At 54.1% G+C, this 57671-nt stretch carries 50 protein-coding genes and 1 other RNA gene (1 of these 51 running past the window's edge); 29 read left to right on the top strand and 22 right to left on the bottom strand.

All coding sequences use genetic code 11. The features are described 5' to 3' along the window. On the bottom strand, positions 1-1114 hold the start of the coding sequence (gltB, locus tag J5224_RS09990) for a glutamate synthase large subunit (RefSeq protein WP_264625232.1). It extends 3347 nt beyond the left edge of the window; the window shows 1114 of its 4461 coding nt (coding positions 1-1114); the start codon lies at positions 1112-1114; its stop codon lies off the left edge, out of view. Between the two features lie 675 nt (positions 1115-1789). Here gltB and J5224_RS09985 point away from each other — a divergent pair. From J5224_RS09985 to J5224_RS09965, 5 genes are all read left to right on the top strand, one after another. After that, on the top strand, positions 1790-2722 hold the full coding sequence (locus tag J5224_RS09985) for a TIGR01212 family radical SAM protein (RefSeq protein ID WP_264625231.1): 933 nt from the start codon (positions 1790-1792) through the stop codon (positions 2720-2722). Positions 2723-2807: 85 nt separating this feature from the next. Further along, entirely contained in the window at positions 2808-5156 is a 2349-nt protein-coding gene (gene arcB / locus J5224_RS09980) for an aerobic respiration two-component sensor histidine kinase ArcB (RefSeq protein ID WP_264625230.1), read from the top strand. Between the two features lie 340 nt (positions 5157-5496). Next, entirely contained in the window at positions 5497-6150 is a 654-nt protein-coding gene (gene elbB / locus J5224_RS09975; RefSeq protein WP_264625261.1) for an isoprenoid biosynthesis glyoxalase ElbB, read from the top strand. Further along, the gene (gene mtgA / locus J5224_RS09970) at positions 6147-6881 is read left to right on the top strand and encodes a monofunctional biosynthetic peptidoglycan transglycosylase (protein WP_264625229.1); all 735 of its coding nucleotides are present in this window, start codon (positions 6147-6149) and stop codon (positions 6879-6881) included. Before elbB ends, mtgA begins: the two co-directional genes overlap by 4 nt. A 100-nt stretch (positions 6882-6981) precedes the next feature. After that, the gene (locus J5224_RS09965; protein ID WP_413544663.1) at positions 6982-8250 is read left to right on the top strand and encodes an alginate lyase family protein; all 1269 of its coding nucleotides are present in this window, start codon (positions 6982-6984) and stop codon (positions 8248-8250) included. A 60-nt stretch (positions 8251-8310) separates the two neighbouring features. Here the strand turns inward: J5224_RS09965 and dolP are convergent, their stop codons facing one another. From dolP to J5224_RS09945, 4 genes are all read right to left on the bottom strand, one after another. Continuing rightward, positions 8311-8883, bottom strand: a complete 573-nt coding sequence (gene dolP, locus J5224_RS09960; RefSeq protein WP_196908477.1) for a division/outer membrane stress-associated lipid-binding lipoprotein — start codon at positions 8881-8883, stop codon at positions 8311-8313. Positions 8884-8894: 11 nt separating this feature from the next. Beyond that, the gene (diaA, locus tag J5224_RS09955) at positions 8895-9485 is read right to left on the bottom strand and encodes a DnaA initiator-associating protein DiaA (protein ID WP_195314305.1); all 591 of its coding nucleotides are present in this window, start codon (positions 9483-9485) and stop codon (positions 8895-8897) included. A gap of 80 nt (positions 9486-9565) precedes the next feature. Then, the gene (locus J5224_RS09950) at positions 9566-9919 is read right to left on the bottom strand and encodes a YraN family protein (RefSeq protein ID WP_264625259.1); all 354 of its coding nucleotides are present in this window, start codon (positions 9917-9919) and stop codon (positions 9566-9568) included. Further along, on the bottom strand, positions 9916-11892 hold the full coding sequence (locus J5224_RS09945) for a penicillin-binding protein activator (protein ID WP_264625228.1): 1977 nt from the start codon (positions 11890-11892) through the stop codon (positions 9916-9918). Before J5224_RS09945 ends, J5224_RS09950 begins: the two co-directional genes overlap by 4 nt. A gap of 62 nt (positions 11893-11954) precedes the next feature. Between J5224_RS09945 and rsmI the strand changes: the two genes are divergently transcribed. The 6 genes from rsmI (at position 11955) to J5224_RS09920 (ending at position 17154) form a co-directional block, all read left to right on the top strand. Then, positions 11955-12848 (top strand): 16S rRNA (cytidine(1402)-2'-O)-methyltransferase, encoded by an 894-nt coding sequence (rsmI, locus tag J5224_RS09940; protein ID WP_264625227.1) that lies wholly within the window; start codon positions 11955-11957, stop codon positions 12846-12848. Between the two features lie 19 nt (positions 12849-12867). Then, positions 12868-13246, top strand: an RNA gene (rnpB, locus tag J5224_RS09935) — RNase P RNA component class A. A 394-nt stretch (positions 13247-13640) separates the two neighbouring features. After that, the gene (locus J5224_RS09930) at positions 13641-15260 is read left to right on the top strand and encodes an ABC-F family ATP-binding cassette domain-containing protein (protein ID WP_264625226.1); all 1620 of its coding nucleotides are present in this window, start codon (positions 13641-13643) and stop codon (positions 15258-15260) included. A 160-nt stretch (positions 15261-15420) separates the two neighbouring features. Then, positions 15421-16206, top strand: coding sequence for a 4,5-DOPA dioxygenase extradiol (gene ygiD / locus J5224_RS09925; RefSeq protein WP_264625225.1), 786 nt, complete (start codon positions 15421-15423; stop codon positions 16204-16206). A 216-nt stretch (positions 16207-16422) separates the two neighbouring features. Next, positions 16423-16656 carry a hypothetical protein gene (locus J5224_RS35780; RefSeq protein WP_413544661.1) on the top strand — a complete coding sequence of 78 codons (234 nt, stop codon included), beginning with the start codon at positions 16423-16425 and terminating at the stop codon, positions 16654-16656. A gap of 147 nt (positions 16657-16803) precedes the next feature. Continuing rightward, positions 16804-17154 carry a hypothetical protein gene (locus J5224_RS09920; RefSeq protein ID WP_264625224.1) on the top strand — a complete coding sequence of 117 codons (351 nt, stop codon included), beginning with the start codon at positions 16804-16806 and terminating at the stop codon, positions 17152-17154. A gap of 348 nt (positions 17155-17502) precedes the next feature. Here J5224_RS09920 and J5224_RS09915 read toward each other — a convergent pair whose 3' ends face one another. From J5224_RS09915 to tolC, 4 genes are all read right to left on the bottom strand, one after another. Continuing rightward, positions 17503-18033, bottom strand: a complete 531-nt coding sequence (locus J5224_RS09915; RefSeq protein ID WP_264625223.1) for a tetratricopeptide repeat protein — start codon at positions 18031-18033, stop codon at positions 17503-17505. A gap of 160 nt (positions 18034-18193) precedes the next feature. After that, positions 18194-19354 (bottom strand): glutathionylspermidine synthase family protein, encoded by a 1161-nt coding sequence (locus tag J5224_RS09910; protein ID WP_264625222.1) that lies wholly within the window; start codon positions 19352-19354, stop codon positions 18194-18196. Positions 19355-19365: 11 nt separating this feature from the next. Then, positions 19366-20034: a DUF1190 family protein gene (locus J5224_RS09905; protein WP_264625221.1), complete on the bottom strand. Its 669-nt coding sequence runs from the start codon at positions 20032-20034 to the stop codon at positions 19366-19368. A 231-nt stretch (positions 20035-20265) separates the two neighbouring features. Further along, positions 20266-21642: an outer membrane channel protein TolC gene (gene tolC, locus J5224_RS09900; protein WP_264625220.1), complete on the bottom strand. Its 1377-nt coding sequence runs from the start codon at positions 21640-21642 to the stop codon at positions 20266-20268. Between the two features lie 277 nt (positions 21643-21919). On the opposite strand from tolC, the gene nudF reads away from it, so the two are divergent. The 11 genes from nudF to J5224_RS09845 all read left to right on the top strand — a co-directional run bounded on the left by nudF (position 21920) and on the right by J5224_RS09845 (position 31369). Beyond that, the gene (gene nudF, locus J5224_RS09895) at positions 21920-22552 is read left to right on the top strand and encodes an ADP-ribose diphosphatase (protein WP_264625219.1); all 633 of its coding nucleotides are present in this window, start codon (positions 21920-21922) and stop codon (positions 22550-22552) included. A gap of 4 nt (positions 22553-22556) precedes the next feature. Further along, complete coding sequence (locus J5224_RS09890) at positions 22557-23009, top strand: DUF1249 family protein (protein ID WP_264625218.1); 453 nt, start codon at positions 22557-22559, stop codon at positions 23007-23009. A 16-nt stretch (positions 23010-23025) separates the two neighbouring features. Continuing rightward, positions 23026-23853 carry a 3',5'-cyclic-AMP phosphodiesterase gene (gene cpdA / locus J5224_RS09885; RefSeq protein ID WP_264625217.1) on the top strand — a complete coding sequence of 276 codons (828 nt, stop codon included), beginning with the start codon at positions 23026-23028 and terminating at the stop codon, positions 23851-23853. Next, positions 23853-24434: an esterase YqiA gene (gene yqiA, locus J5224_RS09880; RefSeq protein ID WP_264625216.1), complete on the top strand. Its 582-nt coding sequence runs from the start codon at positions 23853-23855 to the stop codon at positions 24432-24434. Before cpdA ends, yqiA begins: the two co-directional genes overlap by 1 nt. Before the next feature lie 117 nt (positions 24435-24551). Further along, the gene (parE, locus tag J5224_RS09875) at positions 24552-26447 is read left to right on the top strand and encodes a DNA topoisomerase IV subunit B (RefSeq protein WP_264625215.1); all 1896 of its coding nucleotides are present in this window, start codon (positions 24552-24554) and stop codon (positions 26445-26447) included. A gap of 178 nt (positions 26448-26625) precedes the next feature. Beyond that, entirely contained in the window at positions 26626-27189 is a 564-nt protein-coding gene (locus J5224_RS09870) for a cytochrome b/b6 domain-containing protein (protein ID WP_264625214.1), read from the top strand. Between the two features lie 21 nt (positions 27190-27210). Next, positions 27211-27858: a thermostable hemolysin gene (locus J5224_RS09865; RefSeq protein WP_264625213.1), complete on the top strand. Its 648-nt coding sequence runs from the start codon at positions 27211-27213 to the stop codon at positions 27856-27858. After that, positions 27851-29287: an AMP-binding protein gene (locus J5224_RS09860; RefSeq protein WP_264625212.1), complete on the top strand. Its 1437-nt coding sequence runs from the start codon at positions 27851-27853 to the stop codon at positions 29285-29287. The genes J5224_RS09865 and J5224_RS09860 overlap by 8 nt, the downstream gene beginning before the upstream one ends. Next, entirely contained in the window at positions 29288-29956 is a 669-nt protein-coding gene (locus tag J5224_RS09855; RefSeq protein WP_264625211.1) for a TenA family transcriptional regulator, read from the top strand. Next, positions 29940-30746, top strand: coding sequence for an SDR family oxidoreductase (locus J5224_RS09850; protein WP_264625210.1), 807 nt, complete (start codon positions 29940-29942; stop codon positions 30744-30746). Before J5224_RS09855 ends, J5224_RS09850 begins: the two co-directional genes overlap by 17 nt. Continuing rightward, positions 30743-31369, top strand: a complete 627-nt coding sequence (locus J5224_RS09845; RefSeq protein ID WP_264625209.1) for a tetratricopeptide repeat protein — start codon at positions 30743-30745, stop codon at positions 31367-31369. The genes J5224_RS09850 and J5224_RS09845 overlap by 4 nt, the downstream gene beginning before the upstream one ends. Positions 31370-31432: 63 nt before the next feature. Here J5224_RS09845 and J5224_RS09840 read toward each other — a convergent pair whose 3' ends face one another. Further along, positions 31433-31963 carry a GNAT family N-acetyltransferase gene (locus J5224_RS09840; RefSeq protein WP_264625208.1) on the bottom strand — a complete coding sequence of 177 codons (531 nt, stop codon included), beginning with the start codon at positions 31961-31963 and terminating at the stop codon, positions 31433-31435. A gap of 121 nt (positions 31964-32084) precedes the next feature. Between J5224_RS09840 and J5224_RS09835 the strand changes: the two genes are divergently transcribed. Beyond that, positions 32085-33146, top strand: a complete 1062-nt coding sequence (locus tag J5224_RS09835; RefSeq protein WP_264625207.1) for a LacI family DNA-binding transcriptional regulator — start codon at positions 32085-32087, stop codon at positions 33144-33146. Positions 33147-33188: 42 nt separating this feature from the next. On the opposite strand, the gene J5224_RS09830 is transcribed toward J5224_RS09835, so the two are convergent. The 3 genes from J5224_RS09830 to J5224_RS09820 form a co-directional block, all read right to left on the bottom strand. After that, positions 33189-34508 (bottom strand): MFS transporter, encoded by a 1320-nt coding sequence (locus J5224_RS09830; protein ID WP_264625206.1) that lies wholly within the window; start codon positions 34506-34508, stop codon positions 33189-33191. 76 nt (positions 34509-34584) lie between these two features. Continuing rightward, a complete protein-coding gene (locus J5224_RS09825; protein WP_264625205.1) occupies positions 34585-37074 on the bottom strand; it encodes a hypothetical protein in 2490 nt (829 codons plus the stop codon). Positions 37075-37109: 35 nt separating this feature from the next. Next, on the bottom strand, positions 37110-38189 hold the full coding sequence (locus J5224_RS09820; RefSeq protein WP_264625204.1) for a glycoside hydrolase family 105 protein: 1080 nt from the start codon (positions 38187-38189) through the stop codon (positions 37110-37112). A gap of 209 nt (positions 38190-38398) precedes the next feature. Between J5224_RS09820 and J5224_RS09815 the strand changes: the two genes are divergently transcribed. Continuing rightward, the gene (locus tag J5224_RS09815; protein ID WP_264625258.1) at positions 38399-39295 is read left to right on the top strand and encodes a LysR family transcriptional regulator; all 897 of its coding nucleotides are present in this window, start codon (positions 38399-38401) and stop codon (positions 39293-39295) included. A 7-nt stretch (positions 39296-39302) separates the two neighbouring features. Here the strand turns inward: J5224_RS09815 and J5224_RS09810 are convergent, their stop codons facing one another. Together J5224_RS09810 and J5224_RS09805 are read right to left on the bottom strand one after the other, a co-directional pair. Next, positions 39303-39884 (bottom strand): NAD(P)H-dependent oxidoreductase, encoded by a 582-nt coding sequence (locus tag J5224_RS09810; protein ID WP_264625203.1) that lies wholly within the window; start codon positions 39882-39884, stop codon positions 39303-39305. A 237-nt stretch (positions 39885-40121) separates the two neighbouring features. Next, on the bottom strand, positions 40122-42506 hold the full coding sequence (locus J5224_RS09805; protein WP_264625202.1) for a TonB-dependent receptor domain-containing protein: 2385 nt from the start codon (positions 42504-42506) through the stop codon (positions 40122-40124). Between the two features lie 330 nt (positions 42507-42836). Here J5224_RS09805 and parC point away from each other — a divergent pair, with 330 nt between their 5' ends. From parC to ftsP, 3 genes are all read left to right on the top strand, one after another. Then, on the top strand, positions 42837-45095 hold the full coding sequence (gene parC, locus J5224_RS09800; RefSeq protein ID WP_264625201.1) for a DNA topoisomerase IV subunit A: 2259 nt from the start codon (positions 42837-42839) through the stop codon (positions 45093-45095). Between the two features lie 150 nt (positions 45096-45245). Continuing rightward, on the top strand, positions 45246-45983 hold the full coding sequence (locus tag J5224_RS09795) for a 1-acylglycerol-3-phosphate O-acyltransferase (RefSeq protein WP_264625200.1): 738 nt from the start codon (positions 45246-45248) through the stop codon (positions 45981-45983). A 62-nt stretch (positions 45984-46045) separates the two neighbouring features. Continuing rightward, on the top strand, positions 46046-47452 hold the full coding sequence (ftsP, locus tag J5224_RS09790; RefSeq protein WP_264625199.1) for a cell division protein FtsP: 1407 nt from the start codon (positions 46046-46048) through the stop codon (positions 47450-47452). A gap of 80 nt (positions 47453-47532) precedes the next feature. On the opposite strand, the gene J5224_RS09785 is transcribed toward ftsP, so the two are convergent. Further along, entirely contained in the window at positions 47533-48567 is a 1035-nt protein-coding gene (locus J5224_RS09785) for an alpha/beta hydrolase fold domain-containing protein (RefSeq protein WP_413544660.1), read from the bottom strand. A 28-nt stretch (positions 48568-48595) separates the two neighbouring features. Continuing rightward, a complete protein-coding gene (locus tag J5224_RS09780) occupies positions 48596-49102 on the bottom strand; it encodes a phenolic acid decarboxylase (RefSeq protein WP_264625198.1) in 507 nt (168 codons plus the stop codon). 107 nt (positions 49103-49209) lie between these two features. On the opposite strand from J5224_RS09780, the gene J5224_RS09775 reads away from it, so the two are divergent. Further along, positions 49210-50103, top strand: coding sequence for a LysR family transcriptional regulator (locus tag J5224_RS09775; protein ID WP_264625197.1), 894 nt, complete (start codon positions 49210-49212; stop codon positions 50101-50103). Between the two features lie 13 nt (positions 50104-50116). Here J5224_RS09775 and J5224_RS09770 read toward each other — a convergent pair whose 3' ends face one another. After that, on the bottom strand, positions 50117-51070 hold the full coding sequence (locus J5224_RS09770; protein ID WP_264625196.1) for a PfkB family carbohydrate kinase: 954 nt from the start codon (positions 51068-51070) through the stop codon (positions 50117-50119). Further along, positions 51063-52469 carry a purine-cytosine permease family protein gene (locus tag J5224_RS09765; protein WP_264625195.1) on the bottom strand — a complete coding sequence of 469 codons (1407 nt, stop codon included), beginning with the start codon at positions 52467-52469 and terminating at the stop codon, positions 51063-51065. The genes J5224_RS09770 and J5224_RS09765 overlap by 8 nt, the downstream gene beginning before the upstream one ends. Positions 52470-53270: 801 nt before the next feature. Between J5224_RS09765 and J5224_RS09760 the strand changes: the two genes are divergently transcribed. Then, positions 53271-54008, top strand: coding sequence for a GntR family transcriptional regulator (locus J5224_RS09760; protein WP_264625194.1), 738 nt, complete (start codon positions 53271-53273; stop codon positions 54006-54008). Positions 54009-54451: 443 nt separating this feature from the next. Here J5224_RS09760 and dkgA read toward each other — a convergent pair whose 3' ends face one another. The 3 genes from dkgA to metC all read right to left on the bottom strand — a co-directional run bounded on the left by dkgA (position 54452) and on the right by metC (position 57646). After that, the gene (gene dkgA / locus J5224_RS09755; RefSeq protein ID WP_264625193.1) at positions 54452-55297 is read right to left on the bottom strand and encodes a 2,5-didehydrogluconate reductase DkgA; all 846 of its coding nucleotides are present in this window, start codon (positions 55295-55297) and stop codon (positions 54452-54454) included. Positions 55298-55551: 254 nt separating this feature from the next. Then, the gene (locus tag J5224_RS09750) at positions 55552-56211 is read right to left on the bottom strand and encodes a DedA family protein (RefSeq protein WP_264625192.1); all 660 of its coding nucleotides are present in this window, start codon (positions 56209-56211) and stop codon (positions 55552-55554) included. Positions 56212-56452: 241 nt separating this feature from the next. Then, a complete protein-coding gene (gene metC, locus J5224_RS09745) occupies positions 56453-57646 on the bottom strand; it encodes a cystathionine beta-lyase (protein ID WP_264625256.1) in 1194 nt (397 codons plus the stop codon). Between the last annotated feature and the right edge of the window lie 25 nt (positions 57647-57671).

Below are 57671 nucleotides of genomic sequence, written 5' to 3'. Positions count from 1 at the left end.
AGGCGCAGGTGATCAGCTTGTCTTTGGTGATGACGTAGCGCGCCGGGCGCAGGCCGTTACGGTCCAGGTTACAGGCAGCATAGCGACCATCGGACATGACGATACCGGCCGGGCCGTCCCACGGCTCCATGTGCATGGAGTTAAAGTCGAAGAACGAACGCAGTTCCGGGTCCATGTCCGGGTTGTTCTGCCAGGCGGGCGGCACCAGCAAGCGCATGGCGCGCACGATATCCATCCCGCCGCTCAGGAACAGCTCCAGCATGTTATCCAGCGAGCTGGAGTCAGAGCCGGTTTCGTTAACGAACGGTGCGGCATCTTGCAGATCGGGGATCAGCGGCGTTTTAAATTTGTAGGCACGTGCCCGCGCCCATTGACGGTTACCGGCAATGGTATTGATTTCACCGTTGTGCGCCAGATAGCGGAACGGCTGGGCCAGCGGCCAGCGCGGCACGGTATTGGTGGAGAAGCGTTGGTGGAACAGGCAGATGGCCGATTCCAGACGCAAATCCGCCAGGTCCAGGTAAAAGCGCGGCAAATCCGCCGGCATACACAGACCTTTATAGATGTTGATCAGGTTGGAGAAGCTACAGACGTAGAATTCTTTATCCTGAATACGCTTTTCAATACGGCGGCGCGCCATGAACAGGCGGCGTTCCATATCGCGCGGCGACCATCCCGCCGGGGCGTTGACAAAAATCTGTTCGATGCGCGGCAGTGAGGAGAGGGCAATTTCACCGAGCACGTCCGGGTTGGTGGGCACTTCACGCCATCCCAGTACGGACAAGGTTTCATTTTGCAGTTCTTCTTCCACAATGCGACGCGCGGCACGGGCCAGATCCTGGTCCTGATTGAGGAACATCATGCCCACGGCGTAGTTCTTCGCCAACCGCCAGCCGTGCTCTTCGGCCACCAGTCGGTAGAAACGATCGGGTTTTTGTAATAACAAGCCGCAGCCGTCGCCGGTCTTGCCGTCAGCAAGGATCGCGCCACGGTGCTGCATACGGGCCAGTGCGTGAATCGCAGTACGCACGACCTTGTGGCTCGGTTCACCTTCTATATGGGCGATCAATCCGAAACCACAGTTGTCTCTCTCTTGGGATGCATCGTACAACATATCTCAGTGAACCTCCCCAGGCTCTGTGTGACTCTCACAACCTACTTCGTTCGGCACCGTGGCGTTGAACGGTGGCGGATGACGGGGTCGCGCATCCTGCCGTTCTCTTCTTCGGCCTCTCGTGACGGTCTTACAAGTGGACTATGACTTGCTTTAAGAGGGAGTCTTTCTTTTCTAACTGCATAAATATGACGAGTCGCGGACTCGTCGGGAAAGCTTCCAGCGGACTCCCAAATTAGCGAGAAAGCCAGTTCAGGTCAAATATCAATGCAAAATGTGCGATTAAGGGATAATTTTTAGTTATGATTATGAAAATAAATGATTTTTTTGAAAAAATCCTCGTTAGGCTGCACGTTGGTGACCGAATGAAGTGTGAGCTGTATCACTATGCAAAAGCGTGAACATCTCGTCACCCTGCTGCGTTATCTCTACGTTATAGAATATTCTGCTGCGGATATCTACTTTTAGATTTAATGAAACTCTTTTTAAGTAACGCTTCATCTTTTCATGACGCGAGCGTAAGGGATTAGAAATTTTAATCAGCGTGGATGTGAGTTTGTTTTCACTAAAAGCGAATAAAAATGCATTTCATTGGGGTGTGCGTGATTGATCGCGGTCATCGCGAACGCAGGAAGAGAAGGGTAGTCTGCTTTCCCTCAGGGGGTAGGTTAGAATATGCAATTGCAAAAATTAATCAATATGTTTGGCGGGGATTTGCAACGTCGTTATGGTGAAAAGATTCATAAACTGACGCTGCACGGCGGATTCAACTGCCCAAATCGGGATGGTACGCTCGGGCGGGGCGGTTGCACATTCTGCAATGTGGCCTCTTTTGCCGATGAGACCATGCAACGCCAAAGCATCGCCGATCAGCTCAGCACGCAGGCGGGCAAAGTCAATCGCGCTAAGCGCTATCTGGCCTATTTTCAAGCCTATACCAGCACCTATGGCGAAGTGCAGATGTTGGATCGGCTCTATCAGGAGGCGTTGCAACAAGCTGATATCGTTGGCCTGTGCGTGGGCACGCGCCCCGATTGCGTACCGGACAGCGTGCTGGATCTGTTGGCGGGTTACCACGCGCAAGGCTATGAGGTGTGGCTGGAACTGGGGCTACAGAGCGCCTGGGATAAAACGCTGCATCGTATCAATCGCGGTCACGATTTTGCCTGCTATCAGGAAACGGTGCAGCGTGCGCATCAACGCGGTTTGCGCGTGTGCTGCCACCTGATTGTCGGATTGCCGGGCGAGGATGCCGAGCACTGCATGACGACGCTGCAACGCGTGGTGGATACCGGCGTTGAGGGTATCAAACTTCACCCTCTGCATATCGTTGACGGTAGCATTATGGCTAAGGCCTGGCGCGCCGGACGCCTCTGCGAATTGCCGCTGGACACCTACGTCGCCACGGCGGGCGAGATGATTCGCCACACGCCACCCGAGATAGTGTTCCACCGTATTTCTGCCAGCGCCCGGAGACCGACGCTGCTGGCTCCGCTATGGTGCGAAAACCGCTGGACCGGAATGGTGGAATTGGATTTATACCTTCAGGCGCACGGGGTGCAAGGCTCTGCGCTCGGTCAGCCATATCAACCGGTTATCCTCGGATAATGTTAACGCGTTGTGGTGATTGTCTCACCGCATCGTGCTGGGTTTTACGTTATGATGGCGCGGTGGGTATCCAAGGGAATTCTCTATGAAGCAGATCCGGTTGTTGGCGCAGTACTACGTCGATTTGATGGTAAAGCTCGGGCTGGTGCGTTTTTCACTGTTGCTGGCCTCGGTGCTGGTCCTGCTGGCGATGGCCGTGCAGATGGCAGTCACGCTACTGCTGACCGGCAAGGTCGAAGACATCGATGTGGTTCGTTCCGTGTTTTTTGGCCTGTTAATCACCCCCTGGGCGGTTTATTTCCTCTCCGTGGTGGTGGATCAGTTGGAGGAGTCGCGCCAACGTCTGGCTAAGCTGGTGGCGAAGCTGGAGGAGATGCGCCTGCGCGACCAGACGCTGAACGAGCAGCTCAAGGGCAATATTGCCCAGCTCAATCAGGAGATTGCCGATCGCGAAAAAGCGGAAGAGGCGCGCTTGATGATGCTGAGCAAGCTCAAAGAGGAAATTGCCGGACGCGAACAGGCGCAGGTGGAACTGGAGCAGCAATCTGCGCTGTTACGATCGTTTCTCGATGCCTCGCCGGATCTGGTGTACTACCGCAATGAAAATAAAGAGTTTTCCGGCTGTAACCGCGCCATGGAACTGCTGTTGGGCCGCAGCCAGAAACAACTGGTGGGCCTGACACCAAAAGATGTTTACACCCCCGATGTAGCGGAAAAAGTGATGGAAACGGATGAGAAAGTGTTCCGTCACAATGTGTCACTCACCTATGAACAGTGGCTGGTCTATCCCGACGGGCGCAAAGCCTGTTTTGAACTGCGCAAGGTGCCTTTCTACGACCGAATGGGCAAACGACACGGGCTAATGGGCTTTGGACGCGATATAACCGAGCGTAAGCGCTACCAGGACGCGTTAGAGAACGCCAGTAGGGAAAAGACCACTTTCATCTCAACAATCAGCCACGAGCTTCGTACGCCGCTTAATGGCATTGTTGGCCTCAGCCGCATCCTGCTCGATACGCATCTGGATGCGGAACAAGAAAAATACCTCAAAACCCTGCATGTCAGCGCCATCACGCTGGGCAATATCTTTAACGACGTGATCGAGATGGACAAGCAGGAGCGCCGCAAGGTGCAACTGGATAATCAGCCTATTGATTTTATTGGCTTCCTGGTGGATTTAGAAAACCTGGGCGGTTTGCTGGCGCAGCCTAAAGGGTTGCAACTGGTGGTTGAACAACATCCGCCGTTGCCACAGCGGGTGATTACCGATGGCACGCGTCTGCGCCAGATTCTGTGGAACCTGCTCAGCAACGCGGTGAAATTTACCCAGAAAGGGAACATCGTGGTGCGTGTCTGGCACGACGCGGGCGATCAGTTACGTTTTGATGTCGAAGACTCCGGCATGGGCATTCCCGAAGATGAGTTGGAGAAAATCTTTGCCATGTACTATCAGGTAAAAGACAAACATGGCGGTAAACCGGCGACCGGTACTGGCATCGGCCTGGCGGTTTCCAAGCGTCTGGCGCAGAACATGGGCGGTGATATTCATGTCACCAGTACCCAGGGTAAAGGCTCTTGCTTTACGCTGACCGTTACCGCCCCGGCGCTGGAAGATGAGGTGATCGTCGGCGGAGAAGATGAGTTGCCGTTACCTGCGCTCAACGTGCTGCTGGTGGAGGACATCGAACTGAACGTGGTGGTCGCACGTTCGGTGCTGGAGAAACTGGGCAGCAGCGTGGAAGTGGCGATGACCGGACAGGACGCGCTGACGATGTTCGATCCAGACGAATTCGATCTGGTGCTGCTGGATATCCAACTGCCGGACATGACCGGGCTGGATGTGGCGCGTGAGTTGCGTAAAAAATATGCCGGACAAAACCTGCCGCCGCTGATTGCTTTAACGGCTAACGTACTGCGCGATAAAAAAGAGTATCTCGATGCCGGTATGGACGATGTGCTTAGCAAACCGCTGGCGGTGCCTGCATTAACCGCGGTAATTAAACAGTATTGGGATTATCAGGATGAGCCTGAGCAGGCTGTGGCGGACGACGCCAAACAGGAACCGGTTCGAGAAACATTGCTTGATATTCCCATGTTGCAACAATATCTGGATTTGGTCGGACCGTCGCTGATTCATCAGAGCGTTGCCATGTTTGAGCAGATGATGCCCGGTTATCTTGCCGTGCTGGATTCCAACATGACGGCGCGCGATCAGAAAGGCATTGCTGAAGAAGGGCACAAAATCAAAGGGGCCGCCGGTTCCGTTGGGCTGCGTCATCTACAGCAGGTGGCGCAGCAAATCCAGACCACGACGCTGCCCGCCTGGTGGGACAATGTGCAGGAGTGGATTGACGAACTGAAACACGACTGGCAGCACGATATTGACGTATTGAAAGCCTGGGTAGCTGAACAGGAAAAACGCGCCCGCAAATAGCGGGTGCACGCCAACGCGGTGCGATAAATCGCGGTGTGGGCAGTGTGAACGTGTGGGCGAAAAGGATTTTCAGGGGCCTAAAAAAAATGACCCCGACCGAGGCCGGGGTGCGCGAATTATGCGCCAACACCAGGGAAACTATGCACCTGCTTGATAATTATCAGCAGTTTCAGTTAGCAGGTGCGAGTATTCGCAACGTCGTAAGGTGACGAACCGCTCAAGCAACAAAATAGCAAATGCAGAAATCTTTGTTACAAGAATCATTAAAATGTGTGATGTAGATTAGTGTTTGTCAATCAAAAAATCAATTAGTTGATGTAATGAAATGAAGGAAAATATGATGAAACGAGTCGGCATCGTTCTGAGCGGTTGCGGCGTCTATGATGGCGCCGAAATTCACGAAGCAGTGCTGACGCTGCTTGCTGTCGATCGTGCGGGGGCTCAGGCGGTATGCTTTGCGCCAGATAAGCCGCAATTTCATGTGGTTAATCACCTGACGGGTGAAGTAACGGATGAGAGTCGCAATATTTTAGTCGAGTCCGCGCGTATCTCCCGTGGCAACATCCAACCACTGTCGCAGGCGGATGCCAGCCAATTGGATGCGTTAATCGTTCCCGGCGGTTTTGGTGCGGCGAAGAACCTGAGTGATTTCGCGACCGAAGGCGCGGCGTGTCAGGTTGATGAATCATTGGCGTTACTCACGCAAGAAATTTATAAGCAAAACAAACCAATTGGTTTTATTTGCATCGCGCCGGCGCTGTTGCCAAAACTGCTGGGGGAGTCGGTGAGAGTTACAATTGGAAATGATATTGATACCGCGGAATGTATAGAAGAAATGGGTGGCACGCACATTGTTTGTCCGGTGGATGATATTGTGGTTGATGCACAACACAAAGTGGTAACGACACCGGCTTACATGCTGGCGAACTCGATTAGCGAGGCGGCCAAAGGCATCGATAAACTGGTTGAACGTGTTTTGGGCTTTACCGAATGAGAGGGTGGGGCAAAAAACGCGGTGTGATCCCTGGGATAAAACGCTGGGTAATTCGCGGCGTCCTCTCGTTGCTTGGCCTGTGGCTGGCGGGGATTTTTCTATTCGCGTTTTTGCCGGTTCCGTTTTCTGCCGTGATGGCGGAGCGGCAGGTGAGCGCCTGGCTGAGCGGTGATTTTGCCTACGTTGCGCGCTCGACATGGGTGCCAATGGATGAGATTGCGCCCGTGATGGCGTTGGCGGTGATTGCCGCAGAAGATCAGAAATTCCCTGAGCATGCCGGGTTTGATATGGCGGCCATCCGGGCGGCGCTGGCGCACAATGAGCGTGACGGCGCGCGGGTGCGCGGTGGCTCGACGCTCACGCAGCAAATGGTGAAAAACCTGTTTCTGTGGGATGGACGAAGCTGGTTGCGTAAAGGGCTGGAAGCAGGTATCACAGTAGGCGTTGAACTGGTCTGGACCAAACGGCGGATTTTGACGGTATACCTGAATATTGTGGAGTTCGGGCCGGGGATTTTCGGCGTGCAGCAGGCGGCGCAGCACTTCTTCAACAAGCCTGCCAGCCGCTTGACGGCCGGTGAAGCGGCGCTGTTGGCGGCCGTGTTGCCGAATCCGATTCGCTTTCGGGTTAATGCGCCATCACGCTATGTGAGTCAACGCCAGCAGTGGATATTACGTCAAATGTCCCAGATAGGGGGCGAAGCGTTTTTACGGATGAACGGATTGCGTTGAAGGCTGGCTTGCCCTGTGCCGTTCGTGCGTTTGACTATCGTTGAAAGGGGAAGTTATGCGAGTGGTGATGTTTAACAGGCTGGCATGCGTGTGTGCGCTGATGCTGTGGGTTATTGGCGGTGTTGTCATGCAGGTACAGGCGCAGGAACGTCACGACGATCCCTACGCGTTTCTGCAACAGTCGGTGCTGACGACGGTCAAGCAACAGCTGCGGCAGGGCACTGAGAAACCGCAAACGAGACTCGCTTACACTGAACTGATCGCTCAGGCAGAAAAAGCGCTCAACAAACCCAATCCGAGCGTAACGGAAAAGGGGATGACACCACCCAGTGGCTCTAAACACGATTATATGAGCCTCAGCGTCTACTGGTGGCCCGATAGCAACAAATCTAATGGATTGCCTTGGGTGCGCCGTGACGGCGTTATAAACCCTGTCAGCAAGAGTGATGACATCGACGGCGTTCGGTTGGAAGATTTTACCGATCAGGTGTACACGCTGACGTTAGCTTGGTACTTCTCTGATAACGCCTCCTATGCCGATAAGGCGATTTCGCTTATTCGCACCTGGTTTATCGATCCTGAAACCCGAATGAATCCCAATCTTGATTTTGCGCAGGGTGTACCCGGCATTGCGCCAGGACGCGGGGCAGGCGTGCTTGATGGACGTTACTTTTCCACCCGGATTGTGGATGCACTGATTATGCTGCGCGGCTACCAAGGGTGGCAAAAAGAGGATGACACGCAGATGCATGAGTGGATGACGTCCTATCTGGAGTGGTTGCAGACCAGCAAGCTGGCGAAGCGGGAATCGGAAGCGAAGAATAACCACGGTAGCTGGTACGCCGCGCAGGTGGCCGGTATCGCATGGTATCTCGGCAAGAAAGACGTTGTTTCTGCGATGGCCGCGCTACAGCGTACCAAGCTGAATCACCAGATTCAGGATGACGGCGCGCAGCCGGAAGAGCTTTCTCGCACCCGTTCCTTCCACTACAGCTACTTCAACCTGCAAGCCATTACCAACATGGCGGTATTGGCCGATAAAGTGGGCGAAGATCTGTGGCGCTATCGCACGCCGCAGGGTAGCGGTATCACTAACGCTTTTAATTTCCTGGCCCCTTATCTGGACAAAGATAATCGCTGGCCTTACAAATCGTTCGATCAGAAAAGTGCGCGATTAATTCCCCTGATGCTGCGGGTGGATGAGGCCAAGGGCAATACGCGTTACCGTAACCGCATTGAAAAAGCCGGATTTGCCACCTTCCTGTCCGGTATGACGCGTGACAAGCAGGATGTCGGCGGCGAAATTGGTCAAGAGACGCGCCGCGACGTTTGGCTGCTCTCATCGTTGGCCAGTGCGCCCAGCGCGTAATTCAGGTGCCAGAAAATGAAAAAGGGTGCCGAGGCACCCTTTTCTTGCTACGACGAGCGGTTATTCCAGGAAGGTGAACGCCGTTGTCACGTGTTTCACGCCACTCACTTTGCTGGCAATCTCAGCAGCAGAACGCCCTTCGCGCTGGGTGACCAGACCCAACAGGAAGACTTCACCGTTCTCGGTCGTCACTTTCACGTTGGATGATTTTACCGTATCAGTGGCAAGCAACTGGGAGCGAACTTTAGTGGTGATCCAGGTATCCATAGAGGCGGTGCCCATGGAGACCGGGGTGCCTTTACGGATCTCGTTATAGACTTCTGTCGCACCATCCACACCCATGGCTATCTGTTTTGCCCGGCTGGCCAGATCGGTGGTGGGGGCTTGCCCGGTCAGCAACACTTTACCCTGATAGGCGGTCGCTACGATGCGTGCATCTTTGGATAACTGCTGATCTTTGCTGATGGCGTTAGAGACACGGACTTCCAATGTACCATCATCCACCTGCGTGCCTACCGTACGTGGGTCGGTCGCGGTCTTGGTGGCAACAGCGCCGCCAACGGCAGCGACGCCAATACAACCTTGCAGCAACAGGGCGACAGACAGCACGGCAAATGCAGAACATATCCTCATGGGGGTGCTCCTTAATCGTTCTGGTGTGGGAAAAGGGAATTATCAATCAAATCGCACAGGCAATTAACGGTCAGCATGTGCATCTCCTGCACACGCGCACTGCGATGTGAAGGTATACGTATTTCAACATCCTGCGGCCCAAGTAAACCGGCAAGTTCCCCGCCGTCGTAACCGGTCAGCGCGACAATCGTCATATCACGCGTTACCGCGGCTTCCACGGCTTTCACAATATCCCGGCTATTGCCTCGGGTGGAGATCGCCAGCAAAATATCGCCCGCTTGCCCCAATGCACGCACCTGTTTTGCGTACACTTCTTCATGCAGACGATCGTTTGCTATCGCGGTTAAGACCACATTATCCGCATTTAGTGCAATCGCCGGTAAACTGGGGCGCTCCGCTTCGAAGCGGTTGATCATGCTGGCGGCAAAATGCTGTGCGTTAGCGGCGGAAGTCCCATTGCCACAGCACAGGATTTTGTTACCGTTGAGTAAGGAGTGCACCAGTGCAGTGGCTGCTCTGGCGATCGCATCGGGTAGGGCTTCCGCTGCGGCGATTTGTGTTTGAATACTTTCGGTGAAACAGACTTTTATTCTATCCAGCACGGTGCGTTAACCTATTTTCCAAGCGATCCATTGAGCAATGCGATCTTTTCTCTGACAACGACACCGTCCAGATGCGGTGTTTACGCGCCAAAGGCGTTTGGCAACCAATCATAGTGTTCGCCGGTAATCGCCAGTATATCGAATCGGCAGCTTGTCGTGTCAAAACTCTGCTGTCGCTGCGCCAGCCATAGTGCTGCCGCCCGCAGTAACCGCTGTTGTTTGCGGGGCGTCACACTCTCCGCTGCCGAACCAAATTGCGCATTTTTGCGGTAACGGACCTCAACAAAGACCCAGGTGTGTCCATCCCGCATAATCAAATCCAGCTCACCGCCGCGATAACTCACGTTGGCGGCAACGAACGTCAGCCCGGCGTACTGTTCCAGATAGCGCCGGGCGTGCTGTTCATAGCGTGAGCCTGTCGCTCGCCGATTCAGGGAGCGGGCACCAGTTGGCCCTGACGATATTGCAGCCAGGTTAATTGGCGATTGATGACGCAATCTGCACTGGCGGTTAACGTGCCCGTTGCGCCCGTAATTTGCTGGCTGGATGACTGCCGTAAATCAGCAAAATGGTTCGCCAACGCCCAGGCATCCATCCCCATGGCATAGAGACGCACCAGTGAGTAGTCATTCTTGAACTGGCTCGCCACCTGTTGCATCAGCGCCGGGTTGCTGCCTGCCAGCAAGGGGATCTCACTGAACTGAAGACCTTCCATCTCAAGACGGAAATCTGGCCCCAACCCGGCCTGGAAGCTGCGCGAGCTGGCGTACAACGCCGGGCGTGACTGCGAGGTGGTGCGCATATCGATCATCGGTTTAATCAGCGCCAATTCATCCGGTGTCGCCAAAATATAAACCGCGTCGACATTGCCGCTGCCGCTGGTGCTGACGGTGGGTTCAATCTGTGCCGGAATGGTTAACCCGCCGATGGTGGTGCCCGGCTGTGCCGCTGAGGACATCACATTGACGGGCTGACCGTTCAGACTCAACCCAGCACCGCTGTTGATGGCCTGTTTCAGCTCTGCGGTATTGCCAAAGCGTTGTTGCAGCAGCGTATTACCGCCTTGGCTTTGCCAGGCTTGGGCAAAGGCATTGATCACGCGATCGCCCAACGCGCCGCGTGGCACCAGCAGCAGCGGCTGTTGTTTGCCTTGGCGGTGAATAAATTGCGCCGCGTCGCGCGCCTCATCTTCCGGCGACAGAGCAAAGAAACACATGTTAGGGGTGTTTTGAACATGCTCGGGCTGATTGAGCGCCAGAATGTTCACGGTGGTTTGCTGACCGGTGAGTTGCTCAACATCGTTTTTCAGCAACGGTCCAACAATCAGTGATGCACCATCCTTCTGCGCTTGCGCGACCAGATTTGCTACAGGCTGCGACGTGGTGTCGTAGACTTTCACAGACACGCCGCTGGCGGCTTCAGGGGCCGGTGACACGCTGGCTGGCGTAGCGTACGGGGCATTGATTGAGGTTACTGCCCCGTTGCCTGTTGCTGCGGGGGCCGTATCGGCAGGCGCGCTGTACGCCATGCTGGCCTGGCCGCTTTTCGCCGCATTAAAGCCCAGTTGGATGGCATTGGCGAACACCTGAGCCTGACCGTTGAGCGGCAGCAGCAGGGCGATACCACCGCCGACGCCACCACCGGCGACCGGTAAGGCGGTCTGGCCGGATGCCAGCGGTGTCGGCAGCGTTTGTGCCGCCGGATGGCGCGGATAGCGCGTCTGCCAATCGCTCAGTGCGGCTTTTAACTGATCGCTCGACTCGCGGTTGTTCTGGTAGGTGGTGAGCAAATCCATCCATCCGGCCAGCACGTTCTCATTGGCGTTGATCAGCACACCGCTGGCTGCCTGTGCAGACATCTGCGTCAGGGCTACCCAGGTCTGATCGATATTTTTTTGATGCTCATCGCCTTTCAACTGCGGCTCTTGGGCGATATAGGCACGTAGCAGGTCAGCAGAGGGCTGGCCTTGATGCGCGTTGATCTGCGCCTGGTAGTAACGCGCCTGTTGATCGGCGGAGAGTGCGCTGACGTCCAGCCCTTGCAGGGCGGCGGCAGTACCGTTGCTGTCGTTGTTAGCGGCGGCAATTTCCGCTTTCAGCAGTTGCTGCTCACGCTGCTGCGGTTGTGCCAACTGCGCAGGCAGTGCGTTGAACTGCTCGGTGGCCTGAGGGAGCTTTCCTTCTTGGACCAGGGCACGAATCGCAAGTAATTGCCAGCCAGCCTTGTTATTATCTCGGCTTTGCTCCATTTGTTGCAGGTAGTAGTAAGAGGAAGCTCCGGCCTGACCTTGAACATCAGGTGAAGGCGGCTGTGGCGCCTGGCCTGGACATCCCGCAAGAAGCAGCGCCGCGAATAACACAGACGCGATACGCCCTGTTTGCGAACGGACGAAATGATTGGGAAGCATACTGTATCCAGTGGTTTTTTTATAAAGATGCTCAATATTAAATCGGCAACCCGGATGAAACAATGAATCATGAACAACAAGCAGACATTTCTGCATCCACGCTTTACATTGTGCCAACGCCCATTGGCAATCTGGGCGACATCACAGAACGTGCACTGAGCGTACTGCGTGGGGTGGATGTGGTTGCCGCGGAAGATACGCGCCATACCGGCCTGTTATTGCAACATTTTGCCATCAGTGCGCGCTTATTTGCACTGCACGATCACAATGAGCAGCAAAAGGCCGATCATCTGCTGGCTAAGCTTCAACAAGGACAATCCATTGCGCTGGTGTCTGATGCGGGGACGCCGCTGATTAACGATCCCGGTTACCATCTGGTGCGCCGCTGTCGCGAAGCGGGCGTGCGTGTTGTGCCATTGCCGGGGCCGTGCGCGGCGATCACGGCGCTGTCGGCGGCGGGCATTGCCTCGGATCGTTTTTGTTACGAAGGGTTTCTGCCCGCCAAAACCAAAGCGCGTCAGGACCGTTTACTGCAACTGTCTGAAGAGACACGCACGCTGATTTTCTACGAGTCCACCCACCGTTTGATTGATAGCCTGGCCGATATGGCAACGGTGCTGGGGGAGGCGCGTTATGTGGTGTTGGCACGCGAACTGACCAAAACCTGGGAGTCGATTCAGGGGGCCCCGGTGGGTGAACTGTTGGCTTGGGTGCGAGAAGACGAAAATCGCCGCAAGGGTGAGATGGTGCTGATCGTTGAAGGTTTCCAACCGGATGAGAGCGCGCTTTCAGCGGAAGCGCTGCGTACTCTGGAATTGCTGCGCGCTGAATTGCCGCTGAAAAAGGCGGCGGCGCTGGCGGCGGAAATCCACGGCGTGAAAAAGAATGCACTGTATCGCTATGCGTTGGCGCAAAATGAGGCGGATGACGACGCAGAGGATGACAATCGAGACTAATTCGCCTATCATTCGCGCCGAAGTTGACCAGACAGTCGCCGCTTCATGGTTGTCCCTTTCGGGGGATACGCGTGGAGGGGAGGAAAGTCCGGGCTCCATAGGGCAGGGTGCCAGGTAACGCCTGGGAGGGTAAAACCTACGACCAGTGCAACAGAGAGCAAACCGCCGATGGCCCACGCAAGTGGGATCAGGTAAGGGTGAAAGGGTGCGGTAAGAGCGCACCGCGCGGCGGGTAACCGTTCGCGGCACGGTAAACTCCACCCGGAGCAAGGCCAAATAGGGGTTCACATGGTACGGCCCGTACTGAACCCGGGTAGGCTGCTTGAGCCAGTGCGTGAGTGCTGGCCTAGATGAATGACTGTCCACGACAGAACCCGGCTTATCGGTCGACTTCACCTCTTAAAAAACCCCGCTTCGGCGGGGTTTTTGCTTATAAATGCGTGTGAGGATGAATGACTGTCCACGACGCTTTCCATGAAAAGAACGTGGTTTGTCAGCAACCCCACACCGCTCACCCTGTGGCCTCTTATTCCCCAGCGCTTCGGCAGATGTTTGCGCGCAAGGGGTTGTATCTCCATGCATGATTGCCGGAGTGCTTATCTATCTCATCGCTCAACGGGATAAAAAAATAACCTTGAGTCAGGGCTTGGGGTCCGTTAACCTTTGCTGCGACGAACTTCTCGTCTCACCGGAGCACACACGGAAAATGAACAAACACGACTGATGAATTCGGATCCTTGCTAACGCGAATGCGTTATCGGGGGTGGTTATTGATTTCATTCAGGAGTGCTTATGGCTCATTGTGCGCAATCCCCTGCTTTTCTTTTGCATCAGGTCACCTGTCAATTTGCGACCGGCTTGACACTTTTTGGTCCGCTGACGCTGTCGCTCGACCCCTCATTGTGCGGCTTGGTCGGGCGTAATGGCTGCGGAAAAACATCGCTGCTGCGTCTGCTGGCAGGACTTGACGCCCCCGCTTCCGGTCATATTGAACGCGTGGGTTCCCTCGCTTATGTTGCTCAGCAACACAGGATTTTATCAACCACAACGTTGGCTGAACTGCTGGGGTACCGGGACCTTTTTGCCGCGCGTCAGCGCATTGAATCAGGCGACTATCAGCCTGAGGATCTTGAACATCTGGACGGCGCTTGGGATCTACCCGAGCGTTTGGCGGCAGCGTTTGCCGAAGCCCGCCTGCCAGCATTTGTTCCTGATAAACGCGCTGCCGAACTGAGCGGCGGTGAACGCGTGCGGGCACTGCTGTGCGCGGCTTTTATGGCAGATGCTGACTATTTACTGCTTGATGAGCCGACGAACCATCTCGATCGACAGGCGAGAGCGTGGTTTTACGACAAGCTTTCCCAGCGACGCGGTGGTGCATTGGTGGCGACGCACGATCGTGAACTGCTGGCGATGATGCCGCGCATTGTGGAACTGACCCCGATGGGGTTGCGTCACTACGGCGGCAATTATGATGACTATCAGCGGCAGCGCCAGACTGAGCAGCAGGCTGCTCAGGCGGCATTGGAACACGCGACCACCGAGCGTCGGCGCACCCGCCTGCGTTTGCAAAAAGAGCATGATGCCAGCCAGCGGCGTTCGGCACAGACCTTACGCACGGTAGATTCACTGAATATCGCGTCATTTGAGCGGGTGCAATACAAAGCGGCAGCAAAAGCGCGTTTAGGCACGCTGCGTAAGCAGCACCGTGAGCAACATGATGTGCTTAATGCTGCTGTCTGTGAAATGCGAGGACGGGTCGAGGAAGATAGCCCGATATTATTCACGCTGCCAGGTAGCCATGTTGCTCCCAATAAACCCGTGTTGGTGATGGATGATCTCGTATTGCCCCACATCACGAATGCGCCTTTCAATTGGAGGATGGATGGCCCGATGCGAATAGCGCTGCGCGGACCAAACGGCTGTGGTAAATCGACCCTGCTCAAGGTGATTATGGGCGATGAAACGCCGGTATCGGGAGACTGTCGGGTTTCAGTCACCACGGTTTATCTTGATCAGCATTTGTCACGTTTGGATCTCTCGTTGTCGGTACTGGCGCATCTTAATGCCGACGATACGCCGCTGGAGGAGGGCGTCCTGCGTACCCGGCTGGCGCAACTGCAACTGGATGCGAATAAAGTGGGTCTACCTTTGGCGGCATTGAGCGGCGGTGAGCGTTTGAAGGCCGCTCTGGCTTGCGTTCTTTGGCGTCGCGATGCCGCGCAATTGCTGTTGTTGGATGAACCCACCAACCATCTCGATCTGACGTCAACGCAGGCAATTGAGGTCGCCTTGTCCACATTTCCGGGCGCAATGATTGTGGTATCGCACGATGAAGCCTTCCTTTCTGGTTTGAGGCTTACGCACAGCCTCGAATGGCGGGAAAGGGGGTGGCAGTGTGAACGTAAGTAGCGAAAGTGCTGGTTTGAAAATGGCTGAAGTCCAACCGTGATGATTCAAATTTATTGATGTTCTTCATCACGCGCCGGTGACTTTCTCCCGGTGGAAAAGGGCGTAGAGTAATCCTATCGAGTGCACTGGCACATCAATATGGCTCACTAAGGATACTTCTATGAACACTTCCCGGATGCCCGCACTGTTTCTCGGCCATGGTAGCCCGATGAACGTGTTGGAAGAGAATGAATATACGCGCGCATGGCGTCAATTAGGCGAAACCCTGCCGCGTCCGAAAGGCATTATCGCGGTCTCGGCCCACTGGTACACCCGTGGCACGGCGGTAACAGCGATGGAGAAACCGCGCACCATCCACGATTTTGGCGGTTTCCCGCAGGCGCTGTTTGATACCCAGTATCCGGCACCGGGATCGCCTGAATTGGCGGAGCGCATTCAACAGGCGTTGGCACCGCTGCCGGTGATTGCTGACCACGAGCAATGGGGGTTTGACCACGGCTCCTGGGGCGTGTTGATCAAGATGTACCCGGATGCGGATATTCCTGTGGTGCAACTGAGCGTGGACGGCACGCAATCGGCAGAGTACCACTACCAGTTGGGTACTAAACTGGCAGCACTGCGTGATGAGGGCTATATGATTGTCGCCAGCGGCAACGTGGTGCATAACCTGCGTATGGTGAAATGGGATGGCGATGCTGCGCCTTATGACTGGGCGGTTTCCTTCAATCAGTTTGTCAAAGACAACCTGAACTACCAGGGAGATAACCACCCGCTGGTGGACTTTATGCAACATAAAGGGGCGGCGTTGTCGAACCCGACGCCCGACCACTTTTTACCGCTGCTCTATGTGCTGGGCAGTTGGGATGGCAAAGAGCCCATCACGGTGCCCGTCGATGGTATTGTGATGGGAGCATTGAGTATGCTGTCGGTACAAATTGGCGGTTAAATGTGAACATCGGGCCCGCGTTTATACGCGGGCTTTTTTTTCCGAAAATAAAAACCGCAGTGATTGATTAGCCGCATGCTCATCGCGAAAGGTATTTTCAGCGATGATAAGTTATATCGTCATTAAACCCTATTGGCGTATAGGGTTATAACCTGGTGGTGGCTCAATCTGATGTTTATATTATTATGTTTTAATTAATCATATAGAAGAAATAAAATGTCAATAAACATAAATGGCTGTGAACTTAATTACTCGAGGGTTTCCCATTTATTGATTGGTAATCGATACGACGCCACGTATATGGGATTATGGGATAAATTTAAAGACCTGTTTAGAACAGAAAAAAAAGAACGCGCGTTACAAACGTTATTTGACATTCTTTATCAGGATAGAATAGCTTGTCATGGCATTGAAAAAAATGAGAAAAATGATGCCTCGTCTAACAGTTGATATGGCGTAATTTCGGTTTTTGAAAAGCTTAAGTCCTACGCAGGCGAAACACACAAAGATCGCTTTCATACCGAATTTGATACTGAGAATAGAACGGTCACTCTCTCAATAGATAATCATATTATTAAAAAAATAAGGATGGATATTATGTTGAACGATATAGTTATTGATGGACGGTATTTTATTGCTGATTATCAAGATATCCTTCACTTAACGCCTTCAAGAGACAACAGTCAGTGTGGCTTAAATGATAATAACAAGAACATTATTTTTCATGATTTTTACTCTAGATTTCCTGAACTGGAAAAAATATTGTTGGCATGCAACTTGGATGATTTTGATATGATGGGATCTATCATGTCCGATTTGACACAAAACCGGTTAATGAGTAATCAGATGGCGCTTAATCTTATGGAGATGCAAAAACACCTCACTGAAAAATTGTCGTGTGAGCAACCCCTCAGCGCGTTCAAGGGAAGCCGAGTTCATTCCATTTAGTACAGACCAGTACCTAAATAAGCCCACATGCTGTGGGCTTGCCCAGCGACTAACATTCTTAGTTTGTACACGTCAGACTCCAAGTTGCAGGTGTGTTGGCTACGCTCACTCACCCGAATCACTTACCTGAGTAAGCTCATCGGGATGAATGAACCTTACCCCTGAGGTTCACCTTATGGACCAGCGCAGGCGCTGTTCAAATTTGTTCCAGACAAATTTGTCATTCACTTGCTGCATTACGAGACTCATAAATGAGCCTCGTCCTAAAGGGCCAGCGCAAGCGCTGTTCAAAACGTAAACGTTTTGTCCTGCAACATGAATTATTTAGGGTATAGGCATAAACGCTAATTAGCCGTTTTTAAGCGAGTCTAAAATATCCTGCGCTGTCTTTTTGTGACTCTCGGACGCTTTAGCGTTGTTCAGCAGGCGGTTTGCCCAAAACGCCGATGCTTTAGCATCCTTCTTCAACGCTTTGCCGTCGGCGAGCAGGCTTGCCAGTGCCATTTGCGCGATAGGTAGATTAGCATCGGCCGCTTTGGTCAGGTACACCTGCCCCTGCTGTGGATCGTGCGGAATTCTTTTCGACGTAAAGTAGGTTTTGCCTACGGCAAACTGCGAGGGCACATGCCCACCATCTGCTGCGCGTTTCAGCCACACAAACCCTTCTTTCCAGGCGCTGTCTGAACCGCTGGTGGTCAGGTTATACGCCAGGCGGTTCTGCGCTTCGAGATCGCCCTGTTCTGCGCGTTTTACCAGATCGGTATCTTCATCGTAGATGGCTTTAACATCGGCTGGCAGAGAGGCAGTGCTGGCGGCATGGGCGGTAAACAGGGTGCTGACGGCGCAAAGCAGCAGCGCAGACAGAAGTCGCTTTTTCATAAAAGTCCTTTTTCCATGAGGTAAATAACGCTATTGAATATCGGCGAAGAGGACATGTACTTTAATATTTTTAGGAATTAATTCAATTACATCATGGTATTAGTGCAGTAACGCTAAGAAAAAAGCCACTGAGTTCAGTGGCTTTTCCTGATGGCGGGAATCAGTCCAGAATGATGTGCGGGTAAAAGCGTGACAGATCCTGAGTGATCAGTTCCCGATCTTCGCGCAGACCAATGCCGCACGGCTGATCGTTGACCAACCAACTGCCGATCACCGTATGGCTGTCACCAAAGGTTGGCAGTGGGTGATACTGTTGAACGATCTTGCCTTCTTCGCCGTAAGGGCCGTCAACGGAGGCGATCTGCTGCCCGTTTTTCACGATCTGAATGTTGGCACCTTCACGTGAGAACAGCGGTTTAACCACGTAGCTGTCGAGTGGAGGATGATCGTCATCAGCGAAGTAGGCGGGCAGCAGGTTGGGATGGTTGGGGAACATTTCCCACAGCATCGGCAGCAACGCCTTGTTAGAAATGATGCTTTTCCAGGCCGGTTCCAGCCAGCGCACACCCGCATCTTCCAACTTGGTGGAAAATATTTCGCGCAGCATGAATTCCCACGGGTAGAGCTTGAACAGGTTGCCGATCACCTGGTTTTGCATATCGGTGAATTGGCCTTTTTCACCCAGCCCGATCTCTTCCATAAAGAGAAACTCTGTGGGCAAGCCCGCCTCCAGCGCGCAATCCTGAAGGTATTGCACTGTGCCGCGATCTTCTTCAGTATCCTGACAGCAGGCCATATGCAGCAGGCCGAAGCCGTGATTGAGGCGCAGTTCTTCAAAGCGAGCGATCAGCGCTTCCTGAATGCTGTTGTACTGATCGGCATCCTGTGGCAGCTTACCGGCCTCTTTCTGATCTTCCAGCCACAGCCATTGAAAAAAGGCCGCCTCATACAGCGATGTCGGCGTATCGGCATTGTTTTCCAGCAGCTTGGCCGGGCCTTTTCCGTCATAGGCCAGATCGAGGCGCGAGTAGAGCGAAGGCTGCTGGCTGCGCCAGGAGCTTCTGACAAATTCCCAGGTGTGCTTGGGAATGCAGAATTTGGTCAGCAATGCATCGCTGCTGACCACCTTTTCGACCACTTGCAGACACATTTGGTGCAGTTCGGCGGTTGCTGCTTCCAACTCCTCAATTTGCGCCAACGTGAACTGATAGTAAGCATTTTCACACCAGTAGGGCTCGCCGTACATGGTGTGAAAGTTGAAACCAAACTCTGTCGCCTTTTCACGCCAATCCGGGCGTTCGGCAATATCTACGCGCTTCATGCTTATGTTCCTTAGCCACCCATACTGCGAGAAGAGGAGCTGGAACCGGTGCTGGCGCTGCTACGTTGCATACTGGTCTGCTTGGCAACGCTTTCGCCAAAACCGCCACGGGTGATGGTGTTAGTGGTCGCGGGTTTAGGGGCCAGCGCTGTTTTGGGCACGGTAACGGTACGACCGGAAGTGGCGGCGCCGTAGCTTTTACCGCTGGCGTCAACGAACTGACCGTTGGCCGGGCTTGCCGGAGAGCGGGATGAGAACAGCGGCTGCTGGGCAAAGCCTGCGCCACCGCCCATCATGCGGCCCATCATGTAACCGGCCATCAGCGGCATCCAGGAACTGCTGGTCTGTGTTGGTTGAGCGGCAGCGCCTGCCTGAGCCGGCACCGGCGTACATTGCGCTTCGCCAAATTCTGCGACGCAGTCTTCTTTGCTGGCGTATTTCGGTGCGGTTTTTTCGGCTTCTTTCAGCGCGTTGTTGTACGCCGTGGTGCACTGTGCGCTCATGGATGGGTTGGATGCCGAGCAGTCATCCGCGTTTTGATACATCGACACGGTTTCGTCGGTCTGTTCGCAACCGGCCAGAATAATGGCAGCGCTGATCGCAAGCGCAACCGGTGCCAGACGATAGGAGCGCCACCCTTTTCGGAAAGCGTCCTTCTGTATATTTTCTGTACGTTTCATGTGGTTATCCCAGAGGGTAAGGCGTCAATGCCAAAGGTGTGCCAAGTGTGCATTAGCATAGGGGATGGCTGGCTGAATTTAAAGCACTACGCCTGTCAGAACGCCTGCTCTTTACGTTGCTATACATTTTATTGCGCACTTGGACGGCGTGGAATTAATCCAAGGCAAACAAAAAGGAGATACGCAGCGTATCTCCTTTGGGTTATCAACCGTCAGAACCGTGCTGTCTGATTAGCCGCGCGGTGCTTTCGGCTCCGGTGCGCTGCTGTCAGTAAAGGCCGGTGACGTGGAAACGTCCTGACCTAACGCGCCGTTCAGCGCCTGCAAGTCGTTTTCATTCAAGGTGCCCAACGCTGACTTAATGTTCAACTGGTTGATCAGGTAGTCATAACGCGCGTTAGAAAGCTGCTGCTTGGCGTTATATAACGTGGTGGTGGCATCCAACACGTCAACGATGGTACGCGTACCCACCTGATAGCCTGCTTCCATCGCATCCAAAGAGCTTTGCGCAGACACTTCAGCCTGTTTGTAAGCGTTGATGCTGCTGATCGAAGCAGAAATATTGTTAAACGAGGAGCGCACGGTCTGCACCACGGAGCGATGTGCGCTTTCCAGCAGTTCGCTGGCGCTGACAAAGCTGTGCTGCGCCTGTTTCACGCGTGAACTGGTGGCACCGCCGCTGTAGAGCGGCACGGTTAATGACAGGCCGATTTTGTTTTGGCCTGCATCAAGATCTCTTGAAGTATTATTAGAACCGGTGTTACGCGTGTTGCTGACGCCGGAGGAAGCCGTCAGATCCAGCGTTGGCATATGACCGGTTTCCGCTGAGCGAATCTGCTCACGCGCCAAATCCTGGCTGAGACGCGCGGACAACAGGCTCAGGTTATGGTTTTCCGCATCTTTCAGTAAGGTGGCAATCACTCCCGGTTTCTCGGTGGAGAAACGGGTGATATTCAGCCCTGCCAGTTGCGGGTAGAAGTTGCCGCTGACCTGACGCAGATTTTCCAGCGCGTTATCCAGCGTGTTGCGTGCAGAGACTTCATTGGCCAATACGCTGTCGTATTGGGCACGGGCGTTCTGTACGTCGGTGATCGCCACCAATCCAACATTAAAGCGCTGGGTGGTTTGATCGAGCTGGCGGTAAATCGCCTGTTTCTGGGCGTTAACGTAGGAGAGCGCATCAATGGCGCGCAGCACGTTGAAATAAGCGGTAGCGGTTGTGAGGATCAGCGACTGTTGGGCCGTCTGGTAGGTCACATCTTGAATGCCTGCCTGCTTTTCTTGCAGCGTCAAGGCGCGCCATTTCGACATATCAAACAGGGTCTGGCTCAACTGCAAGGCACCGCTGGTAACGTTGCTGTTCACGCCATTGCTATCACGAAAACCTTTGGTGTAACCGTAGTCGGCTCCGAGCCCGAGTTGTGGCAACAGCGGGCTGCGAGCCTCGTTGATTTTCTCGAAAGCGGCATCACGGGTGGCAGCCGAGCTGCGTAAATCCGGGTTGGTGGTTTTGGCTTGTTGATAGACCTGTAACAGATTTTCCGCGTGACCCATGGCGCTAAAGCCGCTCAGGCTCAGACCAATAAGAAGAGGGAGCAATTTCTTCATGTGCATTCCTTGTTGTGCAGCTAAGGCAACGATGTAGCGGAGATAGCGCTGTCAAAAAACGAATCCGGCAGATTCTATCAGAATGTGCCAATAGGATAAGTTGGCTGAACGTGCCATCTTCCCCCTGACCGACCCCATTAGGGGGTTTAATTTGCTCTCAGGCCCTAACGTTTGGTCAAATAGGTTTTAATTTATCACAAAGCATCGCAAGTATGATGTCCATCATGATACATGAGACACATCCCGGTACCTGCTGTTGCTCGCAAGGAGTTGAGGTATGGCTGTGTCTGTGTCCCATCCGGCGACTTTCCATAAAGACGATGTAGAAATTATTGCACGAGAGTCGCTGTACGAGGGTTTTTTTTCGCTGGAGCGCTACCGTTTTCGTCATCGATTGTTTAACGGGGAGATGAGCGGTGAAGTCAGCCGGGAAATTTTGGAGCGGGGTCATGCGGTTGTGTTGCTGCCCTATGATCCGGTGCGCGATGAAGTGGTGCTGATAGAACAGATCCGTATTGCCGCTTATGACACCAGCCCGACCCCGTGGCTGTTTGAACTGGTGGCCGGCATGATTGAACCGGGTGAGAGCCTGGAAGCGGTGGCGCGACGTGAAGCGCAGGAAGAAGCCGGCCTCAATGTTGGGCGCTGTAAGCCGATCATCAGCTATCTGGCGAGCCCGGGTGGCACCAGTGAGCGTCTGGCGGTGATGGTGGGCGAAGTGGATGCCCGTGCCGCACAGGGCATTCACGGTCTGGCCGAAGAGAATGAAGACATTCGGGTGCATGTTGTCAGCCGCGAACAGAGCTACGCCTGGGTGGAAAGTGGAATAATTGATAACGCGGCGTCTGTCATTGCGCTGCAATGGTTGGCGTTGCACCATACGCAATTGAGACAGGCGTGGACGGAGTAAACGGATGAAACGCTACACCCCGGATTTTCCGGCCATGATGCGGCTGTGCGAAATGAATTTCGCACAATTACGCCGTTTATTGCCGCGAAAGGATGAAGTCGGAGAAAGTGCGGTTTATCATGTCAATAGTGCAAGCTATCGCTTAACAATAGTGGAATCCACGCGTTATACCTCATTGGTTGAAATCCAGCAGATTGCGCCCGCTGTCAGCTATTGGAGCCTGCCAACGTTGAGCGTGCGGCTCTACCACGACGCGCTGGTTGCGGAAGTGTGTGCCAGTCAGCAGATCTACCGTTTTAAAGCACGTTATGATTACCCGAATAAAAAATTGCATCAACGTGATGAAAAGCATCAAATTAATCAGTTTCTTGCTGATTGGCTAAGGTACTGCCTGGCGCATGGTTTTACATCGGCACCGCGAAATGTCGATTCCCGTCTGTTAGACAGATTTCAGTAACCAAGGATACTATTTTTTGGAAAGTCTGCTGAAAGTTCCTGTGGCGAGTGGGGCCAGAATCAGGATTTTGCAAATAACCGATACCCACTTGTTTGCCGGCGAGCACGAGACACTGCTCGGCGTGAACACATACCGTAGTTACCATGCCGTGTTGTCTGCCATTCAGGCGCAGGGGCAGGATGTTGACCTTATTGTGGCAACGGGAGATCTTGCTCAGGATCATTCGCAGGAGGCCTATCACCACTTTACGCGTGGCATTGCGCAGTTATCCGCGCCTTGCGTGTGGCTGCCGGGAAATCATGATTTCCAGCCTGCGATGGTGGATGTGTTGGCACAGGCGGGCATCGCGCCTTCCAAGCACGTGCTGTTGGGCGATGCCTGGCAGATCATTTTGTTAGACAGCCAGGTGTTTGGCGTGCCCCACGGCGAGTTGAGCGAATATCAACTCGAGTGGTTGGAGCGCAGCATGCTGCGTTTTCCCGAGCGTCATACGCTGTTGCTGTTACATCACCATCCGTTGGCTTCCGGTTGTACCTGGCTCGATCAGCACAGCCTGCGTAACGCCCACCATCTGGATGCGGTGCTGGCGCGTTATCCGCAGGTGAAAAATGTGCTGTGCGGACATATTCATCAGGAGCTGGATCTTGACTGGAACGGGCGCAGACTGATGGCGACGCCTTCCACCTGTGTGCAGTTCAAACCGCACTGCACCAACTTTACCATTGACGATGTTGGTCCCGGCTGGCGCTATTTGGATCTGTTATCAGACGGTTCGCTGGAGACGCGCGTTTACCGCCTGAACGGCAGCGAGTTTTTGCCTGATATGGATTCGGACGGCTATTAATGCCTACGCTACTCTACCTCCACGGTTTCAACAGTACGCCGAAATCGGCCAAAGCGACGGCGCTGGCCGCATGGCTGGCGCAGCACCATCCCCATATTGAAATGCTGGTGCCGCAACTGCCGCCCTATCCTGCGGAGGCGGCCGATCTGCTGGAATCGTTGGTGATGGCGCGGGCGGGGCATCCGCTTGGTCTGGTGGGATCATCGCTGGGCGGCTATTACGCCACCTGGTTGTCGCAATGTTTTACCTTGCCCGCCGTGGTCGTCAATCCGGCGGTAAAACCCTTCGAACTGTTGCTGGGACATCTCGGCGAATATTGTAACCCCTATACAGGTGAAGAATATGTGCTAGAGTCTCGGCATATTTACGACCTGAAAGTGATGCAGATTGAATCACTCGAGGCGCCAGATTTACTGTGGTGTTTGCTCCAGACAGGGGATGAAGTGCTGGATTATCGGCAGGCTGTGGCGTATTACACGGCGTGTCGCCAGACGGTGGAATCGGGCGGGAACCACAGTTTTGTTGGGTTTGAACAGTATTTTGACCCCATTGTGCGTTTCCTTGGATTGAGCGACGATTAATCCGTTCTGTACTGCACTGTCCTTACTGACACGGACAACGACAACGCGTCGTCTGCGGGCAATGCACCCTCTCAGCGCCATTCCGTTTTACACATTTAAACAACGACTAACGCGAATATGAGTCAATCAAGTTATAACGCTGACGCCATTGAGGTGCTCAGCGGATTAGAACCGGTGCGCCGTCGTCCGGGGATGTACACCGATACCACTCGCCCCAACCATTTGGGGCAGGAAGTGATTGATAACAGCATCGATGAAGCGCTGGCGGGCCATGCGCGCCGTGTTGACGTTATCCTGCACGAAGATCAGTCGCTTGAAGTGATTGATGACGGTCGTGGCATGCCTGTGGATATTCACCCGGAAGAAGGGGTGCCCGCCGTTGAGCTGATTCTGTGTCGTCTGCACGCTGGTGGGAAATTCTCCAACAAAAACTACCAGTTCTCCGGTGGTTTGCACGGCGTGGGAATCTCGGTGGTGAACGCGCTGTCCTCACGCGTCGAAGTGACCGTTCGTCGCGACGGGCAGGTTTACGATATTGCCTTCGAAAACGGCGAAAAGGTGCAAGCGTTAACGGTGAGCGGCACCTGCGGGCGACGCAACACGGGCACTCGCGTGCATTTCTGGCCGGACGCCAGCTTTTTTGACAGCCCGCGTTTTTCTGTCTCGCGTCTGTCGCATTTATTGAAAGCCAAAGCGGTGCTGTGCCCCGGTGTGGAAATCACGTTTAAGGACAAGGTTAACAATACCGAACAGCGTTGGTGCTATCAGGATGGTCTGAACGACTACCTGTGCGAAGCGGTTAACGGTTTGCCTACGTTGCCGGAAAAACCGTTTATCGGCGCCATTGCGGGCGATACCGAAGCGGTGGACTGGGCGTTGCTGTGGCTACCAGAAGGGGGCGAACTGCTGACGGAAAGCTACGTCAACCTGATTCCGACGGTGCAAGGCGGGACCCACGTTAACGGCCTGCGTCAGGGCTTACTGGATGCCATGCGCGAGTTTTGCGAATTCCGCAATATTCTACCGCGCGGTGTGAAACTCAGCGCTGAAGATATCTGGGAGCGCTGTGCCTATGTGCTGTCGGTGAAGATGCAGGATCCGCAGTTTGCCGGGCAGACCAAAGAGCGCCTCTCTTCGCGTCAGTGCGCCGCGTTTGTGTCTGGCGTGGTGAAGGATGCGTTTAGCCTGTGGCTGAATCAGAACGTGCAAGCGGCTGAAATGCTGGCCGAATTGGCGATCTCCAGCGCCCAGCGTCGCATGCGCGCGGCCAAAAAAGTGGTGCGTAAGAAATTGACCAGCGGCCCGGCGTTACCGGGGAAACTGGCGGACTGCACCTCACAGGATTTGAATAAAACCGAGCTGTTCCTGGTGGAAGGGGATTCTGCGGGCGGCTCCGCCAAGCAGGCGCGTGAGCGTGAGTTTCAAGCCATCATGCCGCTCAAGGGCAAGATCCTTAATACCTGGGAAGTCTCTTCCGATGAAGTGCTGGCCTCGCAGGAAGTGCATGATATTTCTGTCGCCATCGGCATGGATCCGGACAGCGACGATCTCAGCCAGTTGCGCTACGGTAAGATCTGTATTCTGGCGGATGCTGACTCGGACGGTTTGCACATCGCCACGCTGCTGTGTGCGCTGTTTGTGCGCCATTTCCGCCCGTTGGTCGCAGGCGGCCATGTGTATGTCGCCATGCCACCATTGTATCGTATCGATCTGGGCAAAGAAGTCTACTACGCGCTGGATGAAGAAGAGAAAGCCGGGGTGTTGGAGCAACTTAAGCGCAAGAAGGGCAAACCTAACGTTCAGCGCTTTAAAGGGTTGGGGGAAATGAACCCGCTACAGCTGCGCGAAACCACGCTGGATCCCAATACGCGCCGCCTGGTACAGCTTACTATCAGCGAAGACGATGTGAACGAAACGCTGGCGGTGATGGATATGCTGCTGGCGAAGAAACGCTCGGAAGATCGCCGCAACTGGCTGCAAGAGAAGGGCGATCGGGCGGATATTGAGGTGTGATACCTTTCTGTTCTTAACTACCTGTTATTGTGGGTACAAATTTAATGTTTGTACCCATTTTTCTTGAACTTCCTCTCTTATTTTTTAATGTATAGATTTTTTAAAGCCTTAAGGTTCACTTAATAAATCCTCCGTATTCTCTTCAGTAACGCTAAGAGATACGTGAAGGAGTGCGTAAATGAAAAAACGTTTATGGCATATGACACCTTATGATGATGCCCCCCTTTTTCGGGTGATGCATATTGCTGTTGCCGTTCTTATTTTGTTTCAAATAATAAATTCAAATTTTACCGAGAGAGAATCTTTGGGGCAGCATACCCTGGATGCATTTATTACCTGGGTACATATTTCATCTGGCATTTTGCTGATTGTTTTAGGCGTTTTTTTATTTTCATGGATGCTGGTGAAAAGAGGTTTTTTTTACTACTTCTCATGGGTGAAGTTTGATTTCAAAGATATTGTACAGGATGTTTTTTTACTAAAGCATGGGAAACTTCCTGAGGCACACCATGGTGGTCTCGCCGCAACAGTTCAAGGGGCGGGGGTGCTGGCACTGCTCATTGTAGCGATGAGCGGCGGTTTATGGTTCTTACTGGAATCTATTAATGCGCCTTTATCGTTAACCAAGATGATTATCCATTGGCATAAATTCATGACAGCCTTTGTCGAAATTTATTTCTTCTCTCATGGGGCGATGGGCGTGTTACACCTATTTCTTCGCTATCGGCAGACTACTGTATAAGACCTAATTACAGGACTTTCAATGATGAGAATTACTTCGCCCTGTTTGTTAGCATGGAATAATGGTGGTGTAGAAATAAATTCGACTACCCTTTTTATTCGCGATCACTATAAACAGAGTTTTGGTGCAGATTTAAAGATATGTATGCCATGGCTGCTGAGTTTGCATGATGCACAAGGGCAATTGCGTGCCGCTTGCGGCATTATGCCCGCAGTTTCAGGGCCATTATTTCTTGAAAAATATCTCGATCAACCTGTTGAGGTTCTCATGCAATCCTACTTTCCAGCAGGGGTATCCAGAAATTCTTTGGTTGAAATTGGGAACTTTGCTGCAAGCGATGGTGCTGCTGCCCGAGTGATGTACGCCGCAGTGTGCTGGCTTTTGGCGCACTACCACTACACCTATATCGTATTTACTGGTACGAAGAAAATTAGAAATATTTTTACTCGGTTAAATTTAAACCCCGTTCTTCTGGCGGAGGCCGATGGTAAACGCCTTGGTGCAGATGCTGAGCTGTGGGGGAGTTACTACCAATATCATCCGCAGATTATGGCGGGTGAGCTATCGGGTGGCATGGCTGAACTGAGGAACAATACGCTGTTGTTCAGTCTGTTCAATCAATTGCCCGCAGAGCCGTGGACAACGGTACCAGGAGTTCAACATGCTTGATAAACAACTGGAAATTTGGGCAACTGAGCGCCCAGAAGGTATTGCGTTGCGTTCTGTAGCCCGTGATTGGAGTTGGCGCGAATACGCTGACGATGTCGCCCATTTTGCTGCGTATCTGAAATCTGCTGATATAAGACGATTGGCGCTGGCCTTGGATAATGGGCCTGAGTGGGCGATAGCCGATCTTGCCTGTTTAAAAAATGGCACGGTATGCATACCTGTACCGCCTTTTTTTTCTGTGCAGCAGCAGCAGTGGCTGCTTGATACCAGCGGTGCTGACGCTATTTTGGGGGGAACGCCCCGGCGTGGGTGGCAGCAGGATGAGTCCATGCTAGGCATGCTTCAACGGCGTCATCTGAGCCATCCGCCAGAATTACCCGCAGGAACGGCCAAAATCACTTACACATCGGGCACTACCAATCATCCGAAAGGGGTTTGCCTGAGCGTGGCAGGAATGAGCTGGAATGCAGAGACGCTGAGCGGTTTGATGCAATCGTTAGATTTACAACGGCATATGGTGACGTTGCCACTCAGTACATTGCTGGAGAATATCTGTGGGATTTATGTACCTCTGATATTGGGTGTGGAGAGTGTGATACTCCCTTCCTCTGACATTGGTTTTGGCGCTTCTGGTCAGTTTAACCCCGATGCACTGGGGAAAGCGCTAACAACCTGGCAGCCCCACAGCGTGGTGCTGGTGCCAGAACTCCTGCGAGTGTTGTTTATGTTTCATCAAACACACCCTGCCAGTACGGCTTCACTGCATTTTGTTGCTGTCGGAGGGGGCAAAGTCTCTCCTTCTTTACTGAGCACGGCGCATGCCAGAGGATTGCCGGTGTATGAGGGATATGGGCTTTCGGAGTGTGGTTCAGTGGTGTCACTCAATTTACCGGGGGCTAACCATATTGGCAGTGCAGGCAAACCGCTACCCGGTATCCACGTACACATTGACAGTCAGGGAGAGTTGCAGGTAGTGAGCCCTGGCAATGCCATTGGCTATCTGGGCGAAAGACCTTTTCCTACGCCGTATGCGACGGGTGACTTGGGTCAGATCGATGATGAAGGTTATATCCAAATCACAGGGCGTCGGCGAAATGTTCAGATAACGGCTTTTGGTCGCAATTTCTCTCCTGAATGGGTAGAGGCAGAGGCGATGGCTTGCCCGGCCGTGCGGCGGCTGGTGATATTTGGTGAAGGGCTTGCCAAGAATGTCGCATTGGTTGATGCCTTCCCAGGTATGGAACAGGCCGCAAGGGAGCAACTGAAAGCCCTGTCTGACAGGTTACCCGACTACGCAAAACCCCATCATTTACTTTTTACGTCAATGATATCGGGGCCGAAAGCGCTCACGGCTAATGGGCGAATCCGGCGTGATGATATCTGGCACATGATGCAACAATACATTATTTGTCTTAATCAGGAGGCATAAATGTCTTTCTACTCAATTTTGCAGGAACAGACCCATCAAGCGCGGAGCAAAATGCTTTCTGCACCCGTGATTGAACGTTGCATGCGTGGCGATATTACGTCGGAAATGTACATTGCGTTTCTGACACAGGCTTACTACCACGTGAATCAAACTGTGCCTTTGTTGATGTGCGCAGGCAGCCGTTTGCCCACCTCCTATGAATGGGTACGCCAAGCCATTGCTGAATACATTGATGAAGAATATGGACACCAAGAGTGGATACTTAATGATATTCAGCACTGCGGTGGCAATGCTGAATCTGTCAGAAATGGCCAGCCTGGCCAACCTATTGAGTTGATGATTGCTTATCTTTATCACCAGATTGAGCGGGTTAACCCGATGTGTATTTTTGGCATGGTACATGTGTTAGAAGGGACCAGTGTGACGATTGCGACGCCCATTGCTGAAGCTTTGCAAGGCGCACTAGGCTTAGACGATCAAGCAACTAGCTATTTGCGATCCCATGGCGCGTTGGATATGGATCACATCAAGTTTTTTGCTTCACTGATGGATCGCACTACCAACCCTCAAGATCAAAAAGACATTATCCATACGGCCCGTACCGTCTATTCCCTGTACGGTGAGATGCTTTGCCAGTTGAGCGAGCCTAGCCATGAACCTGCAAAATAAAAATGTCTTGATTACCGGAGCCAGTGGCGGAATCGGCCAGGCCCTTTCCCTGCAATTAGCAGAGGCTGGGGCATTTCTTTGGCTTGTCGGAAGAAATAGAGAGGCGTTAGAGAAACTTTATGCACAGTTACCGCATCGCGAAAGGCATAAAGTCATATTGATGAACCGCTACAGCGATGAGGAAATTTATCATCTTGCTGAGAGCTTTCAGGCTGGCGTGCGTCTCGATGTGTTGATCAACAATGCGGGCAGCAGTTGTTTCGCGCTGTTTGATAAACAGTCTTTTAGCGATATTCGCGAGCAGATTCACACGAATGTGGAATTGCCGATGTTGCTCACCAGGGCGCTGTGCAAGCAGTTCCGTGAAGGTGGGGTGATTTTGAATATTGGTTCAGTATTGGGCGAAATTGGTCATCCGGGCTATAGCGTTTACAGCGCAACCAAAGCATCGATACATCGCTTTTCTGAAGCATTGGGTCGCGAAGTGGCACCTTTGGGGCTCTCTGTTTTGTATGTTGCCCCCCGTGCAACGAGTACCCGCCTGAATTCTGATGCCGCCTATGCCATGAATAATGCATTGGGGAACCGTTGCGATACGCCTGAAACAGTAGCGCGGCACGTTATTGCTGCATTGGAGCAAAATACGTTGCGTAGTCGAATTGGGCTGGCAGAACGTCTGTTTGTGAAAATCAATGCGCTGTTTCCTTCGATAGTGGACAGAGCGCTCAGTAAAAAATTACCGACCATCATGCGTCACCTTCGCTCACCGGTAAAAGGATCGCTGAAATGAAAATACATCATCTCATGCTTTTGGCTTTGCCCTTAGGTCTGCCGAGTTATTCACAAGCTGCATCCTCTCTTAATGAGTTGGAGTTAGGGTGGTCTGTTTGCCAATACCGCACGTTGGATAAACAGAAAGAAAGCTGTTTCAGTGCGCTGAGCGAGAAGGCTCATGCTGCATCGACTGCGTTAGGGGATAAAGATGCGCCCTTGCTTATCTGGTCTGCAATCATTGACAGCAGTTGGGCAGGTACAAAAGGAGGGTTAGGTGCGCTGTCGTTGGTGAAAGGGGCTCGTAGCTCACTGGAAGCCGCGATTGCCATCAATCCTGGCGCCCTGCAAGGCTCTGCCTGGACCAGTCTTGGCGTGCTTTATTATCAGGTGCCGGGGTGGCCCATTGGCTTTGGTGATAAAGAAAAGGCAGGTGAAATGCTGAAGAATGCATTGGCAATTAATCCTGACGGTATCGACCCCAATTACTTTTATGGTGATTTTTTGCTTCAACAGGGGGATAAAACGTTAGCCAAAACCTATCTGGAAAAAGCGTTAAAGGCTGCGCCACGCCCTGGCAGAGAAATTGCTGACAGTGGGCGACGCAACGATATTACCCGAGCACTCGCGTCGTTGAATTGAAACGTTTTCCTCTGAATTTCTGAGCATATAGATAACGCCCAATAAATGGGTGAAAGACACCCGTCAGCGCGTAATCTTGTATAAACAGAACCGCTCCAGCGCATGACCCGCCGGTATTTTGGGATAATTAAAATCTTCACCGGTGTTGGTCATGCCTGCTTTTATCATCACACGCTGTGAAGCAAGGTGCTGCCGCGGGGTGTAGGCGTAGACCTCGGGTGCGTCAAGTTGCTCAAAGGCATAGCGAATAGCGCGTTTTGCCCCTTCCGTCGCATAGCCGTTTCCCCAATGGCGCGCTTGCAAGCGCCAGCCCGCTTCGATAAGCGGCGCATGCGGAATTCCGCTCTCTTCCGGCTGCTTATGTAAACCAATAAAGCCGATAAATGCGCCGCTTGATTTCAATTCTACGGCCCAGAAGCCCCAGCCTTTGTTGGCAATATGTCTGCTGATATGCCCGGCCTGCGCATCGCTTTCTTCGCGCGACATCAGCTCAGGGAAATAGCGCATCACTTCCGGGTCGGCGTTTAATTGTGCGAAAATGGGGTAATCTTCATCGCGCCATTGACGCAGAATCAATCTTTCCGTCTCGATCATCGTGATTTTTCTCCTTATTTCACGCTAAAGACCAACAAATCAATGTGAAAGACGCTGACAGCCTTCATGGCTTCACAGTAGAGTAAGTGTGCATCTTAATCCTTGACCACTGTGTAACATTATGAAAAACAATCACGAAAAAGACGCGGGTGACACAGAAAAGTTGGACGGCGGTGCGCGCCGTGTCCGGCTGGAAGATATCGCCGCGCGCTGTGGCACCTCGCTAAGCACAGTATCCCGTGCGTTGAGCGGCGAAAAAGGGGTGAGTCAGGCGCTGCGTGCAAAAATCCTGGAAGTGGCGCGGGCAGTGCGCTACAGCCCAGCGGTGGAAATGGGCGGCTCCCGGATCGTGCTCGCCGTCTCTCAGGTGGCGATGCTGGATTATCACCGTTATCAATTCAGTTGGTATGTGCTGCAAGGGCTGAAAGAGCGCGCCAAAGTGCTGGGGCTGGATTTGGTCACCCACCCGCTGTCTGACAAGGGTACGCAGGCGCTGACCGATTTGCTTAATCAGGAGGATATTGGCGGTATGCTGGCACTCACCGTCGACGATCCGGCAATTTTAGACGTTGTGGTCAACCTGAAGAAGCCTGCGGTACTGGTGAACAGCGAAGATCCGCTGATGCGGCTCTCCAGCGTGATGCCGTGTAACCGCTCGGCAACCCGTATGGCGGCTGACTATCTGGTGTCACACGGGCATCGCGATATCCTGTTTTTGACCCATCCCGGTCGGCGCACCATTGAACAGCGGCAGGAAGGCTGGCAGGAGTCGATGCGTTATTTTCAACTGCCCTGCGCCGAGCAGCAGGTGATCAGCGTGACCGATTGGCTTCCTGAACTGGCTGAGCAGGCGGTGGTAGCGTGGTTTCGTGAAAAAAAACGCACCTGTACCGCGATCCTGTGTGCCAATGACTCGTTGGCGTTAGGGGCCATCAACGGGTTACAGCGCTTAGGCCTGGATGTGCCGGGGGATATCTCGGTGGTGGGCATGAACGACTTGCCGCAGGCGGAGTTTGCCTCACCGCCACTGACTACCGTGCACTTACCGGTGCAGGAAATCGGTGTTATTGCGCTTGAGCTATTGCAGGACATTATTGCGGGCACGGTGACAATCCCACGGCGTATAGAACTGGCGTGTGCCATGGTCGAGCGCCAGTCTGTGGCGGCGTTAAACGCATCATGAGGGCATTCGCCCTCATGATGTGGTGTGGCGTTTGTTATACGGTTATTTGAATTTCGCCCGTTCCATATTGGGGATCAGCAGCAGGTACATCACACCCCAGGCGACCAGATAGGCCACGGAGCTGATGGCAAACAGCGCCCAATAGTTGCCTGACGCTTCGAGTACGGCACCGATCACCGTGGAAAAGATCACGCTGCCGATCATGCCAAAGGTGCTACCGATACCGACGACCGACCCTACCGCCGCGTTGGGGAACAGATCGGACACCGATGTCAGCAGGTTTGCGGACCAGCCCTGGTGCGCAGCCGCTGCCAGCCCGACGAGGGCAACGGCCAGCCACAAACTTTCCACCTGCGTCGCAGCAAAAATCGGTATGACCGCACAGGCGCAAATTAGCATGGTGGTTTTACGTGCTTTCGCGGCGCTGAACCCCATATTCATCAGCTTACCGGGCAACCAGCCTGCACCCAGACTGCCGCCAATGGCAAACAGATAGATCATGATCAACGGCGCACCCAATCCGGCCATATTGATATCGCGGGTTTCGTTCAGCCATTTTGGCAGCCAGAACAGGAAGAACCACCAGATAGGATCGGTCAGCATCTTACCCAACGCAAAGGCCCAGAGTTGACGGTAGCGCAGCAGGTGCGTCCATTTGATGGATTCCACGCTGACGTGCTCTTCTTTGTCCTGACGGATCCAAGCTACTTCCTCGGCAGAGGCTTTATCTTGCGGTTTGCCAAACAGGAAAAACCACGGGATAAGCCAGACAAAGCCCACCGCACCCAGAATCAGAAACGCCCCGTGCCAGCCGTAATGAATGGCGATAAACGGAATCAAGGCGGGGGAGACGACGACGCCAAGGTTAACGGCGACGCCCAGAATCCCGGTTGCCAGCGTGCGCTCTTTTTTGGGATGCCAGTCAGCGATGACTTTCATCGCCGCCGGGAAGTTGGCGGATTCCCCCAGCCCAAGGATAATGCGCACAATGGCAAACCCGACCACGGTGCCAACCGCGGCGTGCAACATGGCAGCGGCGCTCCAGACCACCATCGCCACGGCGTAGCTGATTTTGGTGCCGAATTTGTCAATGATACGGCCGCAAATCAGCGTGCCCGTGCCATAGGCAATGGTGAAGGCGTTGACCAGCCAGCTGTACTCCATTTGCGTCCAGCCGATATCTTTTTGCAGCATCGGTGCCAGCAAACCGAGCAGTTGGCGGTCCATGTAGTTGACCGTGGTGGCGAACACCAGCATCGAGCAGATAGTCCAGCGATAGCGGCCTTTGGGGGGAGAACTGGCGGTGGTTTGGCTGTCGTCGTGAGGGACAGCAGCTTCTTTTTGGCTAACTTGAGTGTCCATAGTGATCCTCCAGCTCAGGCCAGTGGCCTGAGCGGTTGATGGTTAGGGTAGAGTGGTATTGCGTGATAAAAAAGGGTTAGAGCACCAGTTCGCAGTGCGTACCGGCCACGCTCCAGGCATCGGGGTCAAGGGTGCGGCCTTGCGCCTCCACGCGGCCATCTGGCAAGAAGCGTACTTCACCGTAGACCGGATCGCGGACGCTCAGGGTATCGTCGGCCTCATGCTGCACGGTGAGATCGGCGAACGTTTGGGTAAAGTGGTCCAGTGACTGAATGTCTGCGGCATCATTCAGGCGCACCAGCCAGGTGGTTGTTTTGCCGTGCTGCTGCACTTCACAGCGACGGGTTGGGCCCGTTTCCACGATGTGAAAGGGTTGAGAACCGAACAACAGCGCCATGCCGGCACCGCTTTGCAACGCGATGCGCTCAGGGCTGATACGCACATCGCTAAAGATATGCTGCGGCAGCCAGGCGTGGGTGAACGTTGGTTGCCCTGCGTGGGTGGTAAAGGTCAGCACCGCTAGCCCACGATACTGCTGGACGCGCGGCAGCGTACCGCAACCGCCCCAGTAGGAGGGTCTGCCGAATCCGCCGTGTATAGTTTCACCGGGGTGGTTGATCCACAGCTGTGCTTCGGGAATATCACCAATGCGCAGATGCAACGGCGTCTCCTGATAGCCCCATTCGCCCCAGCGGTAACCGGCAATGGAACCCATCGCCACATGGCGGGTTTTGTAGTGGTACAGTTTGGCGATGCGGTTGGCCCCTTGAGCAAAGCACCACTCTTGCGCTGTCGCTTTCTGCCACACCGCGACCTCGGCCAGTGCCGGATCGAGGGTCAAGCCGTGATCGCGCAGCAGTAAAGCCAACTGCGGCAAAGCGTGGAAGCGGCAGCCGTAGTTGCCTTTGCCCCACAGCAGGCGGGAGATCGCAGCCAGTTCCAATGAGCGTCCGGCACGCAAAGTATGCTCGTAAGAACGCCCCTGGGAGGCGGTCAACATGCCCTGATGGCAGGAGCGGGCGATTTGCTCAATTAACCGTTGAATGGCGCGGCGGCTGCGTGCGGCAATATCCGCGTCGGGAGAAAGCGCGGCCAACGCGGTTAACCCTTTCAAATCCACCGGGAAATAGGGGGCAGAGTTCCACTCGGCCATTTCGCAGGATTCAAAATGGGTGAGCCAATCGAGCACCCGTTGCTTGCCAGCGGCAGCCTGCTCGCTTCCACTGCGGTTGGCACGTACGAACGTGGCCTGTGGGAAAAAGCTGCCCGCCAGATAAGCGGCAGTGTGGAACAGTAGCGCATGGTTTTCCGAGAAATACCATTGCACGTCGTTGCCCGGTTCATCCATCCAGTAGCGGAAATGCAGAATGGCGGCATCAATTTTTTCCCGGGTAGCCGGTGCGATGGCATCACCCCAGGCGATGCGGCACCATAGCAGCGGCACCAGCGTGAAGTCGGCGCAATCGTGACAATCCAGTACCGAAGGCAATACCCCTTCCAGCATGGCGTGCGTTTCCTCATCGGCCATGCCGCAGGCCAGTCTGGCTAACGCTTTAACGCTGCTGTACTCCCCTTGCGTGGCGACCGTGTGCAGCGCTTCGGCAATACGCGCGGCTAAGGTGTCTGGCACAACCTGCTGCGCAGTGGCATGACAAATCTCGACGCCAAGGGTGCGGCTGATCGATAATTCTCCGCTGGAGAGCGTAATCACAAAGTTGCGGAAATCCGCCGGGAGCTGCGCGGTATTGGCGATACGCGCGGTTTTTTGGCCCGGACGCAATTCGGTTTCCAGCTCAATAGGGCTATCCAGAGAGATAAAATCACCCAGCACACGGCAGGCGATGGTCAGCGATTGGGTCGCAGGCGCAGGGAAGCAGAGGTTGATATCCCCGTGGCTGTAGGCAGAATATTCGAAGGACACCCCTTCCAATAGCGCTTCCATTTCCGCCACGCCCGATGCGCAAATCGGTGAGACCAGCGCCACATTGACGGGAACACCCGCCACGTAATCGAGTTGGAAGAAAAAACGAATATCCCGCTCTGCCAGATCGTCAAACCAGACCCGAATATCGTTTAGCCCCGATGTTAAGGAAACGGTGACCTCGATGGTGTTTTCCAGATTGCGCTGATAAGCGGCACTCCAGGCAACATCTTCGCCGTTAACCTGCACGATGCCACCGCCGCAGGTGGTGAAACGCAGAGTCACCTCACCGGCGGTTTCGGCTTCCAGCCAGGTTTGCGCCCAGGCACCGATGCGGGTGGGGCGGAACCAGAAACCAGACAGGTCTACGCGGTCTGAGCCGAAGGGGAACCACCACCGGGTCAGTTCGAACGCGCCGAACGGCTGTGGTTTCTTCTCCAGATAACGCTGCTGGAAGTCTACCCGGCAAGGATAGGTATGCGGGATGAAGTTTTTCTTTTTACTCATGAAGAAAAACGGGTCCATGTCACCCTGCATGGGGACATCAGGTACGTCATAACGTTGGCTGACAATATCGGAATAGTGCCAGTAGCGAATCGCGTCACCCTGTTGCAACGTGCGGCGATAAATAGTGTCAGTGTTCATTTATTATTCCCCGGAAACAATGCATTCTGGATCATTTACTCCGCAATACGGATGCCTTCACTCAAACACAAAATGGCGAGCGACTGCCCGTAGGCGGTGGGTTGCAGCGGAATCTCTTTATAAAAATCAAGCGTGCGCCCCATGCGAGTGCCGTACGAGACATTTTGCACCGTGCCTTGCGCATCGATATTCTGGCGCACCGCCTGTAACGCCTTTTTCCCCGCGCTCAGCCAGCGTTCATTACCCAAGCCCAGGCGTGCACCTTTCAGCAGGCCGTAGCCGAAACCGGCGGTAGCGGAAATTTCTTCATAGCTGTCAGGGTGGTCTAACAGGGTATGCCAGGCACCGCTTTCGGCTTGCAGGTCGATCAAGGTGTTCACCTGTGCGTTGAGGCATTCCAGCAAATAGAGACGCACACCGTTGTCGATAGGAGCAATCTCCAGCAGATCGAGAATACCGACGGTGATCCACGCGTTGCCACGCGCCCAGCGGGCTTGCGCAAAATTGCTTTTTTGCGCAAAGCTCCAGCCGTGATACCACAGGCCGGTTTTCGGGTCGTTGAGGTAGCGTGCGTGCAGCAAAAACTGGCGTACCGCTTCGTCGACCAGTTCCTGACGGCCTGATACCGTACCGTAATGCGCAAGGAACAGCACAACCATAAACAGCGTGTCGTCCCATATCTCCATCTGGTTCACGCCGTCAGACACCACATGCTGAAAGCCTTGTTCCGGCGTGCGCGGCAGTTTGGTCATGACATCGTTCGCCCAACGGTCCAGCACACGTTGGTAATTGTCATTACGGGTGTGCTGCCACAGCAGCGACAACGGCAGCATCGGGGCGGTGGTATTCACGTTGAGCGGCGGTAAACCCTGTGCGATTTGCTTGTCAAACCAGGTGGTAAGGGTGGCTAGCAGATCGTCTCTACGGGTGAACTCCCACAGGCGGAACAGCCCGTACAGGCCCACGCCCTGCGGCCATTCCCAACTGTTGAACGAGATATAGTCACCCGGCGTACCATCCAGGTTGGGCTCATGAAAACGGCCTTCGTCTTTCAGGCCGAGGGTGCCTGCTATCAGGGCATCTAACTGTGCGTTCAGTGTGGTGTTACTGCTCATTGCGTCGGTTTTCCCTTGGTAAAAGAGTGCGTCTGCAAATGGTGTAGCATTTGCGCAAAACAATGCGCAATACGAAAATTTTTTGCGTTAATGTTTTGTGATTTTGATTAACTTTTTACCGAGGTGTGTGCCAACCAGGTTTTTTTTATTTATTAAAATAACCAGTTATGATGGTGTTATCTGAGGCAAAGAAACGGCAGCGAGAAGCGATGAAAGTCACGCTGGAAGAGTTGCAAGCGTTTGTGGTGGTTATCGACAGCGGGTCGATTACGGCAGCGGCAGAGCAGTTGGGGCAGACGGCGTCCGGCATCAGCCGTGCACTGCGCCGGTTGGAAACCAAGCTGGACACCACGCTGTTGCACCGCACCACGCGCCGTTTGGCGCTATCACAGGAAGGCGAGCTGTTTCTGGCGCAGGCGCGTGAAGTGATCGCGTCTGTTGAACAGGCGGAAGAGTTGATGGCCGTTGGACGTGAGCAACCTTGCGGTACGCTGCGTGTTAATGCCGCGTTCCCGTTTATGCAACATGCTATTGTGCCCCTTATCCCCGAATTTCGCCGCATTTACCCGCACATTCAGTTGCAACTGAATACTGATGACGTCTTTATTGATTTGCTGGAGCAGCATACTGACATTGCCATCCGTATTGGCACCCTGCGAGATTCCAGTATCCACGCGCGTCTGCTGGGCAGCACGCGCACGCGGATCTTAGCCAGCCCTGATTATTTGCAGCGCCACGGCGTGCCGCAGACCGTGGAGGCGCTGGATAATCACGTATTATTCGGTTTCACCCATGTGGATGCGCTCAATGTCTGGCCGGTACGTAAAGCCAACGGTGAGTTGTATCGCATCAAACCGGCGCTGGTGGCCTCGAGCGGTGAAACGCTGCGCCAACTGGCCCTGCGCGGGGAGGGGATCGTCCGCTTGTCTGATTTTATGACACAAGACGATCAGAAAAGCGGTCGATTGGTGCCAGTGCTGGCGCACCAGACGGTTGAAACGCGCATGCCGGTGAATGCGGTTTATTACCGCAATACCAAGCTGACGGCGCGTATCAGCTGTTTTCTCGATTTTCTCAGCGAGAAGATGGCGCACCAGTTGCTGTAGGTCGTGTTCAGGCGAATACGCGGGTCAAATGTTCGCGGTATTCAGCCAGATAGCGATCTACTTCTGGCTGCTTGATCACATCATTGCAGATAAAGGTTGGCAGCGGTGACAGGCCGATAAACTGGTTTGCCTTGTGGAACGGCAGGTAAACGCCGTCTACACCGACACCGTGGAAGAACTGGTCAGGATCGGTAAAGGCCTCCAACGGGGCGTTCCAGGTCAGGGACAGCATATAATTGCGCCCTTGCAGCAGACCGCCAGAGCCGTATTTTTTGCTGGTATCTGAGCGGGTGCGACCATCGCTGGCATACAGCGAGCCGTGACCGTGAGTAAACACGTCATCGACGTATTTCTTCAGGATCCACGGCACATCCATCCACCATCCCGGCATTTGATAAATGACGGTGTCTGCCCACAAAAAGCGCTCTACCTCTTCATCCAGGTCGTAACCCTGATCGACGTTGGTCACCTGCACGCTATGGCCCTGTTCGCTGAGCAAGGTGGCGGCAAAATCCGCGAGTGTATTGTTCAATTGGCCCTTGGAGTGGCCAAAGGATTTGCTGGCGTTGATCAGCAGAATGTTTTGCATGGTGACGATGATCCTGGTTGCGTAATGAAAGTAAGGCAGTGTAGTGCGCAGGCTTAGGATGAAAAACGGGTGTAATGGCACAACACTATTGACTGTCAGTCAATAAAACAGGGGTTTTATGCCCTGAATGTCAGAGAGTGAATCAGTAAAAAAGGCAGGAAAACCCATGTATCGGCTTTCCTGCCCCATTGAGGACACGTTTTACGTTTATGTCACTTCACGCAATAAACGCGTTGATTAGAAATCCACGCTCATGCCCAGTTGGAAGGTGCGTCCCGGCGCAATCGACAACTGTTGATCGTAATAACGTGAGCTATTAGGATCGGTATTGGTCGGGGCCTCAATGTTACGGCTGTTCTGGTAATCCCAGTATTTACGGTCAGTCAGGTTATAGACGCCGCCATTGACGCGCACGTTTTTGGTGATGCGATAGTACGCGGTCAAATCCACCAAACCGTAGCCTGGCACGCGCATAAAGGTGACGTCGTCCGTGCCCACAACGTTGCCGTCACCGATGCGTTTACGGCCTGTGGCGTAATCAGCGGTTTTCCCTTTGGTAAAGGTGGTGATCAGCGCAGCGCCATAGGTGTTGCTCGGATCGTCATAGGCCAGCCCAACCACCGCTTTTTGTGGCGTGACGGTATCGAGGTTGACGTAGCGGTCACCGGAGGCACTGGATTTTGCGGCACCCTGGGTGTAGCCATAAGCCAGACGGGCGCTGAACCCTTTGGCTGGCTCAAACCAGGTACCCAGTTCGAAACGTGCACTCAGCTCACCGCCATAGATATAGGCTTTATCGCGGTTTTCGGTGAGATAGAGGGTACTGATGGTGTTTGGCAGAGTGGCAAACAGGTCGGGGTTTGCCGCGCGACGGTAGTAACCGTTGGCGATAAAGTTTTTGTAATCGTTGTAGAACGCGGCAGCGCTGATCGTTACCCCGTCTACAATACGGCCCTTCAGCCCCAACTCATAGTTATCGCTGGTTTCGGTTTTCAGATTAGGATCGCCGATGGTGGCATAATTGCTGGCTCCTCCGGTGTAACCCAGAGCCCATGAACCATAAAGCTGCCCGGCATTGGGGAACTGTGCACCGCGTTTGTACTGCACATAGGCCAACAGATCGGGCTTCAGATTGTACTGGAAGGTCAGTGCAGGGAGGATCTGGCCATCGGCGTTGGTGCCGTACATCTTGGCGGTGTCACTGGCTGTAACGTTACCGTTGGTGTTGGTAAACAGGTTATCGGTGTTTTCCGGTTTAGCGTGCTGCCATGCGAAACGCACCGCAGGGATAATGGAGAAATCACGACCCGCCACATCCCAAGTCATCTTATCCTGCACAAAAGCACCGGCATTGATGATCTTGCTGTCGGCTTGAGGGCGACCCAGGTTGACGGTGCCAGCCAGTATGTTTTTGGCGACCAGTGGACGCTCAGACTCTGATTGGCGCAGGTTTACACCGTAACTGAAACGGTGATTACGCCACTCTTTGGTCGCTTTGCTTTCCAATCCAACGGTGTTGGTATCGTAGCCGCTCCATACCTGAGACGGCAGTGTGGCATTGCTGATGGTGTAGTCGTGGGCTTCGGTTTTGCTAAAGAACAGTTTGCTGTTCAGGCTGTCAAACAGCAGGCTATCAGTTGGCGTATACAGATCGGCCACGCTCAGGCCCCAACGGCGCGTCTTGCTGTCTTGGAATGAGGTGCTGCCATCTCGGGTAGAGCCACCATCAGCGCCTACATTCCAGGTGGGGAAGTTGCTGTGGTTAAACTTCTCGTAATACTCCACGGTACCGGTGAACTGGTGCAGGTCGGTTGCCTGCCAGATGCCGGAGGCCAGTACGGCGTTGGAGTGCCAGTTGGCCGGATTGCTGTCGAGGGTGGCATCGCGGTGGTTTTCGGTTTCATTACCGTCACGGCGGCTGTAGACCACCACGCCGCGCAGGGTGTCGTCACCGCCTGCGGCGGTAATCCCGTTGTGGAAACTGCGATCGGCGGAGTCATACCCTGCCTGATAGCCAAAATAGCGGTGTTTATCGCTGCTGAGGAAATTGTCCGGCGATTTGGGGACAAAAGAGACGGAGCCGCCCAGCGCGTTATTGCTGTTTGAGACGTCGGTAGCACCGGAGGCGATATCGACGGAACCGTACAGATACGGGTCGAGATAATCACCGCGGCCGATGCTGGTGCTGCCAGCCTGAACGCGACCGCTCGGTGTGGAGGTGCCGCGATCGGTGCCTGCAGGAAGTTCAACGCCGTCGATATCAATAGAGACGCGGTTGTTTTCCATCCCGCGAATGTTGTAGCCGCTGTAACCGCCGCGATCGTAGCTGCTCTTGCCTGCGGTGGCCCCGGCGCTGACGCCCGGCGCACTCACCAGCGGCTGGTAGCGCATGATATTGCCGAAGGTATTGCCGCCTTCTTTCAAGAGGTCGTTGGCTGTCAGGGTGGTTTTCGTGCCCGCTTCTCGCTCCACGCGGGGAGAGAGTACCGTCATGGTGTCCTGGGACTCTTTCTGGGCAGTATCCGATTTGCCCTGCGCGCTTTGCGCCGCATGGGCACCAAATGCCAGGCCGGACAGGACGCCGGTCAGCAAAATGTTATTCATATTCTTATGATTTAACATGATAGAGCTCTTGGGTTCGCGATGGTTTGAGTACGTGAAAATGGCGGTGCCGATAGTGTCATCGGTGCGGTAGGATGCCGCGCATAGCTAAATGATAATCATTAGCAGATAGCAAATATAATCATTATCACTATGATTGAGGCATTAAGATTTCTTAATGAAGGAACTCGACGGCGATTGAGGAAGTGTTAAGTGAGTAAGACACCGGAGGTTTGTGACAGTCGCTGGCAAGATGCTGTACTATCTGCGCAGACATTACCGCGCGGGTTGCGGGAATTAAGCCTTTTTAGATGACCTGTTTTTCATTGAGTCACCGCGTAAGGATTATCGATGAGTGAGATAACTCATGACGGCGCAGAACGTATTGCGCTGCATACGTTTACAGAAAATGCGTACCTGAACTACTCCATGTACGTCATCATGGACAGGGCGCTGCCATTTATTGGTGATGGCCTTAAGCCGGTGCAACGCCGCATCGTGTATGCGATGTCGGAACTGGGGTTGAGCGCCAGCGCCAAGTTTAAAAAATCCGCCCGTACCGTGGGTGACGTGCTGGGGAAATACCACCCGCACGGCGACAGCGCCTGCTATGAAGCCATGGTGCTGATGGCGCAGCCTTTCTCTTATCGCTATCCGCTGGTGGACGGTCAAGGGAACTGGGGGGCACCGGACGATCCGAAATCCTTTGCGGCGATGCGTTATACCGAATCGCGCCTCTCCAAATATGCCGAAGTGCTGCTGGGGGAGTTGGGGCAAGGTACGGTCGAGTATCAGCCCAACTTTGACGGCACCCTGCAGGAACCGAAAATGTTGCCGGCGCGTCTGCCCAACATTTTACTCAATGGCACCACCGGCATCGCGGTCGGGATGGCGACGGATATCCCGCCGCATAACGTGCGCGAAGTGGCGGCTGCTGCCGTTGCACTGCTGGAAAAACCGGAATCATCGCTCGACGATCTGTTGCAGTTCGTCCAAGGGCCGGATTTCCCCACTGAAGCTGAAATCATCACGCCACGTGATGAGCTGCGCCGTGTCTATGAGCAGGGGCGTGGTTCCGTGCGGATGCGCGCCCTGTGGAAAAAAGAAGATGGCGAAGTGGTGATCACCGCGTTGCCGCATCAGGTCTCGGGCGCGAAAGTGTTAGAGCAGATCGCCAGCCAAATGCGAGCGAAAAAGCTGCCGATGATCGATGATTTGCGCGATGAATCGGATCATGAAAATCCGACGCGTCTGGTGCTGGTGCCGCGATCCAACCGGATCGATCTCGATCAGGTCATGAACCACCTGTTTGCCACCACCGATCTGGAAAAAAGTTACCGCATTAACATGAACATGATCGGTCTGGATAACCGCCCCTCCGTGAAAGGGCTGGTGGAGATCCTGAGCGAATGGCTGGTGTTCCGCCGTGATACGGTACGCCGCCGCCTTAATTACCGTCTGGAAAAAGTGCTCAAGCGCTTGCACATTCTGGAAGGTTTGTTGATTGCGTTCCTGAACATTGATGACGTTATCCATATCATCCGCACCGAGGATGAACCCAAAGCGGAACTGATGCGCCGCTATGGCCTGAGTGACACCCAGGCCGAAGCCATTCTGGAATTAAAATTGCGGCATTTGGCGCGCCTGGAAGAGATGAAAATCCGTGGCGAGCAACACGATTTGGAAAAAGAGCGCGATCAGCTTCAGGCGCTGCTGGCGTCAGAACGCAAGCTCAGCAATCTGCTGAAAAAAGAGATTCAGTCGGATGCCGAGCTGTATGGCGACGATCGCCGTTCGCCGCTGCATGAGCGTGCGGAAGCTAAGGCCATGAGTGAGCACGATTTCGTACCGTCTGAACCGGTCACTATCGTGCTGTCAGAAATGGGCTGGGTGCGTAGCGCGAAAGGGCACGATATCGATCCTTCCGGGTTGAGCTTTAAAGCGGGCGATAGCTTCCGCGCCGCCGCGCGCGGCAAGAGCAACCAGCCGGTGGTGTTTATCGACTCGACGGGACGTAGCTATGCGCTCGATCCGATCACGCTGCCGTCAGCGCGCGGTCAGGGTGAACCGCTGACCGGCAAACTGACGCCGCCGCCGGGTGCCACCATTGAGCATGTGCTGATGGCGTCAGACGAACAGCGTCTGTTGATGGCGTCTGATGCAGGCTACGGCTTTGTCTGTACCTTCAACGATCTGGTGGCGCGCAACCGTGCTGGTAAGGCGATGATCACGCTGCCGGACAACGCCAAAGCGCTGGCACCGATCGTGATAGAACGCGATGACGATCTGCTGATGGCGATCACCGCAGCGGGTCGCGTGTTGCTGTTCCCGGTGTCCGATCTGCCGCAGTTGTCGAAAGGCAAAGGCAACAAGATCATCGCTATCTCCTCGGCTGACTTCGCCGCAGGCAAGGATCGCTTAGCGCTCCTGTTGGTGGTGTGGCCGCAAGCGACGGTGAAGCTGTATTCCGGCAAGCGCAAAATTGTGGTGCGCGCGAGCGAACACCACGGTGAGCGGGGCCGCAAAGGCACCCTGCTGCGCGGGCTGCAAAACATAGACCGCATTGAGGTTGATGCACCGCCAGCGCCTAAGGGTGATAGCGAGGAGTAATGCATTGCCTGATATCACCCGAGGGGGGTATCAGGCATTTTCCCCCCTTTGTTACCTGGCCGTTGGCGTGGGTGTCACGGCAAAGGATTACCCGTGTGTTTTATGCCGAAGTCGCTATACTAGCGGCGGCGGTTGGCTTATGAGGTTGTTATGTTATTCATTATCCGTTTTGTGGTAGTGGTGATTTTTTCCATTCTGATTTGCCTGTTCGGTACGATTTACTGCCTGTTTAGCCCGAAGAATCCGCGCCACGTGGCGACCTTTGGTCATGCGTTTGGGCGGCTCTCGACCCTGTTTGGTTTAAAAGTAGAAGTCAGAGTGCCTGCGGATGCGGGAAACTATGGTAACTGCATTTACATTGCCAACCATCAGAACAACTACGATATGGTGACGGCGGCAAATGCGGTGCAGCCGGGCACGGTTACGGTCGGTAAAAAAAGCCTGGTGTGGATCCCGTTCTTTGGGCCGCTCTACTGGCTGGCCGGTAATTTGCTGATTGACAGAGAAAACCGCGCCAAGGCGCACGGCACCATTGCGCAAGTCGTTCAACACATCAAAGAGCGCAATATTTCTGTCTGGATGTTCCCAGAAGGCACGCGCAGCCGTGGCCGTGGGTTGATGCCGTTCAAGACCGGCGCTTTCCATGCGGCGGTCAGCGCAGGCGTGCCGATTGTGCCGATTTGTGTGACTGACACGCACAATAAAGTCAAACTGAACCGGTGGAATAACGGTCATGTTATCGTTGAAATGCTACCGCCGATTGACACCTCGGCATACGGGAAAGAGCAGGTGCGCGAGCTGGCTGCGCATTGTCATGATGTGATGGCGGCGCGTTTGGTTGAACTGAATGCTGAAGTGGCTGAGCGGGAGAAAGCGGCGAAGCGTTAAGGTTTTTTTACGCCCTCTGCGTTGGTGGGCGTATACGGTTGGTTAGCAATTACGGAGTTCTTATGTCACTCAGCCGCCGTCAGTTTATTCAGGCATCGGGGCTTATGGTGTGTGCGAGCGGGCTACCTGCGACGGCGCAGGCAAAGGGTAAGCAAAATGCGCTACCCATCCCGCCGCTGTTGGAATCTCACCGCGGGCAGCCGCTTTTTTTGACCATGCAGCGCGCGCACTGGGCGTTTTCCGGCGACCGTAAAACCTCGGTATGGGGTGTTAACGGACGCTACCTTGGCCCGACGGTAAAAGTGTTTAGCGGCGATGATGTCAAACTGATCTACGGCAACCGCCTGAATGAGCCGGTCTCCATGACCGTTAGTGGCTTGCAGGTGCCAGGCCCGTTGATGGGTGGCGCTGGGCGAATGATCTCTCCGGGGACCGACTGGGCCCCCGTGCTGCCGATTCGGCAGGCAGCGGCCACCTGCTGGTATCACGCCAATACGCCGAACCGAATGGCACCGCACGTCTATCAGGGGCTGGCCGGACTTTGGCTGGTAGAAGACAGCACCAGCAAGAGCCTGCCGATTCCGAATCACTACGGCGTGGATGATTTTCCTCTAATTATTCAGGATAAACGCCTGGATAACTTTGGTGTTCCGGTCTACAACCCGCCCAGTAGTGGAGGCTTTGTCGGTGATACGCTGCTGGTGAACGGCGTGCAAGAACCGTTTATTGAGGTCTCACGCGGTTGGGTGCGCTTGCGTTTGCTGAATGCGTCGAATGCGCGCCGTTACGTGATGCGCCTGAGCGATGGCCGCCCGATGTATCTTATTGCCAGCGATTTGGGCTTTTTACCGCTGCCGTTAGCGCTGAACCAGATATCACTCGCGCCGGGTGAACGCCGTGAAATTCTGATTGATATGTCTCAGGGCGGTGAAGTGACCTTGACGGCGGGCGATGCGGCAACGTTGATGGAACGGCTGCGCGGTTTGTTTGAGCCCTCCAGCATTCTGGTGTCAACGCAGATACTGACGTTAAAACCCACCGGTTTGCTGCCGCTGGTGACGAACAACCTTCCCGCCCGCTTACTGACGGATCTGGTGCTGCCTGCCAATATCAGCCGAACGCGGGAGTTCCGTCTGGGCGATAGCCTGCCGGGGATTAACGGTGCGATGTGGGATATGACGCGCACGGATGTGCAGACGCAGGAAGGACGCTGTGAACGCTGGATTGTTCACGCCGACTCACCACAGCCGTTCCACATTCAGGGCGCGATGTTTCTGGTGCGTAGCATCAACGGTGCAGCTCCTGCTGCCGACCAGAGTGGTTGGAAAGACACGGTGTGGGTGGATGGCGATGCCGAACTGTTGGTGTATTTCACCCAATCGTCATCGGCATCATTCCCGTTCCTCTACTACAGCCACACGCTCGAGATGGCGGATCGTGGCTCCACTGGGCAGTTAGTGGTGCAGTAAAACGGCACAATAAGGGGGCGCATGGCCCCCTTTGTTTTGTAATACCGTTTTTTGTTACCGCTTTACATTACCGTTGTGTATTACAAATTGGCGTTTGGATTTTGTGGTGCCGCCGCTGCGGGTTGCGTTGCAGAAACCTTCAGCGTCAGTTTAAACCACTCCACCACGCGATGAATCAGCGGCTCTTGATACCACGGCAAATCGCCGTGATTCGCCCCTTCCAGCAACACATACGTTGCCTGATTTCCGCCCTCTTTCAATGCCTTAAACAACTGAGCACTTTGTACCGGGGAAACCAGCGTATCCGCGCTGCCGTGCAGGATCAGGAACGGCGGTTTTTTGCCGTTAATGTGCCCCATGGGGCTGGCGTTAAGGGCTTTTTTCTCATCCTTGCCGATAGCGGCACCGGGGAAATCGCGGAAGGCTGCACCGTTCACCAACAGTGCTTCGGTTGACGCCGGTGAGCGGTGTACATCCTGAATATTCTCTGGGAAACCAGCGCCGATGTTGAGCAGATTGGAGAGCCCATAGAGGGTTACCACGGCCTGTACGTCCGAGGATTGGTTGAGATAATCCCCTTTATCAAAGATTTTTTCACCGTTGGTGACACCCAGCATTTGTGCCAGATATCCACCCGCAGAATCGCCCAATACGCCGATGCGTTGCGGGTCGATGCCATAGTCTGCGGCGTGTTCACGCAGGTAGCGCACAGCGGCTTTACCATCTTGTACTGGCGCAGGGAAGGTGTCTGGCACCGTGCGGTATTCTGCGGCAGCGACCACAAAACCAGCCTGCGCTAGCGCCATACGCATTTCGATGAATTTCTCATGATCGGCAGAGGTAAAACCGCCGCCGGGAAAATAGACAATAGCCGGTTTAGGTGCAGCAGTACGCGGGATAAGAAACGACATCCTCAACTGACGTACCGCACGTGGGCCTTTGATCTGGCTGTAGATCACATTGCTGATGGTATCGATTTGTCCGCGGGTAGCGGCAATCTGAGTGACTTCGGCACCGGGCGTGTAGCCGGGAAGTTGCTGTGGGGCAGCATTGGCGGATGTGGAGGCAATGCCTGTCACCATCGCACCAATCAAGGCAATCTGTTTTATTTTCATGACGTTCCTTACATGACTGCGGTATCGGTTACTTCAGATTTTCAGGAAAATTGGCCGGCAGTTCGCTGGCTGGGCAAGCGATCACGCTCTCGTTATCGGGGCCGCAATCACGCACGAAAGTGATGGTGGCAAACTCATCGATCACTTCCGTTGGGTAGGCCGGGCCCGCCGCGCGGTAGGCTTCCATGGTGGGGATATGATCGTTTTGGAAGCATACGGTTTTTTGCGGATCGTTGATAACCCAACGTGGGAAGAAGATGGTGCCGTGGAACAGGCGATCGCCCAGATTCACGATCAGGCTGACATCGGTGCCCGTCGGTTCTGTCCAGGAAATTTTATAGACGCTGTGGGCAACGCGAACGATGTGGGCAAACTGATCCTTGACCCAACGGTTAGCAACGATGCCGCTGTGAATGCGGTAATCCAGCGTGTGGTCGTTCTTCACGTAAATCTCATAGTTCCAGCCATTATCGTAGGTATAAACCAGATGTTTGCCGACAAAATCGCTGAGATCGTGCTTATCAAATGTACTCATGGTCATGGTCCTGCTCCTTTTGTTCTTGATGTCAGGATCATATTGCGTCACTCTGTGAATTAATAACGCTGATTTTTCATCTAATTCATCCAAAATGTAGATTGATTATGCACAAGACGACGCTGGAACAATGGTTCCTGCTGGATAAGGTCATTGAGCTGGGCAGCTTTGCGCGTGCGGCACAGGCAACGCACCGCAGCCAGTCTTCGGTAAGCTACAATCTGGCGCTGCTTCAGGAGCGCCTGGGTGTGGCATTGCTGGAGGCGAAAGGGCGCAAAGCGGAAATAACCCCTGCCGGTGCGCTGCTGCTGGCACAGGTCAGGCCGCTACTGAATGCCTTTCATTATGTGGAAACGCAGGCGGCCACGCTTAAAAAGGGCGTGCGCACGCGTCTCGACCTGGTGGTCGATAACGTATTTCCCCGTGAGACGCTGTTTGCCATCTTACGTGAATTTCAGCAGTTGCATCCCGATACCCACCTCCATCTGACGGAGATACTGGAGAACCAATCCTGGGAGGTGGATGCCGATGTGGCGGTACTGACGCGGCGTGAAGATATGATGGGGCGGGGCGAATGGCTGATGAACATCGATTTTGTTGCTGTGGCGCACCGCGATCATCCGTTGCATCACCTCCCTGCGCCGTTACGTGAAGAAACGCTGTTGCGCTATCCGCTGGTGCGCATCGCTTCCCGGGAAAACAGCATGCCATTGGCGGTAACGGCAGCCACTGAATATTGGACATTCTCCACCGTTGAATCGGCGATTGAAGCGGTGATGCATCAGGTTGGTTATGGCTGGTTGCCGGAAGAGTGGATTACGGCACCGCTGGCATCGGGCATGTTAAAAACGCTGGCATTAGGGCACGGCACGCGCCGCGCCACGCCGCTGCATCTGATTGTCCGGCGGGCGCTGGCACCGCTGGATGAACAGGTGAAAACCTTGCTGACACTGTTTCGGCGCGCCAGCCGCAGTACGCCCCAAATGGGACGTACCGAATAAGCGGGCCTGTGGCTTAGCGCGTAGGGAAGGCGGGCAGCGGGGTAGCGTCGGGGAAATACTCGCCTAGCGTATTCCAGCCGGGAGGCTGTGACGAGCCTGGAACGGCAACCATGCAAGCGGCAACACGATTGGCCAAATCGACCGCCTGCGTCAACGTCCAGCCCGCAGAAAGGCCTGCCAGCAACCCGCTACAGTGCGCATCACCTGCGCCAATGCTGTCTACCACCGTGACCGGATACGGTGCCACTGCTTGCGGCGCGGCGTCCGGCGGGCAAATCCATGCCCCTTCCTTATCCAGTCGACAAATCAGCGTAAGCCCACTGCGTGCGGCGTACTGCTGTGCCAGCGCGATAATATCGCCTTCGCCCAGCAGGTGGCGCGCCTCGTCCCGGTTTAGCGTCAATAGCGTGCGGCTGCCAAACAGCGCAGTGATAAACCCGGGTGGAATGCCCGGTAGACGAGGGCCGAAGTCGATCAGTTTTTGTTGAGGCTGCGCCAGTACCCAGGCGCGCAGTGCGGCACCGTCAGTACCAAACAACTCGTAACCATTCACATAAATCAGCGTATCAGCAGAGGGGTGCAGGTGTTGCAGCATGGCGGTGGTGATATTGGCCTCACAGCCGGTGATGCTGATAAACGTGCGCTCACCGCCCGGCTCAGCCAGCGCCAGACACCAGCCGTTGTCCCTATCGGGATGGCGCATCAGCACCGGTAGATGCAGCGCTTTCATGGCGCTTTCTACCGCGTTGCCCCAAGTACCGTTGCCTACCGGCATACCGTTGAGCACCGGAACGCCAAGGCGAGTGAGCGCGCGCGCGACGTTAAAGGCACAGCCGCCGATTTGCAGTCCGTTGTCTTTGGCTTCCACGTCTTCGCCGCTAAGCGGCATACGAGGAACGCCCAGCAGCATATCGCCACAAGCACCGCCGATCACCAGCACGTGTCGAAGCGTTTTTTCTTCATGCATGAGTATTCTCCTTAGGCTGTAGCATGACATAGAGGCCATAGGTTACGCCGCTGATGCCGAAGGAGAGGAACAGCCCAAGGCTGGAGTTTTCGAAAATACCGGTTGCCCACGGGCCATCAATAAAGCCGGTTTTGGTCACCATCAGCCCGGCAAAGGCACCCAACAGCCAGCACAGTAATGGCACCCAGCGCACGCCGTTATTCTTGCCGTTGATGGCAAACAGCGCGTCATTATTGTAGCCGTGGCGTTGGCGCAGGTAGATATAGTCCAGAATAAACACGGCAGACCATGGGCCGAGAAACAGGCCGCAGAAAATCAGAAAGGCGATAAACGGTGAAAGGAAATCCTGCGATACAAACAGAACGTAGACCGCAACGCCCACCACCAGCACCGCATCCAGCGAAACCGCCACCGACTGGCGCAGTTTTACGCCGATAGCCAGCAGGTTCAAGCTGGCGGAATAGAGGCTGAGCACCGCGATAGTCACGATACCCGCCGTGGCCGTCAGCAAATAGGGCACTGCCATCCAGGTGGGCAATACGGTGCCGATAAGGGCGATGGGGTTAGCCGAACTGGTTAACTCAGGTAGCTGGGCAGAAAGTAAAATGCCCGCCAGCATCAGCAGGATGAGCGGCAAGGCCGAGCCACCCACCACGGCAAAAAAGACGCTGCCGCGCGTGGTGGTAGGGCTTTGATAGCGGCTGTAGTCCGCCCCGGCAATAGCCCAGCCAACCCCGGTGCCTGCCGCAATCACGGACACGGCAGGGAGAAAGCCGGTCAGCCAGTTGCCAGACGGCAGCGCCAATACCACATTCCACGGGGTGTTAAACAAGATATAGGCCACAACGATAAGCGTCATGGTACCGAAGATTTTTGTGATCCAGCTTTGCATCAGGATCAGGGTGTTTTGCCCAAGAATACTCACCACAATGGTCAGGCCGCCGAACAGAATCAGGCAGATAGCGGTCAGCGTCGTGCTGCTGGTAAAACCAATGGCTTCAAACAGGGCCACCAGCGTCAGTGTGCCGGTGGTCAGGTTAACGGCTTCCCAGCCCATCAGGGTAAACCAGCCAAAAGCGGTAGGGGCGATATTGCCTTTCAGGCCAAACACCGCACGCGACAGGGTCAACGTAGCCGTGCGGCCCGTTTGCCCGGCAAACGAGGTATATCCCACCAGTGCGAAGCTGGCGACGCCGACAATGGCGGCGAGCAGTGACTGAATAAACGATAATCCGAACGAGACGATGATGGCACCATAAACGATGCCAAGAATACCAATGTTCGCAGCACACCAAATCCAGAACAGTTCTAAGGGTTTTCCTGTGCGTTGTGCAGCAGGAACAATATCAATCCCCGTATTTTCAACTTGCCAGGTCTTATTCTGCTGTGTTTCACCCATGACGGCGGCTCCTTGTTGGCCTTAATAAAGCGGGTGGCGGAAAGGGCAGGCATGCAGCGACTATTGATAACGGCAGCCATGCCGAAGAGAAAGTCCGATGATAAAACATAGCAGCGGAACAGCAGGACAGACAGTAATTTAATATGTTTGTTTAATTGCGGTGTGAAGAGTGCGCGTGGTCCGGGTGAGCCATAGATGGTGGTGTGGAAAAAATAAAGGAGCAGCCAAAATGGAATGACTGCCCTTGTTCTCAGTTCATGCGTGGGTGAAACGAGTGATACCGAGTGACAAAATAAAACGACTGTTAACGGTGTTGTTATGTGCCTAAGCGTCTGGCACCAAGTACTGCTTATTGCTGTGTGTTGTCTTTATGCCATTTCATGTTAATGGACGGTTTTTCTGGTTGTATTCTTCGCTACTGCACGACATTTTCGCTACGTATTTTTCCTGGTGTTGCTAAGAGTCCTTTCGTATGCCATTCAGACAACCGCAGGCATACCTGCTCAATTCACATTTTCTGCTCTGAGCGCTGTTCTCATCGCACGATCTACTTAAATAACAAGGATATTATTGTGATCTGTGTCGTGAGACGCTGTTTTGTGGTCAACTAAATGACCCCCTGGTGTTGGCACGTCTGTATTTAATGTATACAATCCACAGTACAAAAGCAAGTCCAATTAAATGCCATTGAGATACCAATACCAGTCCTGAGTCTTGTTTCGTGGTAATGTGCTCTTGCCATGCTGACACCTGTCGGGGGGATGCTACACGTGGCGCAAAAAAACACTATAAGGCCGCACTATGCAGGAGCTATTTCGTTGGGTCAGGCAAACACTAGAGAAACCCTCTACGGCGCCGCGCTATATGCAATTGGCGATGGTTTTGGAGCAGGGTATCAACCAGAACAAAGCGCTGGCGGGACAATTCTTTCCTGCTGAACGCGCGATCGCGCAGCAGTTAGCGATTTCTCGTGTTACCGTCTCTCGTGCGTTGTCGCTGCTGGAAGACAAAGGATTGATTGTGCGCCAGCAGGGCGTCGGCACGCGCATTAGCCAGTATCTTGACTATTCATTGGATGATGAAGAAGCCGGGTTCACCAAGCTGGTGCTGCAAGCCGGAGGTATTGCCGGTAATCGCTGGCTGGAGCGCACCACCATGCTGTTGCCGGATGAGGTAGCCAGTAACGTTCCTGCCTTGAAAGGTGAGCGCGTGACCAAACTGCGGCGTGTGCGATTGATCAACGGTGAACCCGTGTCGCTGGAAACCACATGGATCCCGTTGGCATTGTTGCCTGCACCGGAGATTCTGGAGCACTCGCTCTATCAATACTGGGCGGAGCGCGGGATTCTTCCGGCGAAAAAGAAGGTGCGCATCAAGGCGATTGCCTGTCAGGCGGAAACGGCGCGTTTGTTAAAGATTCAGCCAGGCATGCCGCTGCTGTTTTATCGCCAGCATACCTATAATGCGCAAAATGGCTTGCTGGAATATTGTGAAATTTACTGCCGCAGTGATATTTACGAAATACAGATATCGGACTGAATCCGTGTTCTAGCCAGCCTCAGTGCCGTTGAGGCTGGCTGTCTCGTCAGATTACTGACAACCGCCTCGGGCCTGGCAGCGTACCCACTCCGCTGTGCCTACATCCGGACCTGTTGTCGGGCCGTCGAAATACATCCTATCGTTGCCTATGTGCGCGTTAACGCCTGCTGTAAGGCTCAATATGCTTGCCAGAAGCAGATATTTGATTGCATTTTTCATCGGTAACATCTCCATCATTCATAGGTTTTGGGTATTACTCGAACGCCTGAACTGCGCCGTGAAGCATGGCGTAGGGGCTTTACCCGATCAACGGATGCAGGGGGGCTTGTTTGGTTTTTGTTAATGTTGGCGGAGATTCTGATTGTTATTTGATAGCGATCTTAAGAGGGGGGCGAGTGCAGCGGAAAAAAGGGTTTCCGCCACTCACCGTGGCGGAAACCACATTAGTCTTTGGTTGGAAACGTAGTGCGTGGGACATCCGGGTCTGGTCCCAGCCGTTTGCCGGCATCCAGCTTGGCGATCTCGCCCAGTTCGTCTTTGTCGAGACGGAAATCGAACACATCGAAATTTTCCCGGATGCGCGCGGGGGTAACGGATTTGGGGATCACCACCAGACCTGAATCCAGGTGCCAGCGGATTACAATCTGTGCAGGCGTTTTGCCGTATTTCAGCGCGAGCTGACGGATCAGCGGTTGCTCGAATACCCCTTCTCCCCCTTGTGCCAGCGGACTCCAGGACTCGGTTTGAATCTGGTGCGTGGCATTCCAGGCGTGTAATTGGCGCTGCTGGAATAAAGGGTGCAGCTCAACCTGATTGATGACCGGGAATACGCCGGTTTCTGCTTTAAGGCGTTGTAAATGGTGTGGATGAAAATTGCTCACGCCAATGCTTTTGACCAGCCCTTGCTCCTGCAAACGCAGCAAACCGCGCCAGGCATCAACATAGGTATCCTGATCCGGCACCGGCCAGTGGATCAGATAGAGATCGACAAAATCCAGCCGCAGCTTTTGCAGGCTTTCTTCCAGTGCCTTTTGCGGATCGGACTGATCGGTATTCCACAGTTTGGTGGTGATAAACAGCCGATCGCGGGGTAGCTTACTGGCCTGTAGCGCCTCTCCGACGCCTGCTTCGTTTTTATAAATCGCGGCGGTATCAATGGCGCGGTAGCCGGTGTGTAGTGCATCGGTCACCGCAGCCACCGTTTGATCGTGTGTCGCTTGCCACACGCCCAGGCCGAGCTGCGGCATGATATTGCCGTCGGCCAGTTTGATCATGGGTTGCGTTGTCATGTCATTCTCCTTTATTCGAGAATCCTCCCAGCCAAGGTCGGCAAGGGCTCGGTTGGATTTCAGCCACCGGATACGGTGATGAATGGTATCCCTTCAACCCTGTTCGTAATGGACAGGACATGTCGGTTAAGTCTAGCCGAAAATAGCCACAAAGCAGCGAAGAGATGTAACGGTACCTGCTTTTCTTGCGCGTAATATCAAGAAAATCAGAGGGTAGCGGGTACCGTTGAAGAAGTGTCTGGAGAGGTTCTGGGTTAGGCGGCGGAGCGCCTTCTGTGCCACAACATTACCAGCATGCCAACCAATCCACTGATCAGTAACACAATGGGGAGAAGGATCAGGGCGGTCATTACCTGGTCTTCATAACGCTTGACCAGTGGCACATGGCTAATGGCATAGCCCAGTGTGACAATGCCAAACACCCACAGAAAGCCGCTCAGCCAGTTAAATAACTGAAAACGCAGGCTGTTAAGGCCAGAAATACCGGCCATGGTCGGCAACAGAGTGCGGATAAACGCCAGAAAACGACCAATCAGCAACGCCACCAGACCGTGACGATGGAACATATGGTAGGCACGTTGGTGATAGTGTGCGGGCAGTTGCAGCAGCCACCCTTTGACGATGCGCGTATCTCCCAACCAGCGACCTTGCAGGTAGCTGAGCCAGCAGCCGAGACTGGCTGCGACGGTAAGCAGGAACATGGTGGGCACGAAGCTCATCACGCCTTTGGCGATCATGGCCCCGGTCAGCAGCAGCAGGCTGTCTCCCGGTAGAAACGACGCCGGCAGCAAGCCATTTTCCAGAAATAAGGTCGTGAAAAGAATGCCGTAGATAACCCAGATAACATTGGGGTCAGCCAACGCACTGAAATCTTGCTGCCACAGCGCTTGAATGATGTCGTGAACCACACTCATATTACTTCCTGCCAGGTGTAGGGGCCCAAAGTACAACCCTGCTCGCACAAACGTCGAACGGATCAATCTGTGTCGCTAAGCAATAGCGTAGGGCCAAGATCTTAGTGTCGCCAATACGAACGCCTTTCGGCGACAGACATAAGCTCTGTTATTCGTGTAAAGCGGTTTTTTTGTCTTGCTTATTCCGTTCATCATACACGCTTTACACACACCACCGCAGCCATATCAAGGGATATCGCCGTCACACTTTGTGAATTCTGTTGAATCCGGCTGTCAAATCATCGATCAGATCATCACAGTCTTCAAGCCCGATATGTAACCGAATAAGTGTGCCAGTGAAGTCAACGCCGCCAGCGGGACGAATCGAAGCCAGATCCTCCGGCTGATTCGCCAGGATAAGGGATTCGAAACCGCCCCAGGAATAGGCCATGCTGAAATGCACAAAATTATCCAGATAGTCGGACAGTTGCTCCTTGCTCAGCTTTTGCTTCAGCACAAAGGAGAACAACCCGTTACATCCGGTGAAATCACGTGCAAAAAATTCATGCCCTTTACAGCTCGGCAGTGCCGGATGGTTGACCACGGCTACTTCTGGTCGTTCAGCGAGCCAGTGGGCGATGCGCAGGCTGCTCTCCTGATGCTGCTTGAGGCGAACCCCTAGGGTGCGCAGGCCGCGACTGGCGACATAAGCCGTGTCGGCATCGACCATTTGTCCCATCAGGTAGGAGTGCTCACGCAGTTGATCCCAGCAGCGCGCGTTGGCAACGGCCGTGCCGAGCATGGCATCCGAGTGACCCACGATATATTTGGTGCCGGACTGCACGGAGATATCAATGCCGAACGCGAGTGCTTTAAACAGAATGCCCGCCGCCCAGGTGTTATCCATAATAATCACGATATCAGGGTTAACGCGACGCACGGCGCTGACGATCGCTGGCACATCGTGTACTTCCATGGTGATGGAACCGGGAGATTCGAGAAACACCACTTTGGTGTTTTCCTGAATAAGATCGGCAATACCCGCGCCAATCAGCGGATCAAAATAGGTAGTGGCGACATTGAATTTGCTCAGCACGTTATCGCAGAACGCCTGGGTCGGTTCGTAGACGGAACCGGTCACCAGCACATGATCTCCGCCTGAAACAAAAGAGAGGATAGCATTGGAGATCGCTGCTGCGCCGCACGGATAGAGCGCACAGCCCGCGCCGCCTTCCAGCTCCGTCATCGCTTCCTGCAATGAGAAGTGTGTCAGGGTGCCGCGACGTCCGTAAAACAGGCCGCCTTTGGCCCGGTTGAGGGTGGCCTGTTTCTTATCGGCAACCGTCTCAAAAATCAGCGATGAGGCGCGTTGGATAACGCTGTTAACCGATCCCTGAGTGTATCTTTTGCTGCGTCCTGCTGAGACCAGCGCCGTTGCTGTTTTCTTGCTGCTCATGTCTGTTTCACCAAAGAGAATGGAA

This window comes from Candidatus Symbiopectobacterium sp. NZEC135 (assembly GCF_025962695.1).
This window is presented reverse-complemented; position numbering and strand designations above follow the sequence as displayed.

Excerpts from the sequence above, each read along its gene's own strand:
- metC (WP_264625256.1), bottom strand. The coding sequence starts at position 57,646 with ATGAGCAGCAAGAAAACAGCAACGGCGCTGGTCTCAGCAGGACGCAGC.
- elbB (WP_264625261.1), top strand. The coding sequence starts at position 5,497 with ATGAAACGAGTCGGCATCGTTCTGAGCGGTTGCGGCGTCTATGATGGC.
- J5224_RS09765 (WP_264625195.1), bottom strand. The coding sequence starts at position 52,469 with ATGGGTGAAACACAGCAGAATAAGACCTGGCAAGTTGAAAATACGGGG.
- J5224_RS09780 (WP_264625198.1), bottom strand. The coding sequence starts at position 49,102 with ATGAGTACATTTGATAAGCACGATCTCAGCGATTTTGTCGGCAAACAT.
- parE (WP_264625215.1), top strand. The coding sequence starts at position 24,552 with ATGAGTCAATCAAGTTATAACGCTGACGCCATTGAGGTGCTCAGCGGA.
- J5224_RS09770 (WP_264625196.1), bottom strand. The coding sequence starts at position 51,070 with ATGCATGAAGAAAAAACGCTTCGACACGTGCTGGTGATCGGCGGTGCT.
- J5224_RS09945 (WP_264625228.1), bottom strand. The coding sequence starts at position 11,892 with ATGCTTCCCAATCATTTCGTCCGTTCGCAAACAGGGCGTATCGCGTCT.
- J5224_RS09905 (WP_264625221.1), bottom strand. The coding sequence starts at position 20,034 with ATGAAACGTACAGAAAATATACAGAAGGACGCTTTCCGAAAAGGGTGG.
- J5224_RS09930 (WP_264625226.1), top strand. The coding sequence starts at position 13,641 with ATGGCTCATTGTGCGCAATCCCCTGCTTTTCTTTTGCATCAGGTCACC.
- J5224_RS09910 (WP_264625222.1), bottom strand. The coding sequence starts at position 19,354 with ATGAAGCGCGTAGATATTGCCGAACGCCCGGATTGGCGTGAAAAGGCG.
- tolC (WP_264625220.1), bottom strand. The coding sequence starts at position 21,642 with ATGAAGAAATTGCTCCCTCTTCTTATTGGTCTGAGCCTGAGCGGCTTT.
- J5224_RS09835 (WP_264625207.1), top strand. The coding sequence starts at position 32,085 with ATGAAAAACAATCACGAAAAAGACGCGGGTGACACAGAAAAGTTGGAC.
- J5224_RS09890 (WP_264625218.1), top strand. The coding sequence starts at position 22,557 with ATGAAACGCTACACCCCGGATTTTCCGGCCATGATGCGGCTGTGCGAA.
- J5224_RS09965 (WP_413544663.1), top strand. The coding sequence starts at position 6,982 with ATGCTGTGGGTTATTGGCGGTGTTGTCATGCAGGTACAGGCGCAGGAA.
- rsmI (WP_264625227.1), top strand. The coding sequence starts at position 11,955 with ATGAATCATGAACAACAAGCAGACATTTCTGCATCCACGCTTTACATT.
- J5224_RS09840 (WP_264625208.1), bottom strand. The coding sequence starts at position 31,963 with ATGATCGAGACGGAAAGATTGATTCTGCGTCAATGGCGCGATGAAGAT.
- J5224_RS09830 (WP_264625206.1), bottom strand. The coding sequence starts at position 34,508 with ATGGACACTCAAGTTAGCCAAAAAGAAGCTGCTGTCCCTCACGACGAC.
- nudF (WP_264625219.1), top strand. The coding sequence starts at position 21,920 with ATGGCTGTGTCTGTGTCCCATCCGGCGACTTTCCATAAAGACGATGTA.
- J5224_RS09860 (WP_264625212.1), top strand. The coding sequence starts at position 27,851 with ATGCTTGATAAACAACTGGAAATTTGGGCAACTGAGCGCCCAGAAGGT.
- J5224_RS09855 (WP_264625211.1), top strand. The coding sequence starts at position 29,288 with ATGTCTTTCTACTCAATTTTGCAGGAACAGACCCATCAAGCGCGGAGC.
- J5224_RS09825 (WP_264625205.1), bottom strand. The coding sequence starts at position 37,074 with ATGAACACTGACACTATTTATCGCCGCACGTTGCAACAGGGTGACGCG.
- J5224_RS09920 (WP_264625224.1), top strand. The coding sequence starts at position 16,804 with ATGTTGAACGATATAGTTATTGATGGACGGTATTTTATTGCTGATTAT.
- J5224_RS09760 (WP_264625194.1), top strand. The coding sequence starts at position 53,271 with ATGCAGGAGCTATTTCGTTGGGTCAGGCAAACACTAGAGAAACCCTCT.
- J5224_RS09805 (WP_264625202.1), bottom strand. The coding sequence starts at position 42,506 with ATGTTAAATCATAAGAATATGAATAACATTTTGCTGACCGGCGTCCTG.
- J5224_RS09750 (WP_264625192.1), bottom strand. The coding sequence starts at position 56,211 with ATGAGTGTGGTTCACGACATCATTCAAGCGCTGTGGCAGCAAGATTTC.
- J5224_RS09865 (WP_264625213.1), top strand. The coding sequence starts at position 27,211 with ATGATGAGAATTACTTCGCCCTGTTTGTTAGCATGGAATAATGGTGGT.
- dkgA (WP_264625193.1), bottom strand. The coding sequence starts at position 55,297 with ATGACAACGCAACCCATGATCAAACTGGCCGACGGCAATATCATGCCG.
- ftsP (WP_264625199.1), top strand. The coding sequence starts at position 46,046 with ATGTCACTCAGCCGCCGTCAGTTTATTCAGGCATCGGGGCTTATGGTG.
- yqiA (WP_264625216.1), top strand. The coding sequence starts at position 23,853 with ATGCCTACGCTACTCTACCTCCACGGTTTCAACAGTACGCCGAAATCG.
- mtgA (WP_264625229.1), top strand. The coding sequence starts at position 6,147 with ATGAGAGGGTGGGGCAAAAAACGCGGTGTGATCCCTGGGATAAAACGC.
- J5224_RS09810 (WP_264625203.1), bottom strand. The coding sequence starts at position 39,884 with ATGCAAAACATTCTGCTGATCAACGCCAGCAAATCCTTTGGCCACTCC.
- J5224_RS09785 (WP_413544660.1), bottom strand. The coding sequence starts at position 48,567 with ATGAAAATAAAACAGATTGCCTTGATTGGTGCGATGGTGACAGGCATT.
- J5224_RS09795 (WP_264625200.1), top strand. The coding sequence starts at position 45,246 with ATGTTATTCATTATCCGTTTTGTGGTAGTGGTGATTTTTTCCATTCTG.
- J5224_RS09915 (WP_264625223.1), bottom strand. The coding sequence starts at position 18,033 with ATGAAAAAGCGACTTCTGTCTGCGCTGCTGCTTTGCGCCGTCAGCACC.
- J5224_RS09850 (WP_264625210.1), top strand. The coding sequence starts at position 29,940 with ATGAACCTGCAAAATAAAAATGTCTTGATTACCGGAGCCAGTGGCGGA.
- parC (WP_264625201.1), top strand. The coding sequence starts at position 42,837 with ATGAGTGAGATAACTCATGACGGCGCAGAACGTATTGCGCTGCATACG.
- ygiD (WP_264625225.1), top strand. The coding sequence starts at position 15,421 with ATGAACACTTCCCGGATGCCCGCACTGTTTCTCGGCCATGGTAGCCCG.
- J5224_RS35780 (WP_413544661.1), top strand. The coding sequence starts at position 16,423 with ATGTCAATAAACATAAATGGCTGTGAACTTAATTACTCGAGGGTTTCC.
- J5224_RS09985 (WP_264625231.1), top strand. The coding sequence starts at position 1,790 with ATGCAATTGCAAAAATTAATCAATATGTTTGGCGGGGATTTGCAACGT.
- J5224_RS09775 (WP_264625197.1), top strand. The coding sequence starts at position 49,210 with ATGCACAAGACGACGCTGGAACAATGGTTCCTGCTGGATAAGGTCATT.
- J5224_RS09820 (WP_264625204.1), bottom strand. The coding sequence starts at position 38,189 with ATGAGCAGTAACACCACACTGAACGCACAGTTAGATGCCCTGATAGCA.
- J5224_RS09870 (WP_264625214.1), top strand. The coding sequence starts at position 26,626 with ATGAAAAAACGTTTATGGCATATGACACCTTATGATGATGCCCCCCTT.
- J5224_RS09815 (WP_264625258.1), top strand. The coding sequence starts at position 38,399 with ATGAAAGTCACGCTGGAAGAGTTGCAAGCGTTTGTGGTGGTTATCGAC.
- arcB (WP_264625230.1), top strand. The coding sequence starts at position 2,808 with ATGAAGCAGATCCGGTTGTTGGCGCAGTACTACGTCGATTTGATGGTA.
- J5224_RS09845 (WP_264625209.1), top strand. The coding sequence starts at position 30,743 with ATGAAAATACATCATCTCATGCTTTTGGCTTTGCCCTTAGGTCTGCCG.
- dolP (WP_196908477.1), bottom strand. The coding sequence starts at position 8,883 with ATGAGGATATGTTCTGCATTTGCCGTGCTGTCTGTCGCCCTGTTGCTG.